Annotated in this window: 45 protein-coding genes, 1 tRNA gene and 1 riboswitch (2 of these 47 only partly in view); of the genes, 28 read left to right on the plus strand and 18 right to left on the minus strand. The window is 71.4% G+C overall.

Translation table 11 applies throughout. From position 1 onward, the window contains the following. From RBJ65_RS12645 to RBJ65_RS12665, 5 genes are all read left to right on the plus strand, one after another. A protein-coding gene (locus tag RBJ65_RS12645) for a hypothetical protein (protein ID WP_306318391.1) crosses the window boundary here: on the plus strand, window positions 1-1,462 show its 3' portion. 929 nt of this gene lie to the left of the window's left edge; only the last 1,462 of its 2,391 coding nucleotides appear in the window; its start codon lies beyond the left edge, outside the window; it ends in the stop codon at window positions 1,460-1,462. Between the two features lie 253 nt (window positions 1,463-1,715). Then, window positions 1,716-1,904 carry a hypothetical protein gene (locus RBJ65_RS12650; protein WP_306318390.1) on the plus strand — a complete coding sequence of 63 codons (189 nt, stop codon included), beginning with the start codon at window positions 1,716-1,718 and terminating at the stop codon, window positions 1,902-1,904. Then, window positions 1,901-2,548, plus strand: a complete 648-nt coding sequence (locus tag RBJ65_RS12655) for a hypothetical protein (protein WP_306318389.1) — start codon at window positions 1,901-1,903, stop codon at window positions 2,546-2,548. The genes RBJ65_RS12650 and RBJ65_RS12655 overlap by 4 nt, the downstream gene beginning before the upstream one ends. A gap of 49 nt (window positions 2,549-2,597) precedes the next feature. Continuing rightward, on the plus strand, window positions 2,598-3,461 hold the full coding sequence (locus RBJ65_RS12660) for a peptidoglycan-binding protein (protein ID WP_306318388.1): 864 nt from the start codon (window positions 2,598-2,600) through the stop codon (window positions 3,459-3,461). Further along, the gene (locus RBJ65_RS12665; protein WP_306318387.1) at window positions 3,458-3,724 is read left to right on the plus strand and encodes a hypothetical protein; all 267 of its coding nucleotides are present in this window, start codon (window positions 3,458-3,460) and stop codon (window positions 3,722-3,724) included. The genes RBJ65_RS12660 and RBJ65_RS12665 overlap by 4 nt, the downstream gene beginning before the upstream one ends. Before the next feature lie 94 nt (window positions 3,725-3,818). Here the strand turns inward: RBJ65_RS12665 and RBJ65_RS12670 are convergent, their stop codons facing one another. The 6 genes from RBJ65_RS12670 to RBJ65_RS12695 all read right to left on the minus strand — a co-directional run bounded on the left by RBJ65_RS12670 (window position 3,819) and on the right by RBJ65_RS12695 (window position 10,137). After that, the gene (locus RBJ65_RS12670; RefSeq protein WP_306318386.1) at window positions 3,819-4,277 is read right to left on the minus strand and encodes a heat shock protein transcriptional repressor HspR; all 459 of its coding nucleotides are present in this window, start codon (window positions 4,275-4,277) and stop codon (window positions 3,819-3,821) included. Window positions 4,278-4,282: 5 nt separating this feature from the next. Then, a complete protein-coding gene (gene dnaJ / locus RBJ65_RS12675; RefSeq protein WP_306318385.1) occupies window positions 4,283-5,476 on the minus strand; it encodes a molecular chaperone DnaJ in 1,194 nt (397 codons plus the stop codon). A gap of 45 nt (window positions 5,477-5,521) precedes the next feature. Next, complete coding sequence (gene grpE / locus RBJ65_RS12680) at window positions 5,522-6,190, minus strand: nucleotide exchange factor GrpE (RefSeq protein ID WP_306318384.1); 669 nt, start codon at window positions 6,188-6,190, stop codon at window positions 5,522-5,524. After that, window positions 6,187-8,046 carry a molecular chaperone DnaK gene (gene dnaK / locus RBJ65_RS12685; RefSeq protein ID WP_306318383.1) on the minus strand — a complete coding sequence of 620 codons (1,860 nt, stop codon included), beginning with the start codon at window positions 8,044-8,046 and terminating at the stop codon, window positions 6,187-6,189. The genes grpE and dnaK overlap by 4 nt, the downstream gene beginning before the upstream one ends. A gap of 149 nt (window positions 8,047-8,195) precedes the next feature. Further along, window positions 8,196-9,227, minus strand: a complete 1,032-nt coding sequence (locus RBJ65_RS12690; protein WP_306318382.1) for a glycosyltransferase family 4 protein — start codon at window positions 9,225-9,227, stop codon at window positions 8,196-8,198. Between the two features lies 1 nt (window position 9,228). Beyond that, on the minus strand, window positions 9,229-10,137 hold the full coding sequence (locus RBJ65_RS12695; RefSeq protein WP_306318381.1) for an NAD(P)-dependent oxidoreductase: 909 nt from the start codon (window positions 10,135-10,137) through the stop codon (window positions 9,229-9,231). A gap of 187 nt (window positions 10,138-10,324) precedes the next feature. Between RBJ65_RS12695 and RBJ65_RS12700 the strand changes: the two genes are divergently transcribed. From RBJ65_RS12700 to RBJ65_RS12725, 6 genes are all read left to right on the plus strand, one after another. Further along, complete coding sequence (locus tag RBJ65_RS12700; protein WP_306318380.1) at window positions 10,325-12,613, plus strand: (Fe-S)-binding protein; 2,289 nt, start codon at window positions 10,325-10,327, stop codon at window positions 12,611-12,613. A gap of 197 nt (window positions 12,614-12,810) precedes the next feature. Then, the gene (locus RBJ65_RS12705) at window positions 12,811-14,370 is read left to right on the plus strand and encodes an FG-GAP-like repeat-containing protein (RefSeq protein ID WP_306318379.1); all 1,560 of its coding nucleotides are present in this window, start codon (window positions 12,811-12,813) and stop codon (window positions 14,368-14,370) included. Window positions 14,371-14,430: 60 nt separating this feature from the next. Further along, complete coding sequence (locus tag RBJ65_RS12710) at window positions 14,431-15,825, plus strand: FG-GAP and VCBS repeat-containing protein (protein WP_306318378.1); 1,395 nt, start codon at window positions 14,431-14,433, stop codon at window positions 15,823-15,825. Window positions 15,826-15,894: 69 nt separating this feature from the next. After that, complete coding sequence (locus RBJ65_RS12715; RefSeq protein ID WP_306318377.1) at window positions 15,895-17,208, plus strand: VCBS repeat-containing protein; 1,314 nt, start codon at window positions 15,895-15,897, stop codon at window positions 17,206-17,208. Window positions 17,209-17,384: 176 nt separating this feature from the next. Continuing rightward, window positions 17,385-18,884: an FG-GAP and VCBS repeat-containing protein gene (locus RBJ65_RS12720; RefSeq protein WP_306318376.1), complete on the plus strand. Its 1,500-nt coding sequence runs from the start codon at window positions 17,385-17,387 to the stop codon at window positions 18,882-18,884. Between the two features lie 29 nt (window positions 18,885-18,913). After that, the gene (locus tag RBJ65_RS12725) at window positions 18,914-19,858 is read left to right on the plus strand and encodes a Yip1 family protein (protein ID WP_306318375.1); all 945 of its coding nucleotides are present in this window, start codon (window positions 18,914-18,916) and stop codon (window positions 19,856-19,858) included. 68 nt (window positions 19,859-19,926) lie between these two features. On the opposite strand, the gene RBJ65_RS12730 is transcribed toward RBJ65_RS12725, so the two are convergent. Both RBJ65_RS12730 and dcd read right to left on the minus strand, forming a co-directional pair. Continuing rightward, window positions 19,927-20,436: a phosphoribosyltransferase gene (locus tag RBJ65_RS12730; protein ID WP_306318374.1), complete on the minus strand. Its 510-nt coding sequence runs from the start codon at window positions 20,434-20,436 to the stop codon at window positions 19,927-19,929. Between the two features lie 11 nt (window positions 20,437-20,447). Continuing rightward, window positions 20,448-21,023 (minus strand): dCTP deaminase, encoded by a 576-nt coding sequence (dcd, locus tag RBJ65_RS12735; protein ID WP_306318372.1) that lies wholly within the window; start codon window positions 21,021-21,023, stop codon window positions 20,448-20,450. A 535-nt stretch (window positions 21,024-21,558) separates the two neighbouring features. On the opposite strand from dcd, the gene RBJ65_RS12740 reads away from it, so the two are divergent. Continuing rightward, window positions 21,559-21,632, plus strand: a tRNA-Gly gene (locus RBJ65_RS12740). A gap of 202 nt (window positions 21,633-21,834) precedes the next feature. Here RBJ65_RS12740 and RBJ65_RS12745 read toward each other — a convergent pair. The 4 genes from RBJ65_RS12745 to RBJ65_RS12760 all read right to left on the minus strand — a co-directional run bounded on the left by RBJ65_RS12745 (window position 21,835) and on the right by RBJ65_RS12760 (window position 30,821). Further along, window positions 21,835-23,172: an MFS transporter gene (locus RBJ65_RS12745; protein WP_306318371.1), complete on the minus strand. Its 1,338-nt coding sequence runs from the start codon at window positions 23,170-23,172 to the stop codon at window positions 21,835-21,837. A 146-nt stretch (window positions 23,173-23,318) separates the two neighbouring features. Continuing rightward, complete coding sequence (locus tag RBJ65_RS12750) at window positions 23,319-25,016, minus strand: CdaR family transcriptional regulator (RefSeq protein WP_306318370.1); 1,698 nt, start codon at window positions 25,014-25,016, stop codon at window positions 23,319-23,321. 322 nt (window positions 25,017-25,338) lie between these two features. Continuing rightward, on the minus strand, window positions 25,339-30,459 hold the full coding sequence (locus RBJ65_RS12755; protein WP_306318369.1) for a DUF5979 domain-containing protein: 5,121 nt from the start codon (window positions 30,457-30,459) through the stop codon (window positions 25,339-25,341). Window positions 30,460-30,560: 101 nt separating this feature from the next. Beyond that, window positions 30,561-30,821 (minus strand): winged helix-turn-helix domain-containing protein, encoded by a 261-nt coding sequence (locus tag RBJ65_RS12760; RefSeq protein ID WP_306318368.1) that lies wholly within the window; start codon window positions 30,819-30,821, stop codon window positions 30,561-30,563. 166 nt (window positions 30,822-30,987) lie between these two features. On the opposite strand from RBJ65_RS12760, the gene RBJ65_RS12765 reads away from it, so the two are divergent. The 5 genes from RBJ65_RS12765 (at window position 30,988) to RBJ65_RS12785 (ending at window position 35,428) form a co-directional block, all read left to right on the plus strand. Beyond that, a complete protein-coding gene (locus RBJ65_RS12765) occupies window positions 30,988-31,110 on the plus strand; it encodes a hypothetical protein (protein WP_306318367.1) in 123 nt (40 codons plus the stop codon). Then, the gene (locus tag RBJ65_RS12770; RefSeq protein ID WP_306318366.1) at window positions 31,107-31,298 is read left to right on the plus strand and encodes a hypothetical protein; all 192 of its coding nucleotides are present in this window, start codon (window positions 31,107-31,109) and stop codon (window positions 31,296-31,298) included. The genes RBJ65_RS12765 and RBJ65_RS12770 overlap by 4 nt, the downstream gene beginning before the upstream one ends. Window positions 31,299-31,325: 27 nt before the next feature. Then, window positions 31,326-31,988, plus strand: coding sequence for a Uma2 family endonuclease (locus tag RBJ65_RS12775; protein WP_306318365.1), 663 nt, complete (start codon window positions 31,326-31,328; stop codon window positions 31,986-31,988). Between the two features lie 108 nt (window positions 31,989-32,096). After that, window positions 32,097-34,580, plus strand: a complete 2,484-nt coding sequence (locus RBJ65_RS12780) for a polysaccharide lyase family 8 super-sandwich domain-containing protein (protein WP_306318363.1) — start codon at window positions 32,097-32,099, stop codon at window positions 34,578-34,580. Window positions 34,581-34,669: 89 nt separating this feature from the next. Further along, window positions 34,670-35,428: a hypothetical protein gene (locus RBJ65_RS12785; RefSeq protein WP_306318362.1), complete on the plus strand. Its 759-nt coding sequence runs from the start codon at window positions 34,670-34,672 to the stop codon at window positions 35,426-35,428. 5 nt (window positions 35,429-35,433) lie between these two features. Here the strand turns inward: RBJ65_RS12785 and cobN are convergent, their stop codons facing one another. After that, window positions 35,434-39,225, minus strand: coding sequence for a cobaltochelatase subunit CobN (cobN, locus tag RBJ65_RS12790; RefSeq protein ID WP_306318361.1), 3,792 nt, complete (start codon window positions 39,223-39,225; stop codon window positions 35,434-35,436). A gap of 35 nt (window positions 39,226-39,260) precedes the next feature. Next, window positions 39,261-39,393, minus strand: a riboswitch (cobalamin riboswitch). Between the two features lie 53 nt (window positions 39,394-39,446). On the opposite strand from cobN, the gene cobG reads away from it, so the two are divergent. The 3 genes from cobG to RBJ65_RS12805 are packed head-to-tail and all read left to right on the plus strand — an operon-like array spanning window position 39,447 to window position 42,915. Further along, on the plus strand, window positions 39,447-40,772 hold the full coding sequence (gene cobG / locus RBJ65_RS12795; protein WP_372342328.1) for a precorrin-3B synthase: 1,326 nt from the start codon (window positions 39,447-39,449) through the stop codon (window positions 40,770-40,772). Window positions 40,773-40,780: 8 nt separating this feature from the next. Continuing rightward, window positions 40,781-41,422: a precorrin-8X methylmutase gene (locus RBJ65_RS12800; RefSeq protein WP_306318359.1), complete on the plus strand. Its 642-nt coding sequence runs from the start codon at window positions 40,781-40,783 to the stop codon at window positions 41,420-41,422. Next, window positions 41,419-42,915 (plus strand): precorrin-2 C(20)-methyltransferase, encoded by a 1,497-nt coding sequence (locus RBJ65_RS12805; RefSeq protein ID WP_306318358.1) that lies wholly within the window; start codon window positions 41,419-41,421, stop codon window positions 42,913-42,915. The genes RBJ65_RS12800 and RBJ65_RS12805 overlap by 4 nt, the downstream gene beginning before the upstream one ends. A gap of 114 nt (window positions 42,916-43,029) precedes the next feature. On the opposite strand, the gene RBJ65_RS12810 is transcribed toward RBJ65_RS12805, so the two are convergent. Continuing rightward, window positions 43,030-43,803, minus strand: coding sequence for a cobalt-precorrin-6A reductase (locus RBJ65_RS12810; protein WP_306318357.1), 774 nt, complete (start codon window positions 43,801-43,803; stop codon window positions 43,030-43,032). A gap of 11 nt (window positions 43,804-43,814) precedes the next feature. Between RBJ65_RS12810 and RBJ65_RS12815 the strand changes: the two genes are divergently transcribed. Together RBJ65_RS12815 and RBJ65_RS12820 are read left to right on the plus strand one after the other, a co-directional pair. Further along, window positions 43,815-44,930, plus strand: a complete 1,116-nt coding sequence (locus RBJ65_RS12815) for a cobalt-precorrin-5B (C(1))-methyltransferase (RefSeq protein WP_306318356.1) — start codon at window positions 43,815-43,817, stop codon at window positions 44,928-44,930. Window positions 44,931-45,082: 152 nt separating this feature from the next. Further along, window positions 45,083-46,669 carry a PstS family phosphate ABC transporter substrate-binding protein gene (locus tag RBJ65_RS12820; protein ID WP_306318355.1) on the plus strand — a complete coding sequence of 529 codons (1,587 nt, stop codon included), beginning with the start codon at window positions 45,083-45,085 and terminating at the stop codon, window positions 46,667-46,669. A 12-nt stretch (window positions 46,670-46,681) separates the two neighbouring features. On the opposite strand, the gene cobM is transcribed toward RBJ65_RS12820, so the two are convergent. Next, the gene (gene cobM, locus RBJ65_RS12825; RefSeq protein ID WP_306318354.1) at window positions 46,682-47,431 is read right to left on the minus strand and encodes a precorrin-4 C(11)-methyltransferase; all 750 of its coding nucleotides are present in this window, start codon (window positions 47,429-47,431) and stop codon (window positions 46,682-46,684) included. 16 nt (window positions 47,432-47,447) lie between these two features. Next, the gene (gene cbiE / locus RBJ65_RS12830) at window positions 47,448-48,689 is read right to left on the minus strand and encodes a precorrin-6y C5,15-methyltransferase (decarboxylating) subunit CbiE (RefSeq protein ID WP_306318353.1); all 1,242 of its coding nucleotides are present in this window, start codon (window positions 48,687-48,689) and stop codon (window positions 47,448-47,450) included. A 459-nt stretch (window positions 48,690-49,148) separates the two neighbouring features. Here cbiE and RBJ65_RS12835 point away from each other — a divergent pair, with 459 nt between their 5' ends. Beyond that, window positions 49,149-50,981, plus strand: a complete 1,833-nt coding sequence (locus RBJ65_RS12835) for a DUF6049 family protein (RefSeq protein ID WP_306318352.1) — start codon at window positions 49,149-49,151, stop codon at window positions 50,979-50,981. 12 nt (window positions 50,982-50,993) lie between these two features. On the opposite strand, the gene RBJ65_RS12840 is transcribed toward RBJ65_RS12835, so the two are convergent. Next, on the minus strand, window positions 50,994-51,959 hold the full coding sequence (locus tag RBJ65_RS12840) for a S8 family peptidase (RefSeq protein ID WP_306318351.1): 966 nt from the start codon (window positions 51,957-51,959) through the stop codon (window positions 50,994-50,996). 69 nt (window positions 51,960-52,028) lie between these two features. After that, window positions 52,029-52,958 carry a LysR family transcriptional regulator gene (locus tag RBJ65_RS12845; RefSeq protein ID WP_306318350.1) on the minus strand — a complete coding sequence of 310 codons (930 nt, stop codon included), beginning with the start codon at window positions 52,956-52,958 and terminating at the stop codon, window positions 52,029-52,031. Window positions 52,959-53,066: 108 nt separating this feature from the next. Here RBJ65_RS12845 and RBJ65_RS12850 point away from each other — a divergent pair, with 108 nt between their 5' ends. The 5 genes from RBJ65_RS12850 to RBJ65_RS12870 all read left to right on the plus strand — a co-directional run. After that, window positions 53,067-54,308 (plus strand): MFS transporter, encoded by a 1,242-nt coding sequence (locus tag RBJ65_RS12850; protein WP_306318349.1) that lies wholly within the window; start codon window positions 53,067-53,069, stop codon window positions 54,306-54,308. A gap of 59 nt (window positions 54,309-54,367) precedes the next feature. After that, window positions 54,368-55,153: a ParA family protein gene (locus RBJ65_RS12855; protein WP_306318348.1), complete on the plus strand. Its 786-nt coding sequence runs from the start codon at window positions 54,368-54,370 to the stop codon at window positions 55,151-55,153. Then, on the plus strand, window positions 55,153-55,998 hold the full coding sequence (locus RBJ65_RS12860) for a ParB/RepB/Spo0J family partition protein (RefSeq protein WP_306318347.1): 846 nt from the start codon (window positions 55,153-55,155) through the stop codon (window positions 55,996-55,998). Before RBJ65_RS12855 ends, RBJ65_RS12860 begins: the two co-directional genes overlap by 1 nt. Window positions 55,999-56,035: 37 nt before the next feature. Then, window positions 56,036-57,466, plus strand: a complete 1,431-nt coding sequence (locus RBJ65_RS12865) for a helix-turn-helix domain-containing protein (protein WP_372341239.1) — start codon at window positions 56,036-56,038, stop codon at window positions 57,464-57,466. A gap of 72 nt (window positions 57,467-57,538) precedes the next feature. Next, window positions 57,539-57,671, plus strand: partial view of a PP2C family protein-serine/threonine phosphatase gene (locus RBJ65_RS12870; protein WP_306318345.1) — the 5' end (the start) only. Its footprint extends 1,193 nt past the window's final position; only the first 133 of its 1,326 coding nucleotides appear in the window; its start codon is at window positions 57,539-57,541; the stop codon falls past the right edge of the window.

Below are 57,671 nucleotides of genomic sequence, written 5' to 3' on the forward strand. Positions count from 1 at the left end.
CCAGACGGGCAGCGGATTCACCTGGAACCAGAACGCCACCGCGATGAAGGCGCAGCGCGGGGTGTGGCACATCGGTTTCTACGTCGATGTGTACGCCTCGACGAACAGCCAGGCCCTGCCGAAGATCACGCCGATGCTCACGGGTCCCGACGGCGTCACATGGGTCGGCACCGCCGCCGCGTTCACGGCGCCGACGGGTGCGCAGAACGTCGCCGAGCTGCGCAAGGTCCGCCTGATCACGTCGATGGCGACGGAAGCGGTGCAGGTGACGAGTGGTCTCGGGGGGCCGCCGACCGTCGCGTCCTTCACGATGGCCGGGCAGTGGGAGAAGACCGCCGACCTCGACGAGGCGATCCTCCCGCTGCGCACCATCCCGAAGGTCTCGGGTTCCCAGTGGGAGGCCATCGGCCAGATCGCGAAGGCCAGCATGTCGACGGCCGAGCTGGACGAACGCGGCCGCTTCCGCTGGCGCAACTTCACGCGGTTCGCGACGACCCCGAGCACCCCGGACCTGACCCTCACCTCCGTGCGCTCGATCGCCGCCCTCACGGTCACCGAGGAGATCGACGCCTGCCGCAACTATTGCGTGCAGCCCGTCACCGACTGGAGCGCGGTCTCCATCAAGGAAGCGGACGCGATCGTCGACACGGTGGTACGGGAGATCCCCGCCGGCGGCTCGCTGACCGTCAGCTACACCTTCGGAGAGGACGAGCTGGACGTCGGCCCGCCCGACACCGACGACGACTCGACCGGTACGCCCGGTTCGTCGTTCCGCGTCGCCACGCAGAACGCGGCGGGTACGAAGGCGGTGAAGGGGGCGGTCGACGCGATGGTGCGGCGCGAGAACGGCGTCATCGTCCTGCGCCTCTACAACCGCACGTCGTCCCGCCTCTACACGGTCGACATCAACGGCGCGCCGTCCATCCGGATCGTGCCGATCCAGCCGAACGCGGATCCGGTGGACCGGCAGGCGGTCTCGTACGTCGCGGAGAGCGACAGCGAGAAGTGGTACGGCCGCCAGGAGTTCTACGGCGACCAGTCGGAGTGGGTCCAGGACCTGGCGGCGGCGCGACAACTGGCGGCGGCGATGCGCTCCGCCGGCGAGCTGCCGGTTCCGGTCCTGGAGGACGTCCAGGTCCTGTACGACCCCCGTATCCAACTGGGCGATGTCGTACGGGTGGTGGACACATCGGGAGCCGCCCTGGACACCCTCGCCTGGGTGGTCGGCATCACGGCCTCCGCGGCCGCGGGCGGCGGCGTCCAACAGACCCTGAGCCTGCGCGGCGTCGCCCCCAACGGCGTCCCGGCGGACACGGGCCTCACCCCGGACACCCCGGCCCTCCCACCGGCCCCGTCCCCGTCCCGAACGTACGCCTCCGTGGCCACGTCCTACGCCACGCTCGCGGCGATGCGCACGGCGAACCCGACGTGGGAGGACGTACGGCGCCCGACGGTGGCCTGACCACCCCGCGCCCGACGCCCTCGCCCACCATTACGCCGCACCGTCGAGCCCCGACCTTTTCCAGCCCCGCCGGCGCTTGAGGCGCGGGACCCGGGGCAGAGCCCCGATCTTTTCCAGCCCCGCCGGCGCTTGAGGCGCGGGGCCCGGGGCAGAGCCCCGCAACCGCAACCCCGGCTCCGGCTCCGGCTCCGGCTCCGGCTCCGGCTCCGGCTCCGGCCGAGCACACCCAACCGATCTACCCACGGAGTGCCCCGTGACGGAATCCTCCGATGAACCCACCCCCGTACAACCCCCGGACTCCCTCCTCCAGGAGCTCGCCGCCACCCAGGCCGCCGAGGCCGACCCCTACGAAGACCCCGCCCCCGTCGACCAACAACCCCTGGGCGACGCCCTGTTGACCGTCACCGTCGAACCCGCCGCCGCTCCGGAGGAGACCCCATGAGCACCCAGTACACCCCCATCAGCTCCCTCCCCTACCCGCAGGCCACCGACCCGGCCGACCTCCCCACCCACCTCAAGGCCCTCGCCGACACCGCCGACGCCCGCCTCGTCATGCGCTTCCCCGACACCGCGACCCGCGACGCCAAACTCCCCGCCCCGGTCGCCGGAATGATCGCCTGGATCGGCACCCCGGGCCGGATGATGTACTACACCGGCACCACCTGGGTGCCCCTCGCCCCGGTCCCGGTCTACCGGGTCAACGTCGACGACGGCGACACCACGTCGACCACCTACGTCGAGACCCTCGCGAACGCCGGCGGCGACCCGATGGCGGCGACCTTCACCGTCCCGGCCTCCGGCCAGATCATCGTCACGGTGGGCAGCTACATCCGCTCGACCGCCTCCTACTCCTCGTACATGTCGGCCAACATCCGCAACTCCTCCAACACCGTCGTCCTCCCCGCGGACGACAACCGTTCGGCGGCGTCGTCGGCGAGCACCCGCAGCTCGGTGTCCGCCCAGTTCCTCATCACGGGCCTCGCCGCCGGCACGACCCACACGGCGACCCCCGCCTACCGGTCCGGAAACGCCTCGAACACCTCGTACTTCGACACCCGCTTCATCCGCGTCGACCCCATCCCGTAAGAACGCCACCCCCTGAGGAAGCCCACACGACCCAGACCGAGGAGCCCCGGTGGCCACACCCCTGACCGCGTCCGCCTTCGCCCGCGTCCTGCGCGACGAGGGCGTACAGGTCCGAGAACACACCAACTGGCAGACGCACAACCGCAACCACAAGGGCGCATGGGGTCCGGTCAACGGCGTCATGCTGCACCACACCGCCGGCCGCGACAGCCTCACCCTCTGCCGCGACGGCACCGCCACCCTGCCGGGCCCGCTGTGCATCGGCCTCGTCGCGAAGGACGGCACCGTCCACCTGGTCGGCTACGGCCGCACCAACCACGCCGGCTCAGGCTCCGCCGCCACCTACGCGGCCGTCCGCGCCGAACGCGCCCTGCCCTCCCCACCGGGCCCCGACTCCGTCGACGGCAACATCCATTTCTACGGTTTCGAGATCGAGAACCTCGGCAACGGCCACGACCCCTATCCCTCGCCCCAACTCACCGCCGTGGAACGGCTCTGTGCCGCCCTGTGCCGCGTCCACGGCTGGACGGCGGCGAGCGTCATCGGCCACAAGGAGTGGACCCGCCGCAAGATCGACCCGTCGTTCTCGATGAGCGGCATGCGCACCCGCGTCGATGCCCGCCTCGGCCTCCGCCCCGTCCCCCAGCCCACCCCGCACCCCTCCTCGTACGCGGAGTTCCCCGGCGCCGCCTTTTTCGTGCCGGGCCGCCGCAGCTCGCTGATCACGGCGGTCGGGCGGCGGCTCGTCGCGGAGGGGTGCGGGCGCTACAAGGTCGGTCCCGGGCCGACCTGGACGGAGGCCGACGTGGCCTCGTACGCGGCCTGGCAGCGCAAGCTCGGCTATACGGGCGCGGACGCCGACGGCGTTCCCGGCCGTACCAGCTGGGACAAGCTGCACGTACCGCGCGCATGAGAGGAGAGCTGGAAGTGGGTGAACAGGTCGATGTGGCCCTGGAGTTGGAGCGGCTGCGGCGCTCCGTCGACGTCGGCTTCGCCGCCACCCAGGGCAATCTGGCGCTGGTGCTGCAACGCGCCGACCAGACGGACAAGACGCTGGGCGAGCACGAGGACCGCCTCGACGCCCTCGAACGCTCCCGCTGGCCACTGCCGTCCCTCGCCGCGCTGACCTCGTGCGCGGCGCTGGTGATCGCGGTGTGGCAGTCGTCGGGACGCTGAAGCACGCGGGTGGAAACGTGAAGGGCCCGGAGACCGTACGAATACGGTCTCCGGGCCCTTCACGTGCGTGCGAGCGGGAGCTGGTGAGCGAACGTCAGTCCTGCGACCGCTTCGGCCGCCACACCACCAACGCCCCCGTCTGCTGGACCTCCTGGTACGGCACCAGGTCCCGGCGGTACGAGGCGTGCACCGCCGCCTCCCGCTGCTGGATCGCGGTGGCCGCGTTCTCCACCGCTGCGGAGAGTTCGGCGACCCGCGACTGGAGCGCGGCGACCTGGTTCTCCAGCTCGATGATGCGCTGGATGCCGGCCAGGTTGATGCCTTCGGTCTGCGACAACTGCTGCACCTTGCGGAGCAGTTCGATGTCGCGCGCCGAGTAACGGCGGCCGCGCCCGGCCGTGCGGTCGGGGGAGACCAGGCCGAGGCGGTCGTACTGGCGCAGGGTCTGCGGATGCAGGCCGGACAGCTGTGCCGCCACCGAAATGACGTACACCGGCGTCTCGTCGGTGAGTTCGTACGGATTGTGGCGCCGACGGCCGGGCTGCCCGTCCATCACATTCACGCTCCCTTCGCGGCCTTGAACAGTTCTGCCCGCACGTCGGTGTCCTCAGTCGCCTTGCGCAGCGACTCGAGGGCCGAACGGGCTTCTTCCGAAAGGTCCTGCTCCTTGGGGACGGCCACCTCGACCGTCACAAGGAGGTCCCCGCGCGTGCCGTCCTTGCGGACCGCGCCCTTGCCGCGGGCCCGCATCGTCCGCCCGTTCGGCGTGCCCGGGGGCAGCTTCAGGGTGACGGCGGGGCCGCCGAGCGTGGGCACCTTGACCTCGCCGCCGAGCGACGCCTCGGTGAAGGTCACCGGGACGGTGACCGTGAGGTTGTCGCCCTTGCGGCCGAAGACCGGGTGGGCGTCGACGTGCACGACGACGTACAAGTCGCCTGCCGGGCCGCCCCGTTCACCGGGAGCGCCCTTGCCGCGAAGGCGGATGCGCTGCCCGTCGGAGACGCCCGCCGGGATGCGGACCTGCATGGTGCGCGACGACTTGGCCCGGCCGCTGCCCTTGCAGGTGTCGCAGGGGGTCTCGGCGATCAGGCCGCGGCCCTTGCAGTCCACGCACGGGTCGGTGAGGGAGAAGCCGCCACCGCCGCCGCGCGAGACCTGCCCGGTGCCGACGCAGGTGGGGCACACGCGCGGTGTGCCGTTCGCGTCGCCGGTGCCGGAGCACGCCTTGCAGGGGGCCTGCGACGACATGCGCAGCGGGACCGTGGCCCCGTCGACGGCCTCGGTGAAGCTGAGCGTCACCTCGGACTCGATGTCCTGGCCCCGGCGCGGCTGCGTACGCGTGCCCGCGCCCGCGCCGCCCCGGTTGAACAGGCCACCGAACACGTCGCCGATGCCGCCGCCGAAGCCGCCCTGACCGCCCTGGCCCTGGGCGCCGCCGCCGAAGAGGTCGCCGAGGTCGAAGTTGAACGAGCCGCCGCCTCCGGCACCGCCGGGTCCCGGACGGAACCCGCCGCTGCCGAACAGGGCGCGCGCCTCGTCGTACTCCTTGCGCTTCTTGGGGTCGCCGAGGATGTCGTTCGCCTCGGAGATCTCCTTGAAGCGCTCCTCCGCCCGGTCGTTGCCCTTGTTGGCGTCGGGGTGGTTCTCACGGGCGAGCTTGCGGTACGCCTTCTTGATCTCGGCGTCGGTGGCGTCCTTGGGGACGCCGAGGACCTTGTAGTAGTCCTTCTCGATGAAGTCCTTGGTACTCATCGGCCTCGACGTCCCTCCTCACCTGTTCCTGTCATGCATCCGGTGTCAGCCCTCTTCCGGGCCACCGGACTCCTTCTCGGCATCCTTCTCGGCTGCCTCGTCGGACTTGCCGGCCTGCGCGCCCGGCTGCGGCTCGGCCACGGCCACCCGCGCGGGGCGGATGGTGCGCTCGCCGATCCGGTAGCCCGGCTGCAGGATCGCCACGCAGGTCGTCTCCGTGACATCCGGCGCGTAGCTGTGCATCAGGGCCTCGTGCACGGTCGGGTCGAAGGGCTCGCCCTCCTTGCCGAACTGCTGAAGGCCCATCTTGGCGGCGACCGTCTCCAGCGATTCGGCGACGGACTTGAAGCCGCCGACCAGCTCGCCGTGTTCACGGGCGCGGCCGATGTCGTCGAGGACGGGAAGCAACTCGGTCAGGAGGTTCGCTACGGCGATCTCCTTGACCGTGACGCGGTCCCGCTCCACACGACGCCGGTAGTTCTGGTACTCGGCCTGCAGACGCTGGAGGTCCGTCGTGCGCTCGCCCAGCGCCATACGCACCTGGTCCAGCTGCGCGGTCAGGGCAACATCCTGAGCTGCGGAAGCTGAGTCCCCGGCCGGGGCCGCCCCCTCCTTGTCGGAGGGAGCGGCCTGCGGCTCGGCGTCTTCGGGAGTGGCGCCGGAGGGGACGTCAGGCTTCTCGTTCTCGTCGAAGCCCGGGGTCTCCTCCGTCACGCGGCACCGTCCTTGCGGTCCTTGTCCTCGTCGACGATCTCGGCGTCCACGACGTCGTCCTCGGCCTTGGCGTCACCCTGCGGGGCGTCGTCGCCCTGCGGGGCCTCGGCGCCACCGGCGGCCTGGGCGTCGGCGTACATGGCCTGGCCCAGCTTCTGCGAGACGGCGGCGACCTTCTCGGTGGCGGTGCGGATCTCGGCGGAGTCGTCGCCCTTGAGCTTCTCCTTCAGCTCGGTGACGGCCTCCTCGACCTCGGTCTTCACCTCGCCGGGGACCTTGTCCTCGTTGTCCTTGAGGAACTTCTCCGTCTGGTAGACGAGCTGCTCGCCCTGGTTGCGGGACTCGGCGGCCTCGCGGCGTGCGTGGTCCTCGTCCGCGTACTTCTCGGCCTCCTGGCGCATCCGGTCGACCTCGTCCTTCGGCAGCGAGGAGCCGCCGGTGACGGTCATCTTCTGCTCCTTGCCCGTGCCGAGGTCCTTGGCCGTGACGTGCATGATGCCGTTGGCGTCGATGTCGAAGGAGACCTCGATCTGCGGGACGCCGCGCGGGGCCGGCGGCAGACCGGTCAGCTCGAACATTCCGAGCTTCTTGTTGTACGCCGCGATCTCGCGCTCGCCCTGGTAGACCTGGATCTGCACCGACGGCTGGTTGTCCTCGGCCGTCGTGAAGATCTCGGAGCGCTTCGTCGGAATCGTGGTGTTCCGCTCGATGAGCTTGGTCATGATGCCGCCCTTGGTCTCGATACCGAGGGACAGCGGGGTCACGTCGAGGAGCAGGACGTCCTTGACCTCACCCTTGAGGACACCGGCCTGGAGCGAGGCGCCGATGGCGACGACCTCGTCCGGGTTCACACCCTTGTTGGCCTCCTTGCCGCCGGTCAGTTCCTTGACCAGGTCGGCGACGGCCGGCATACGGGTGGAGCCACCGACGAGAACGACGTGGTCGATCTCGGAGAGCTGGATGCCCGCGTCCTTGATGACGTTGTGGAACGGCGTCTTGCAGCGCTCCAGCAGGTCGGACGTGAGCTGCTGGAACTGGGCGCGCGTGAGCTTCTCGTCCAGGTGCAGCGGGCCCTCGGCGGACGCCGTGATGTACGGCAGGTTGATCGTGGTCTCCGTGGAGGAGGACAGCTCGATCTTCGCCTTCTCGGCGGCCTCGCGCAGGCGCTGCAGCGCCATCTTGTCCTTGCCCAGGTCCACGCCGTGGCCGTTGTTGAACTGCTTGACCAGGTAGTCGACGACGCGCTGGTCCCAGTCGTCACCGCCGAGCTGGTTGTCGCCGTTCGTGGCCTTCACCTCGACGACGCCGTCGCCGATCTCGAGCAGCGAGACGTCGAAGGTGCCGCCACCGAGGTCGAAGACCAGAATGGTCTGGTCGTCCTTGTCCAGGCCGTAGGCCAGGGCCGCGGACGTCGGCTCGTTGACAATACGCAGGACGTTCATGCCCGCGATCTCGCCGGCTTCCTTCGTCGCCTGACGCTCGGAGTCGTTGAAGTAGGCGGGCACGGTGATGACCGCGTCCGTGACCTTCTCACCGAGGTAGGACTCCGCGTCGCGCTTCAGCTTCTGCAGGATGAAGGCGCTCATCTGCTGCGGGTTGAAGTCCTTGCCGTCCAGGTCGATCTTCCAGTCAGTGCCCATGTGGCGCTTGACCGAGCGGACCGTCCGGTCCACGTTCGTGACCGCCTGGCGCTTGGCGACCTCGCCGACCAGCACCTCGCCGTTCTTCGCGAAAGCGACGACGGACGGCGTGGTCCTGGCGCCCTCGGCGTTCGCGATGACGGTGGGCTCACCGCCCTCCAGAACGCTGACGACGGAGTTAGTCGTGCCCAGGTCGATGCCGACCGCACGTGCCATTTCGATTCCTCCAGCTGACTACTTGAGTGGAACTGGCTCAAGACTGCAACACCTCCCCCCTCGGCGTCAACAGACCTGAGTCACAGGCACTCAAGTTTTATCCTGCCCTTATTCGCAGCCAGCTGGATGACCGCCCCTGACCTGGGGTTTTATTCGGTGGCCGAGGGCCCGAGGCCCGCGTAGACATGCTCGGTACGCTCGGTCCACACCGCTTCCCCGTACCGCTTCGCGTACACCGCGCGGCAGTGCTCGCGCAGCGTCGGGAAGATCTTGGCGGCCACGTCGAGCGCGTCGGGGAGGTGCGCGTCGAGGGTGGTGACCGTACCCGTGCCCTCGGACCGTACGGCACGCGGCAGCGCCGACGACCCCGCCCCCTCCACCCCCTCGAAGGCGAGCACCGGCAGCCCCGCCGCGAGCGCCTCCGCGTACACGAGCGGCACCGCCCGCCGCGGCCCACGCCCCGGAAGGACGATCCCCCGGTACCCCGGAAGCGCCCGCCTCAACACCCCCCGCCCCACGGCCCCGCGAAGCCGCACCGACGCGGGCGCCGCCGCCCGGCACCGCCCTTCCAGCGGCCCCGCCCCGATGACGTCGAGCCGCTCGCCTTCGGGCCAGCGGCGGACCAGTTCGAGCACGCCCTTCTCCGGCGCGAGCCGCCCGACGCACACCCAGGCGCCGCCGTCCGCGACCTCGACCTCCGGGTCCACGTCCGCGCCCGCGTCCACCTCCGCGGCCTCCACGGTCGGTACGAAGTCGGGGACCACCTCAAGGCGTTCGCGGGGCAGCCCCGCGCGCGCGTAGGCGTCCCTGCTCGCCTCCGAGAGGACCACGAGCCGGTCGGCCCGCCGCAGCAGCGGGTCCTGCCGCAGCCCGCCACGCGCGGCCCACGCGAACTGCAGCGCCGCGAACCGGGAGCCGCGCTGGCGGCCGTGGCGCAGGGTGGCGACGACGGGCCCGGTCCACTCGGTGATCCAGGCGCGCCCGAAGGCCGGGAAGAGGTTGTGGACGTGCACCACGTCCGGGGCGAACGCGCGCAGCGCCTCAAGGGGGCCGCGCCCGCGGCCGTTCACCGAGACGAGGCGCAGTTCGTGTCCCGCGCGGGTGAGCGCGGCGACCTGGTCGAGCACGGCCTCGTCCTCGCCGCCCGGCGCTCCGAAACCGTGGACGACCGCGATCCTCATGTCAGGCCCCGACCTTCGCGGTGGTGACGACGCCGAACGCGCCGCCGGCGTCGACGAGGGCCGCGTCCACGATGTCGGCGAGGCCCAACCGGGGCCGCCATCCGGTGAGTTCGCGCAGGCGGCGGGTGTCGGGCACGGGCTCGCCCACCTCCTCGCCCTCGCCCTCGTACTCGTACGGGACGAAGCGCAGCGGCGACGGGGAACCGGAGCGTTCCACGACGACGCCCGCGAGGTCGGCGACGGCGGTCTCCCACTCCCCGCCGACGTCGAAGGCGCCACCGACCGCGTCGGCCTTGGCGAGCAGCCGCAGCAGCGCGTCGACGGTGTCGGCGACGTGGGTGAGGCGGAGTCGCCGGTTGCCGTCGCCGTGGATGGTGAGCGGCAGGCCCGCGACGGCCTGTTCGGCGAGGCGCGGCAGGAGGGCGCCGTGCGCGGAGGACTGGCGCGGGCCGACGGTGTGGTCGAGCCGGGCCACGGTCACGGCCCCGCCGTACGCCTCCCCGCCACAAGCCCCGCCGTACGCCTCCCCGCCACAAGCCCCGGCTGAAGCCTCGGCGGCCCCCGCGTCTCCGGTCACGAGGAGCAGTCGGCGCCCGTGCCGGTGCGCGGCCTCGACGACGGCGGGGCTCGCCCGCTCGGCGGCCAGGTGGACCACCACCTCGCAGCGGCTCACGAGTTCGTCGAGGAGCCGCTCGTCGAGGGCCGAGCCGCGCACGAAGCGGAGCCGTGGATCGGGCCAGGCGGCGGCGAGGTTGGCGCGCTCGCCCGTGGACAGGTCGTCGAGGACGACGACGGTGTGTCCCTGAGCGAGCAGCGCGTCGGTGAGGTGCGAGCCGACGAAGCCGGCACCTCCGATGACCAGATGGGCGGCCGGGCGGGCGGAGGGTGTGGTCGTCAACGGTGCGCTCATCCCCATAAGTTATTCCGTTATGTCCAAATATGGGGTGAATAACACGATCCGCTTGACCGCCGCCCATAGGGGTGGGCGCGCGACACAGATCACCAGCCCGGCGACTACATTGCGCACTGGTAAGTGGGTAGTCTCGGACAGACAACCTAAGTTACCGCTTAGTAACGCAGGCCCGAGGAGCCCCCAAATGCAACTCGCCGCGATCATCGTGTCGCTGGCCCTGATCGTGGTCGGCGTGGCTCTGTTCGTCCGAGCCATCGCGCAGATCTACCGCTACGTGCGGCTCGGCCAGAACGTCCCCGCCGGGACGCGTACCGACGAACCCGTGCAGCGCACCGTCACCGTGGTCAAGGAGTTCCTCGGCCACACCCGCATGAACAAGTGGGGCATCGTCGGCTTCGCGCACTGGTTCGTCGCCGTCGGCTTCTTCTCGCTCGTGCTGACGATCGTGAACGCCATCGGCCAGCTGTTCCAGGCCGACTGGCTGCTGCCGATCATCGGCGAGTGGGCGCCGTACAACATCTTCGTCGAGTTCATCGGCCTGATGACGACGCTCGGCATCCTCACGCTCATCGTGATCCGCCAGCTGTCGAAGCCGAACAAGGCGGGCCGCAAGTCCCGCTTCGCCGGCTCGAACTTCGGCCAGGCGTACTTCGTCGAGGCCGTCATCCTGATCATCGGCGTCTGCATCATGGTGCTGCACGCCCTTGAGGCCACGATGCACGGGCTCGACCACTACGAGGCGTCCTTCTTCGCCTCGTACCCGCTGGTCCTCGCCTTCAAGGGGCTCAGCCTCGGCGCGCTCCAGAACATCGTGTACTTCGTCGCCATGGTGAAGATCGCGACCTCGTTCATCTGGATGATCACGGTCGCCCTGAAGACCGACATGGGTGTCGCCTGGCACCGCTTCCTGGCCTTCCCCAACATCTGGTTCAAGCGCGAGGCCGACGGCGACGTCGCGCTCGGCGCGCTGCAGCCGATGACCTCCAAGGGCGAGCCGATCGACTTCGAGGACCCGGGCGAGGACGACGTCTACGGCGTCTCCCAGGTCGAGCACTTCTCCTGGAAGGGCCTGCTCGACTTCTCCACCTGCACCGAGTGCGGTCGTTGCCAGTCGCAGTGCCCCGCGTGGAACACCGGCAAGCCGCTCTCCCCGAAGCTCCTCATCATGTCGCTGCGCGACCACGCGCACGCCAAGGCGCCGTACCTGCTCGCCGGTGGCGGCAAGAACATGGAGGGCGAGGAGCAGGCTTCGGCCGAGGCATTGAAGGACGTCCCGGCCGCGGCTCTCGCGGAAGCCGAGCGCCCGCTCATCGGCACGCACGAAGAGAACGGCGTCATCGACCCGGACGTCCTGTGGTCCTGCACCACCTGCGGCGCCTGCGTCGAGCAGTGCCCCGTCGACATCGAGCACGTCGACCACATCGTCGACATGCGCCGCTACCAGGTGATGATCGAGAGCGCGTTCCCGTCCGAGGCGGGCACGATGCTCAAGAACCTGGAGAAGAAGGGCAACCCCTGGGGCCTCGCCAAGAAGCAGCGCCTGGAGTGGCTCAAGGAGCTCGACTTCGAGGTGCCGGTCGTCGGCAAGGACATCGAGGACCTCACCGAGGTCGAGTACCTCTACTGGGTCGGCTGCGCGGGCGCGTTGGAGGACCGGGCGAAGAAGACCACCAAGGCCTTCGCCGAGCTGCTCAACATCGCGGGCGTCAAGTTCGCGATCATGGGCGGCGACGAGAAGTGCACCGGTGACTCCGCCCGCCGCCTCGGCAACGAGCCGCTGTTCCAGCAGCTCGGCCAGGAGAACGTCATGTCCCTCAACATGGCGTTCGGCGAGGAGTACGACGACGAGGGCAACGTCACGGCCGAGTCCAAGAAGCCGCGTACCGCCAAGAAGATCGTCGCGACCTGTCCGCACTGCCTCAACACGATCGGCAAGGAGTACCCGCAGATCGGCGGGGATTACGAGGTAATCCACCACACGCAGCTGCTCCAGCACCTCGTCGACGAGGGCAAGCTGACCCCGGTCACCCCGGTCGAGGGCATCATCACGTACCACGACCCGTGCTACCTGGGCCGCCACAACAAGATCTACACGCCGCCGCGCGAGATCATCGCCAGCGTCCCTGGCGTCCGCAACGAGGAGATGCACCGCCACAAGGAGCGCGGCTTCTGCTGCGGCGCCGGTGGTGCCCGGATGTGGATGGAGGAGCGGATCGGCAAGCGCATCAACAACGAGCGTGTTGATGAGGCGCTGAGTCTGAACCCGGACATCGTCTCCACCGCCTGCCCGTTCTGCCTCGTCATGCTGACCGACTCGGTCAACGGCAAGAAGAACGACGGCAAGGCGAAGGAGTCCGTCACGGTCGTCGACGTCGCGCAGCTGCTGCTCGACTCGGTGAAGACGCCGGTCGACCCGGCGGGCGAGGCTGAGACCGAGACCGCCCCCGAGCCGGACCCGGAGCCGGTGAAGTAACCGACGTCCGCGCACGTCCCTGACGTCCGCGTACGTCCCTGAGGGCACCCCGGCACGACGGGGTGCCCTCTTCATTTGTCGCGCCCCGTACAACCCTTCCGGCTGATCCCGTGTCAAACGGTGCGTCGGACAAGGAACGGGCCCTTTCCGGCCATCCCCCCGCGCTGCCCGGCCTTCCTTCAGCCAAGGAGCCGCTCGTGCGCAAGAACCGTACGGCCGCCCTCGCCGCGGCCTCGTTCCTTCTCGTCGCCGGTACGTACATCGCCGCCGCCCCGTCCGCGTACGCGGGCACACCCGGCGCCACCCGGGCGAACGACCGCAACACCGACTTCAACGGCGACGGTTACGACGACGTACTCGTCGGCGCCCCCGGGGCCACCGTCGGCGGGCACGCCGGCGCCGGCGTCGTCACCGTCCAGTACGGCGCCGCGAGCGGGATCGGGACGTCCCGCTCCGCCGTGTTCAGCCAGAACACGACCGGGGTGCCCGGCGCCGCCGAGGCGGGCGACGCGTTCGGACAGGCCGTCGCCACCGGAGACCTCGACGGCGACGGCTACGACGACGCGATCGTCGGCTCGCCCGGCGAGGACCTCGGCACCGTCACCGACTCGGGCGGCGGCGTCGTCCTGTGGGGCACGCCGCAGGGTCTGACCGGCGGTGTCAGCACGGGAGTCGAGGCCGACGAGCCCGCCGCGGGCGGCACGTTCGGCTCCGCGCTCGCCGCCGCCCGGTTCACCGACGGCGGCGACGGCGACCTGCTCGCCGTCCTCGACTCGGCCGGACTCGCGATCTTCCGCTACGAGGCCGCGGCCACGGCCAGATCCACCGCGGCCGCATCGAAGAAGCTGGTCCGCGACTCCCGCACCGACTTCGCGACCAAGGCCCCGAAGGCCGAGGCACCCAAGGGCAAGGCGCCGACCGCCACCGCGCGGGCCGCCACCCTCGCCGCGCCGACCGCCATCGAGCCCAAGTCCCTGACCACGGGCGACTACGACGCCAACGGCTACGCCGACCTCGTCGTCTCCGGCCTCTCCGTCGGCGACGAGTCGGGAGACGGCTGGTCGTACGTCATCCCCGGCACCGCCGCCGACGCCGACCCGCTGCCGACGCTCACGCTGCGCGGCGGCCCGGTCGCCGCCTCCGGTGACATCAACGGCGACGGCAAGGACGACATCGTCACCGGCGAGCCGCACAGCCCCGACGACGGCGGCCCTTGGACGACCGGCGGCATGATCGGCGTCCACTACGGCTCCGCCGACGGGCCGGTCGCGGAACCGCAGTGGTGGACGCAGGACACCGACGACGTACCCGGCACCGCCGAGAAGGGCGACGGCTGGGGCGCCGACCTCTCCGTCGGCGACACGAACGGCGACGGGTACGCCGACGTCGCGATCGGCGCGCCCGGCGAGGACATCGACACCGTCGCCGACGCGGGCTCCGTGACGGTGATGCGGGGAACGGCCCTCGGCCTGCGGACCACCGACGTACGCGCCTTCAACCAGGCGTCGGCGGACGTGCCGGGCGCGGCCGAGAAGGGCGACAAGTTCGGCGGCCAGGTCTCCTTCACCGACCCCAACGACGACGGCCGCTTCGGCCTCCTCGCGGCGGCACCCGGCGAGAACGCCGGCGACGGCGTGGTGTGGGTGTTCTCGGCCGGCACGGGCGGCATCACGGCCACCGGCTCGTGGACGTACGGGGCGGGGTCGCTGTCCGCGCCGTCCCTGAAAGCGCGGTTCGGCGAGGCGATCGACGACTAGGTCATGTCTTCGAAACGGCGCCTGCCGGGATCAACTGCCTTAACTTTCACTGGAGTTGACGTGCGACTGAAGAAACTCGCCATCGCCGCAGGGGTGGTCGCCCTCACCGCGGGCGGCCTCACCCTCCCCCTCGCGGGGACCGCGTCCGCCGCGAGCACGCTCAAGGACGACTTCAACGGCGACGGCTACCGCGACCTCGCCATCGGCACACCGAACGCCAACGCCGTGACGGTGACGTTCGGTTCGTCCTCCGGCGTGGGCACCGGCAAGGCCGTGACGATCACGCAGGAGACCTCCGGCGTGCCCGGAGTCAGCGAGCGCGGGGACGAGTTCGGGGAGAACGTCACCAGCGGAGACGTCAACGGCGACGGATACGCGGACCTGATCGTCGGCGCCCCCGGCGAGCAGGTCACCGACTGGGCGAGCGGCTCGCTGAACGTCGTCTGGGGCGGCGCGAACGGCTTCACGAAGGGCGCCACCGTCTACCACGCGCCCTCCGCCGACGACGAACGCTTCGGCGAGGGCGCCGTCTTCGTCGACCTCGACGGCGACGACCACGCGCAGCTCGCCGTCGTCAGCGCCAAGAAGTGGTGGTGGTACTCCGAATCCAACAAGCCCGAGGACGCCTACGGGCCGGAGTTCGAGTTCGTCCCGTCCGACGTGACCCTCGAAGGGCTCACGGCCGACCAGTTCAACGGCGCGGGCACCGGGAAGATCTACACGTACGTCCTCTACGGAAAGCACGCCGACGGCAGCCCGTACACGGGGTGGGTCAGAGGTGGCCCCGGGGACGTCGGCTACTACTCCGGGCGGATCGACGGACAGTTCGCCGGCTCCACGACCGAGGCCGCCGCCACCGGCGACGTGAACTGCGACGGATACCCGGACCTGGTCACCGGCCAGGCCGAGGACAACTCGATCTGGGTGTTCTACGGCGGATCCACCATCTTCACCGACGAGATGGAGGGCATGGACAAGGTCACCCAGAACAGCGAAGGGGTGCCGGGCGCGACGGAGGCCGAGGACCGTTTCGGGGCGTCGGTCGCGGTCGGCGACGTGGACGGCGACGGCTGCGCGGAGGTCGCGGTGGGCGCGCCCGGCGAGACCGTGGACGGTGTGAAGGGCACCGGTTCGGTCGTCCTCCTCAAGGGCGGCAAGGGCACGATCAGCGCGGGCCGCGCCTACCACCAGGCCACCAGCGGGGTGCCGGGCACCGCCGAGCCTGGCGACCACTTCGGGTCGAGCGTACGGCTGAAGGACATCAACGGAGGCGGCCGCGCGGACCTCGCCGCCGCCGCGTCCGGCGAGGCCATCGGCACGACCATGGACGCGGGCGCCGTGACGGTGCTGCGCGGCTCGTCGCCGTACCTGACGACGACGGGCGCCACGTCCTTCAACGGCTCCGACTTCGGGCTGCCGGGGGCCGGCATCTCCTTCGGTACGTCGCTGCGCTGACGCCGCGTCAGCCGCCGCCTGTCATCATGGGACGGTTGTCAACTCATGGGACGGGTGGGGGAGTTGCTGATGCCGGTCGATACGCGGGTCGATACGCGGGTCGGTACGCGGGTTGATACGAGGAGTGGTGCGCGAGGCGGTACGCGGGGCGGTACGCGGGGCGGCGGGGCGCTGTGTGCCGTACTGCTCGCCGCCGCCGTACTCACCGGGTGCGGGGGCGGCAGCGGCGGCGGCAACGGGGGCGGCGCCCAGCGGCCCGTGACCGTGGCGGGCAAGCAGCGGCAGAGCGCGCCGCTGCCGATCCCGCGCGGCACCGGCAGCAAGCTTCCCACCGACTTCAACGGGGACGGCGCCCCCGACCTCGTACTCGACGCTCTCGCCCACGACGGGCTCGGCGACGACCCCGGCATCGGCGTCGTCTACGGGAAGAAGGGCCACGGACCCGTGCCGGACACCCGGCAGTTGCTGTCCCCGGCGACGTACAAGGCGTCGACCCTGTCGTCCGAGGCCAGCTGCGATCTCGACCGGGACGGCTTCGCCGACCTGGTGGTCTCGACCGACCCGCCGTACGACGGCCGGGGCATGCCGCCCGTCCCCCTGCGCGTGCTCTTCGGCTCGCCGCGCGGGATCTCCGGCGAGGGCGTCACGTTGAAGATCCCGGCGCGGGCCCGGTTCGGCAACGAGTGGCCGGACCGGCCGGTGTGCGGGGACTTCGACGGCGACGGCCGCGAGGACCTCGTGGTGCACGCGAGCGGGGGCCGGCTGAGCGTCCTGCCAGGACCGTTCACCCGCGCGGGCGCGCCGCGCGGCACGGCCCGCCTCGCGGAGGTCGGCGGCGACGTCCCGACGGGGCCCGCAGCGGACGTCAACGGCGACGGCGCCGACGACCTCCTGATCCGCGCCCACACGGGCACCGCGCGCTCGACCGTCGCCCTCGGCGGGCGGAACGGATTCACCGCGGGCGCGAGCTACCCGGCGGGCACGGACGCGGCGTTCGGCCGCTTCGGGGCGGCCGTCCTTGGGGCAGGGGGCGTCACGGTGTACGGGAGCGGGGGCGAGGGCGAGGGTGATGGGGCGGTACGGGTTGCCGGGGGCGGCGACCGGGTCCATACGGGGGACTTCGACGGGGACGGGAAGGTCGAGTTGGCCGTGTCGTCGGGCGACGCGGACGGCTCCGGCCGCGTACGGATCGTGGAGTCCTCGGGGGCCGGGAAGGCGCGGTCGGCCCCGGCCGCGGGGCGCGTGGTCGCGGTCGCGGATTTCGACGGGGACGGGGGCGACGACCTCGTGGTGCAGCGGGTGTCGGGGAACGGGGACGTAGTGACGGTCCTGACCCGTGCCCGCCCCCGGCCCACCTTCTCCACGCGCGCCTTCACACCCTGACGCCCCTTTCTCCTCACTCCCGAGGCCGAACCCGTACAACCCTCCTGCCCCATCAACAGTCTCCTGTAAGCCGACCGCAGGGCGACTCCCGGGACAACCCCAGGCGAACTCCCCTGAAACGGCACCCAGTTGACGGGACACCCGCCAGGCGTCCCCTTCCCGCAGGAGCCAACCGAATGGCCAAGCACAGACGCACTCCCGCCCCTTCCCCGACCCGCCTCCGCCTCGCCATGGCCACCGCCACGGCAGCCGCCCTGACCGGCGGGTTCTTCGTCACCACGGCGGGGTCCGCGACCGCGGCCACCCCCGAAGTCGCGAAGTCCGACGCCGACTTCAACGGCGACGGCGTCGCCGACAACGCCGTGGCCGCACCGTTCGCCTCCGTGAGCGGGCACGCCGAAGCCGGGCAGATCAGCGTCCTGTACGGCGGGGGCAAGCGCGTCACCCTCAGCCAGAACTCGACCGGCGTGCCCGGCAGCGCCGAGACCGGCGACCACTTCGGCGTCAGCTCCGCGTACGGCGACTTCGACGGCGACGGCTTCGACGACCTGGTGGTCGGCGCGGCGGGCGAGGACGTCGGCACCGACAAGGACGGCGGCACCGCCGCCGTCCTGTGGGGCTCGGCGAACGGCCTGACCGGCGGAAAGACCGTCGCCGACCCGCGCCCGTCGAAGCACGACCGCTTCGGCGAGTTCCTGGAGGCCGCCGACCTCAACGGCGACGGCCACGACGACCTCGCCGTCGGCACGCCCAACTCGACGACCGTCGACGTCGTCCGCGGCGGCTTCACCCGCACCGGCGGCAACGGCGGCGCGTACACGGTGACCGCGCCCGCGCTCGGCAGCGCCCAGGGCGGCGGCATCAACAACCTGCACTCCGGCGACATCAACGGCGACGGCGTCGAGGACCTGCTCGTGAACGGCTTCGAGCCGCTCGACAGCGAGACCGACGACTACTCCTACAACGCCAACTTCTACCTGCCCGGCTCCGCTTCGGGCGTCACGGCGTCCGGCGCCGTGAAGCTGCCCGCCGGCATCATCACGGATGTGGGTGACGTCGACAGCGACGGCAAGGGAGACATCGTCTTCGGCGTGGCCTGGGACAACAGCTCCGGTGTGCCCGGCTCCCAGCTCGGCGGCGCGGCCCTGATCGCCCACGGCACCGCGAACGGCCCGGACGTCTCCGGCGTCCAGACCATCGACCAGGACACCTCCGGCGTCCCCGGCTCCGGCGAGACGGGCGACAGCTTCGGCAACGAGCTCGACCTCGGCGACATCAACGGCGACGGCCACCTCGACCTGGTCGTCGGCGTGCCCGGCGAGGACCTCGACGGCGTCAAGAACGCCGGCGCCATCACCGTCCTGTACGGCGCGGCGGACGGCTCCGGCATCACCGGGACGGGCTCCAAGTCCTTCCACCAGAACACCCCCGGCGTGCCCAACTCCAATGAGGCCGAAGACGTCTTCGGCGCCGAGGTGCACGTCGACGACCTCAACGGCGACGGCCGCGGCGACGTGACCGTGGGCGCCCCCGGCGAGAACGGCTCCAACGGCGCGGTCTACGCCCTGAACTCGGGCGCCGACGCCACCCTCTCCTCCCCCGGCGGCATCTACACCTCCACCCTCGGCATCTCCCCGAGCGGCACCCCGCTCCTGGGCGTCGACATGGCGGACTGACCGGTCCCCTAATGCCCTTCCCGTAAGGGATGTCACAGGTCAGCCGCAATGCCGGGCCCGATTCCCCCGGGCCCGGCATCGGCCGCCGAAAACCAGGTACGTTCGAGTACGTGGCTGGATTCAGGAACGGACGCGGCCGGGACAACCGCGAAGCGCCGCAGGGGCACCCTCCGTACGGGCCCCCTCAGCAGCAGTACCCACAGCAGTGGCCGCAGGCCCACGGCGGAAACAGCGGGCACGGCGGGCACGGTGAGCCGGAGTACTTCGGCGACCCGAACGCGCCCCGCGCCCCCGGCAGCGGTCACGACCCGTACGCGGCGAACAACCCCGGTCACACCCAGGCGTTCTCGGTGAACCCCGACAGCGGGGACCCGTACGCGTACACCCAGGGCGCCACCTACCAGGCGGGCGCCGCCCCGGCCGGACCGATCGGCCCGCGGCTGCACTGGAAGCAGCTGCTGTCCGGCGTCGTGTTCCGCCCGGCCGACACGTATATGCGGATGCGGGACTACGCGATGTGGGGCCCGGCCCTCATCGTCACGTTCCTGTACGGCCTCCTCGCGATCTTCGGCTTCGACGGCGCCCGCGAGGACGTCATCAACGCCACGATGTCCGCGGCGATCCCCTACGTCCTGACGACCGGCGTCGCGATCACGATCAGCTTCTTCGTGCTCGGCATCGTCACCCACACCCTGGCCCGCCAGCTCGGCGGCAACGGCGCCTGGCAGCCCACGGTCGGCCTGTCCATGCTGATCGCCGCCCTCACGGACGCCCCGCGCCTGCTGTTCGGCATGTTCCTCGGCGGCAACGAGATGTTCGTCCAGGTCATCGGCTGGGCGACCTGGGCCGTGGCGGGCGCCCTGCTGACCACGATGATCTCCAAGTCCCACGACCTGCCCTGGCCGAAGGCGCTCGCGGCCTCGGCGATCCAGCTGATCGCCCTGCTCTCGATCATCAAGCTGGGCACGTTCTAGAACCGCCCGTGCAACGGAATGAGGGGCCCCGCGGGGCCCCTCATTCCGTTGGTCGTGGCGCGCGCCGCTCAGGCGTCGAGCACTTGCCCCTCCCGCTGTACGACGGGCGGCTCGACGCTCCACGGGAAGTTGATCCACTCGTCCGTACGCTTCCACACGTACTCGCACTTCACGAGCGAGTGGGACTTCTCATAGACGACGGCCGAGCGCACCTCGGCGACGGTGTCGAGGCAGAAGTCGTGCACGAGCTTCAGCGTCTTGCCGGTGTCCGCGACGTCGTCGGTGATGAGCACCTTCTTGTCGCTGAAGTCGATCGCGTTCGGCACGGGCGCGAGCATGACCGGCATTTCGAGCGTGGTCCCGACGCCGGTGTAGAACTCCACGTTCACGAGGTGGATGTTCTTCACGTCCAGCGCGTACCCGAGCCCACCGGCGACGAAGACGCCGCCGCGCGCGATGCTCAGGATGATGTCGGGCCGGTACCCGTCGTCGGCGATGGTCTGCGCGAGCTCGCGCATGGCGACGCCGAACTTCTCGTACGTAAGGTTCTCGCGCTCGGGGTTCACGCCGTCACTCATGTCGCTGCTGCTCACACCTGGGTCCGATGGAAGTTGAGGAAGGAACGGGAGGCGGTCGGGCCGCGCTGTCCCTGGTAACGCGAACCGTAGCGCTCGCTGCCGTACGGGAACTCGGCGGGTGACGACAGCCGGAACATGCACAGCTGCCCGATCTTCATCCCCGGCCACAGCTTGATCGGCAGCGTCGCGAGATTCGAGAGTTCGAGCGTCACGTGCCCGCTGAAGCCGGGGTCGATGAAGCCGGCGGTGGAGTGCGTGACGAGCCCGAGCCGCCCCAGCGAACTCTTCCCTTCCAGCCGCGAGGCCAGATCCTCGGGAAGGCTGATGACCTCGTACGTCGACGCGAGCACGAACTCGCCGGGGTGCAGGATGAACGGCTCGTCGCCCTCCGGCACCACCTCTCGCGTCAGCTCCGACTGCTCGACGCTCGGGTCGATGTGCGGGTACTTGTGGTTCTCGAACACCCGGAAGTACCGGTCGAGACGCACATCAATACTCGACGGCTGCACCATCGACTCGTCGTAGGGATCGATGCGGACCCGTCCGGCGTCGATCTCGGCCCGGATGTCCTTGTCTGAGAGAAGCACGTAGCGAGGATACGCAAGGCGCGCGGGCCCGCCACAATCCGGCCATTCGGTCGGGGTTCGTGGCGGGCCCGCGCGCCGTGTCCGCGATGCGGTGCCGCTTACCGCTCGTCCGGTCCCACAGGAACGGCGTGCCGAAGTCGCGCGCACCGCGGACACCGAATCAGCCGGCTCGGACCAAGGCGGTCGGCCTGCTGCATCGGGAACGAAGCGGTGCTGAACACGTGCCCTTCGGCACATCGGACGACGGTGCGATCCATCGAGTCCATCAAGTCCCGGAGTCCCTTCCCCACGGAGCCATTTGGCCAGTTTCCCGGCCGACGACGAAAAGCAACATTACGGGATGAAAGGGACGCCAATCCAGGCGGCACCCCGCAGAGAATCGTCAACGGCCGGAGCCCCCACCGTACGCTTCAACTCCCTTCACCCGCAGTCACTTCCACCCCGCACAACGCAGCAGGGCCCCGGGGCAGGAGCGCCCGGGGCCCGGCATGGGGTACAGTGTCCGCCAGTACGGATCGTTCAACGGCCGTACTGCGCGGGTGTAGTTTAATGGTAGAACATAAGCTTCCCAAGCTTAGAGCGCGAGTTCGATTCTCGTCACCCGCTCCATGAAGAAGCCCCAGGCCAGCGGCCCGGGGCTTTTTGCTGTCCGTGCACATGCGACAGAAACCCGCCACGCTTAGTGTGGCGGTGCAGGCCGAATGATCACGGCTGAGGGCGCTCGGCGCCTTACCCCCAGGCGGAGGCCTCAACGGCGCACAAGAACCCCAGGCCGAGGGCCTGGGGTTCTTGTGTGTTCTCAGATGTGTTCTCAGATGGTGTCGAGGTCGCGGGTGCGGGTTTCCGGGAGGGCGAGGGCGCAGAGGAGGGAGAGGAGGGCCATGGCGCTCATGAACCAGCCGCCGACCGAGGCGTTGTAGGTCTCGGCGAGGGCGGTGACGGCCAGGGGGGCGGCGGCGCCGCCGAGGACGCCGCCGAGGTTGTAGGAGAAGCCGGCGCCGGAGTAGCGCAGGCGGGTGGCGAAGAGTTCGGGGAGGTAGGCGCCGGCCGGGCCGTAGATGATGCCCATGCAGAGCAGGGCGCCGCTGAGGGCGACGGCGATCAGAACGTAGTTGCCGGTGTCGAGGAGGGGGAAGAGGAGTGCGCCCCAGACGACGCCGAACGCCGCGCCGCCGATGATGAGTTTGCGGCGGCCCACCCGGTCCGACCAGCGGGCGACGGCGTACGTGGAGATGCCCAGGACGGTGACCGCGACGAGGGTCAGGAGCAGCATGTCGTTCTTGGGGATGCCGAGGTCGTCGGTCGTGTACGTCATGCAGTACGTGGCCGCCGTGTAGAACATCACGTAGACGACGGTGATCATGCCCGCGCCGAGCAGCATTTCCCTGGGGTGCTCGCGGAAGGCGTCGGCGAGGGGGGCCTTCGCCGTTTCGCGCTGTGCGGTGACCTTCGCGAAGGCGGGCGTCTCGGAGATCTTGAGGCGGATGGCCAGGCCCACCGCGACCAGGACGAAGGACAGCAGGAAGGGGATGCGCCAGCCCCAGCTGTCGAAGGACGCGTCGTCCAGGGCCGAGGACATCAGGAGGAAGGTGAGGGTGGCGGCGAAGTAGCCGACGGGGGAGCCCATTTGGGGCGCCGAGGCGTACAAGCCGCGTTTGCGCTTCGGGGCGTGTTCCACGGCGAGCAGTGCCGCGCCGCCCCATTCGCCGCCGAGGCCGATGCCCTGGATCACGCGGAGCAGGACCAGGAGGACCGGGGCCGCCACGCCCAGGGTGTCGTAGCCGGGGAGCAGGCCGATCAGGCCCGTGGACAGGCCCATCATGAGCAGCGATACGACCAGGACCGTCTTGCGGCCCACCCGGTCGCCGAAGTGGCCGAAGACCGCCGCGCCCAGGGGGCGGGCCGCGAAGCCGACGGCGAAGGTGGACAGGGTGGCCAAGGTGCCTGCCGCGTCCGAGAGTTCGGGGAAGAAGGCCTCGTTGAGGACGAGGGCAGCCGCGGTTCCGTAGATGTAGTAGTCGTAGAACTCGATGGCCGTGCCGATGAAGCTCGCGGTGGCGATGCGGCGCATGCCGGAGGCGGGTGGGGTGGCGGTGGTGGTGGCGGCGTGCGTGCTGCCGGGCGGGGCGGGGGAGGGCGATTCGGGCATGGGGCGGCCTCCGGGGATGGGCGTGGAGCGGGGACGGGGCGCCTTGTGCGGCGTGGTGTGAACCTAGGCCGGAGCGTGGGTCCCGTGATTTGTTCGCTCGGACAGGGCTGGCCGCCGCGTCCTGTCCGCGCCGACAGGTGTCCCGTTCAGGCGCCGGGGAACGCCGTGTCCGGGGTATCCGTCGCGGCCAGGTCGAGGCGGAGTTGGAGGGTCGCGGCGAGGCGGTGTTCGGGGTCTTCGAGGTCGAGGCCGGTCAGGGCCACGGCCCTGCGGACGCGGTAGCGCAGCGTGTTGGGGTGCACGTTGAGGCGCTTGGCCACGGCCGCGACGTCGCCGAACGCGTCGAGGTAGCGGAGGAGGGAGCGGGCCAGCTCTGTGCCCTGCTCGCGGTCGCGGGTGACGAGGGCCGCCACCGCGGGGAAGCGGAGCTCCGGGGAGCGGTCGAGGAGTTCCAGGGTGTCGCGGACGAGGAGGGCCGGGGCGAGGCGGGTGTGCGTGCCGACCGTCGACTCCGGGGTGCGGGCGAGGAGTTGCAGGGCGCGGTGGCCGCGGAGCTTGACGGCGGGGACGTCGGCGAGGCGTTCGGCGCGGCCCGCGAGGACGGCCTGGACCGGGGTGCCGGTCAACCGCCGCAGCGTGGCGACCAGGTCCTCGGCCCAGCGGACGAGGGGGCCCTCGTCCTCGTACGCGCCCGTGGGCGTCGGCAGGATCGCGTAGATCTGGCCGCAGGCCTGGGCCACAAGGGCGTTCTCCCGGTGCGCCGCCACGTGCACGGAGACGATGCCCGCTGCCTCCGCGCGCCGGGCATCGGCCCGCACGGCGTCGGTCGCGGCGGCGGTGTCGCGCAGGTCCACGGCGACGACGTCGGCGCCGGCCGCCGGGTCGATGCCCAGGTGGGCGGCGAGTGCGGCGGAGTCGAAGCGGCCGGTGAGGAGGCCGTGGCTGAGGTCCTCGCGGGTGGCGAGCCGGGCGCCGGCGTCGCCCTGGAAGTAGTGGTCGACGAGTTGCAGCGCGGCTATTCGGGCCGCGCCGCGCAGGAGTTGTGGGGTCCGTTCGGCGAGCGGGCGGGCGCCCTCCTGCACCCAGATGGTGCCGAGCGGGCGGCGTCCGGCGTTGATGCCGATGACGACGCGGCGGCGTGCGCCCATGTCCGGCCGCTCGTCGACCGTGACCACCTCGTCGCTTGCGCGGACCCGTTGGTGGACGCCGAGGTGGCGCAGCAGTGCCAGATACGGTTCGGGGCAGCTGCGGCCGAGGATGGTGGCGCGGCGCAGTTCGTCGGCCTCTTCGCCGGGTCCCGCGTAGGCGAGGACGCGGTGGGCGCCGTCCTCCAGGCTGACCACGCCGTGGGTGAGCGTCGCGACGGTCTGGGCGAGGGAGTAGAGGTCGCCGTTGCGGCCAGGGGTGAACTCGCCTGCGGGGGCGGCGAGTACGGCGCGGAGTTCGGCCTCTACGCGGTCCCAGCGCAGGGCGGGTGGCAGGCCGAGGACGGCGATGCCGGTGGTTTGTGCGGCCGTGCGTACTGCCTCCGGCAGGCCGTCGCCGTTGCTGGCGTCGTCGTCGATGCGCAGGGCGAGTGCGGTCGCGCCCGCGTGGGCGGCTGCCGTCACCATCGCCGCCGCTTCCTCCGGTTCGCGGGTGCCGATGGCGAGTACGAGGGTGCCGGTGACGTCGTCGAGGGGGTCGGTCGGTTCGGCGATGACGATGTCGTGGACGGTGGCGTCGTCCGGGCCGCAGTGGACCGGGGGCGGTTCCAGGGTTTCCGTGAGGCGGCGGGTCAGGGCGGCCACGTTGGCGTGGGGCCGGGGGGCCGGGGTTCTGGTCTCCGGTGGTGTGTCGTCCACCGGGGCAGCGTAGGCGTGAAGTGGGGTCAGTGGGGTGGGTGCGGTCGCGTCGTTGCCGGGTTTGCGCAGTTCCCCGCGCCCCTGTGAACGTGGAGTTCGCTGCGGCCCTGGTAATCGCGGCGTCCCCGTGACCAAAAGATGCGCAGTTCCCCGCGCCCCCAAAAAAACCTGCGACTCCCCCACGGACCCTCGTAACCGCAGCGCCCCCGTGACCAAAAGATGCGCAGTTCCCCGCGCCCCCTCCCAAAAAACGCACCGCTCCCCGTCGCCCCAAGAAGGGGTGCGGGGAGCGGTGGTGTCAGGGGGGCAGGGGGTCAGGGGGTCAGGGGCGGTTTTTGCGGGACATGGTGCGGATCGTGAAGCCGGTCGCGAGGGTCAGGACCGTGAGCAGGGCGCCCAGGAGGGTCCAGTCGCGGAAGCCGGTGTCGGCGAGGTGGCCGCCGCCGTCGCCTCCCGTGGTGCCTCCCGTGGTGCCGCCGGTGGAACCGCCCTCCTCCGGGAAGGTGTTCGTGACGTCGACCGTCGCCGAGCCGTCGACCTTGACCTCGCCGTCCGTGCCGTCGTCGGAGGACGCCTCGTACGTGACCGTGTCGCCGGTCGGCACGTTCGTCTCCTCAACCGTGCAGGTGGCGCCCTCCGGGACGGAGATCGTGCGGTCCTCGCCGTCCTTGAGGGAGAAGGAGCTGTCGGACGGGGAGAGGGGTACGTCGCCGTGGTCCGTGGTGCAGGACAGGGCGAAGTCGTACGGGCCCGCTCCCCCGTTCACCACGTGCTTGCGGACCGTGAGGTCGGCCGCCGGGAAGGTGTTGGTGATGTTGATGGACGCCTGGGCGTCGGAGTCGGACGTCGTGACCACCGTCGGGTTGTCGGCGGAGCCGTGGTCGACCGTGGCCTTCGCCGCGCCGCCGGTGTCCACCTCCTCGGCCCAGCAACGGGTGTTCACCGGGAGGGGTTTGATGGTGACGGGTTCGCCGGCCTTCACCTCGTACGTCTTGTGGAGGATGCGGTCGCTCGGCTGGCCCGCCGCGTTCGGCAGGGTGCAGGAGACGTCGACGCCGTACGTGCGGCCGTCGTCGGCGTAGCCCGCCGCGTCGCCGTCGAGCGACTTGTTCAGGGTCAGGGCGCCGAACTCGTAGGTGTTGGAGATCCGGGCGAACTGCGGGGTCTCCGGGCCGATGTTGGGCTGGATGGTGACTTCGACGGGGTTGCTTCTGGGGTGGTCGGACTGGCCGCCGCGGGCCGAGGTCTCCCAGATGCGGCACTTGGCGCCCGCCGGGATGCCCTTGATGTTGACCGGGTCGTTCACGGACACCCGGTAGTCCTCGTTGAGGACCACCTCCGGCGGCCGTCCCTGCGGGTCGATGGTGCAGGTCACGTGGTACGGGTACGGGATCCTGCGGAGCAGGTCCGTCGCCTTGTCCGGGTGTTCGCCGAGGCGCTTCACCAGCCGCAGCTCGCCGTAGGAGAGGGCGACGCCGACCTTGATCGGCTCATTGGCCTGGAGCACGCGCGGGGAGCCGGCGCGGTCGGTGGTCTCGTTGTGGGCGTAGGAGTTCCAGGCGATGGTCGGGTCGCCGTTGTGGGCGACGTCGAGCGGGGTGTCCATCGCGTACGTGATGTCGACGGTGCCGCCGGGCTCCAGCGGCTGCGGGAACTTCAGGTCCATATTGGCGCCGCGTGCCTTGTTGCTGTACGCGTCGTCCCAGGTGCCGGAGTCGCACCGGTCGGCGGTCGAACCGGCGTCGCCCATGTTCAGGTCGTCGGTGCACAGCGGCTCGTCGTTCTCGTACTTCGTGGTCATCTCGCCGGGGCTGCTGCCGTCGAGCTTCGGCTCGGAGGCGAGGGTGGGGCGCTTGTCCCAGGCGGTCTTGCGGTCCTGGTCGAGGATGACGCCCTTGTCGCCCGCGACCGGGAACCGGTCGACGATGCGCATGTTGGTGCCGTCCTCGGTGCCCGCGTTCCGCAGGCGCATCAAGTAGTGGTACTGGTCACCGGGGTTGACCAGGGCGATGCACGGGTTGGCGGTGTACTTGCGGCCGGTGGAGTCGGTCGTCATCAGGCAGGAGTCGTCGCCGACGTCGACGGTCTCCCCGGTCTTGGTGTTGTACCAGCCGAGGCTGTCGTTGCCGGAGACCCACTTGCGGGCGGTGAACGCGGCGCCGGTCTTGGCCGTCAGCTTCGCGTCGTCGACGCAGTACAGGCCGGAGCCGAACATGGCGCCGTTCTCCTCCGCCTCGCTCGCGTCCTCGCAGGCCAGGTCCGGGTCGGTCGAGGTGGCGCCCATCGTGTTGGTGACGGTCTCGTCGGCGCGGATGCCGGCCTCCAGCTTCACGTGGATCTCGATGGTGAAGCTGCCGCCGGGCGGGAAGTTCCAGTCCTTGCCGTCGTCGTCCTTGGAGAAGTCCCAGGTGAGCCCGGAGACCCGCTCGCCGTCGGTGGTCTGACTGAACTTCGGGGTTGGGATGGGGGTGGTCCCGTCCGGTTCCCTCTCGTCGTTGATCTTGTACGGCTCGCCGTTGTCGCCCTGGAAGGTGTCGTCGAACGCGATGCCCTCGGGGAGGTCGTCCTTGACGACGAGGTTCGGGACGTTCGCCGTACCGGTGTTGGTGACCTTCAGATCGAAGGGGGCGTCCTCGCCCGGGGAGAGCACCGTGTCCGGGGTCTTGTCGACGTCGAGCTTGGGGTCGCCCTTGACGAGGTCGAGGGTGGCCTCGACCTCTTCGATGTCCCGGGGCTTGTCCTCGTCCTCGACCTTGGTGAGGAACTGGCCGGTGGCGTGGTCCACCAGGTGGTCCGGAACCGGCTCGCCGCTGCTGCGCAGCGTGGGCCGCGGGCTGACGTCGAGGACGAGGATGCCGGAGCAGCTGGCGTCGCCGCACTCGGGCTTGATCACGTAGCCGTCGTTGGTGGTGCTCGTCGACGAGTACGTGGCGCGGATGCCGGTGACGTCGGCGGCGTTCACTCCGGACGGCAGGGCGGCGTCGGCGGACGGGGTGCCGTTGACCCACTGGCCGTTCACATACGCGTCGATCTGTACGCGGTTGGCGCCGGCCGGCATCTGGTTCGACTTGATGGATACGAGGTCCACGGCGTCGAAGAATTCGTCGTCCTCGTCGATGATCTTCAGGTACTTGGCCGACATGTTGCCGGTGTTGCGGACGGTGAGCGTCATGTCCGCGTGCTGGCGCGGCAGTCCGTCCACGTGCTCGGGGAGCTGGCCGGGGGCGATGGTCTTGTTGAGAGAAGCGCCGTCGTTGGCGGGGCCGGTCTCCATGGTCTTGCAGTCGCTGCCGTTGACGTCGCCGCCCTGGCTGTCCTTGGCCGTGACCGAGAAGCAGTTCTGGAACGTCTCGCCGTTCTCGACGCCGTCGCGGCGCTCGGCGGTGACGTTGATGGTGACGTTGTCGCCCGGCGCCATCTCGCCGTCGTAGACGCCGCGTACACCGGTGGCACGGGCGAGCACGTCGGGGGAGACGCCGTCGTAGTCGACCCAGGCGTCCGTGTCCGGGTCGTAGACCTGGAGCTTCACCGGTGCGTCGGACGGCGAGACGGAGACGGACGTGATCTCCAGCTTGTCGAAGGGGCTGGCGCTGCCGGGCTTGCCGTTCTCGTCGGCCGAAGGGTCGGTGATGACCACGTCGTGCAGCGGCAGGTTGCCGGTGTTGGTGAACTTCAGCTGCATGTCGATGGGTTGGCCCGGCGGCACGTCGGTCTGGCTGACGGTCTTGACGCCGCTGCCGTTGCCGTCCGGGTCCTCGACGATGAGGTTCGCGCACGCGCTGCCGGAGGCGGTGCCGCTGCCGTCGGAGCGGCCCGCGTCGCCCTTGTAGCCCGCGCAGTTGCTGACGCCGTCGGCCACGTCCGCGGCGTCGACGTCGTCGGTCAGCGTGCCGTGCAGGTCGAGGCCTGCGGTGGCGCCCTCGGCGATCGACGGATTGCCGTCCGCGTCGACGCCGGAGTAGACGACCTCGACCTTCTTGACCTGCTTGCAGTCCTCGGGGACGTCGTAGGTCGCGTTCGCCGTGTACGTCTGCGTGCGGGTGGTGTCGTCGGCGCAGGTGACGGTCAGCTTCGCCTCGGTGGCGCCCGCGGGGAAGCGCAGCCGCACCTTGTCGACGTCGAGCTTGTCGAACTCGCTGGTCGCGTCCGCGTCCGGCTCGGTGATCGTCATCGTCTTCACCTTGAACGGCGACTTGTTCGTGACGTCGACGCCCGTGCTGACCGGGGAGTTCTCACCGATGACCGCGTGCTCGTTGGAGCCCTTGGAGAAGTCGCCGTTGGTGTCGGCGTAGTACTTCTTCGTCGAGTCCAGGACCAGGATGTCCGGCAGGATGTCGTACGTGTCGCAGGCCTGGTCGCCCTTGACGTCGCCGTCCGTCGTCTCCTTCGCGGCCGGGGTCGCGCAGTTGTTGACGGTGATCTTGTCGGTGGGCTCCAGCTTCGAGCCGTCCGAGCGCTTGGTGTCCCGCAGCTTCATGCCGACGTCGACGCTGCCGCCGTTCTCGTCGTAGGGCAGCGGGTCGCCGTTGCTGTTGGTGAAGACGACCTCGAAGCCGACGACATCGCCCGGGTCCACCCCGTCCGGCATCGGCAGTTCGCCGGGCGAGGTGATGGTGTCGCCGGTGTGGGTCTGCCCGTCGGAGGTGGTGACCACCAGCTTCGCCTGGTCGGCGCCCTTGGGGAACGCGGTGACGGTGGCGCCGGTGAAGTCGAAGTACTCGAAGGTCTCCTCGGTGTCGTCGGACACCGACAGCTCGGTGACCTCGGCCGACGACGAGGAGTTGTTGCGCACGTTCAGCTTGATCGTGGACTCTTCGCCGGACAGCGCGACCGCCGAGCCGTCCTCCCAGTCCTTGGTCGTGACCGGCTTGACCACGCGCGGGATGTTGATCGTGATGTCCGAGTCGGAGGTCTTCGGGTCCGCGTTGTCGGCTTCCGCCTTCGCGGTGTTGGTGATGGTGGTGCCGTCCTCCAACTGTGTGTCGGCCGGCACCCGCATCCCGATCTCCACCGAGCCCGCCTGGCCCGCCCGCAGGCCGGTCTCGCCCTCAGGGTTCTGCAGCGGCTGCTTGTAGACGATCGTCAGCTGCCGCGTCGACTCGTCGTAGGTGACGTCACGGGTGCTGTCCGATTTCGGGAGGTCGGTCACCTCCAGCCCTTCCGGGAGCGTGTCGGTGACCGTGAAGTTCACGCAGTCCACGTCCAGGCCGGAGCACTGCCCGTTGAGCGTGTAGATGAACTCGTCACCGGGCTCCAACGGCCCGTCGGCATCATTGGTCTTGGTGATGCCGACCGAACTCATCGGGTCGTCGGCGACGGCCGCGGGGGCGGCCAGCGCCGTGGATCCGAAGAGCAGGCTCAGCACCGCCGTGACGACGACCAGTGCACGTAGGCGGGATGGGCGGGATGGGCTTCCCCTGAGCAACACGACGACCTTGGACATGGGCGCGACGGTAGGGCGGGGTCCCTTATGCGCACGTTATGGCATGCCGGATTATTGACGATCTATCAGACATTTAGCCCGTATGGCCGCCAGGCCAGGAGTCAGTCGGCCGTCGGCTCCGGGAGTTCGCGGACGACGAAGGTGCCGCGGGCGGGGACGGTGATCGTGAGGCCCTTGTCGCGCAGGATCGCCAGGGCGCGGCGCACGGTAATGGTGCCCGCGCCGAAGTCGTGCGCCATCTTCATCTCTCCCGGCAAGCGGGTCCCGGGCGCGTAAGTACCTGTACGGATGCGTCGCTCGATGATGTTGGCGAGCTGCACGTAGTGGTAGTCGATGCCCTCGGGGTCAATCTTGTCCGTCACGGAAGCGACCGTAATAGGTCGACCACAGCCATGCAGTATCAGTATCGATCAGTAGCGGTCGTCCGCTTCTTACCGCATCAAGACGCGGCTACCTTCAGCAACGTAAGACCCCCGCGACGGGCCAACGTCCGGGGGCGTGGTCAACGCCCAACACAGGAGCGCCGACATGACCGACCTTATCCGCCGCGCCTACACGTGGGCGCGGCTTCGCCGCAGGCGGCTCGCCCTCGTTCTCGCCGCCGATTACGGGATCGATCTCGACCGGCACGTACGAGGAGCAGCCACGTGAACGACGCGCCCGTCCCCCACCGCCCCGTCCGTATGTGCGTGTGGTGCGAGGTGATCACGCACGAGCCCGTGCTCGTCGCCGAGGTGCACCAGGGCACCGGGCCCGGCTTCAACGTGTACGCGTGCCCGCAGTGCGCCGAGTGCGCTCAGCCGGACCCGACGGAACAGCCCCCGAGGCGGCTACCGTGAGGGGCGAGCACGAGCCATGGAGGCAGCATGTCCGCGAACCCGGTCGAGGCGTCCGACTTCAATCTGCCCGAGACCATGACCTGGGAGGAACTCCAGGAATTCCCGGACGACGTCGCCGAGGGAGTCGAGCTGTGGCAGGGCCGGGTCGTGTGGAACAGGCGCGGCCCGATGGAGCACCAGCGGGCGGCCCGGCGCCTGTGCAACGCGTTCGAGACCGGCGCCCGCCGTGCCATGCGGGAGGAGACCGACGACCCGGCACGACTGTGCTGGCAGGTCGAGGTGGAGACCAACGCCTTCTTCACGCGCGACAAGTCCAGCTTCCTCACCCCCGACTTCCTGGTCCGCCGCTGCCTGCCGCGCGGCGCCGACACCTTCACCGACGACACCGTGCTGGTCGGCGAGGTGCTCTCCGACTCGGACAGGGGCAAGCGCCGGGAACGGAAGATGGACCGGTACGCGGAGGCCGGCATCCCCTGGTACTGGGAGGTCGAGCTGGACTCCGGAGGGACCTGGGACATCACATCGGTGCGGGCGTACGAGCTGGTCACCGTCGACCAGGCCGATCTCGCGGTCAAGTTGCTGCGCCCCATGATCTACGGACTCGCCGGCGAGTGGGAAGCGGACGGCCCCGGTATCGAGTTCCCCGAACCCTTCCCCCTCAGCGTCAGCTGGGAGGACCTCGCGTTCTGAGCGACCCTGAGCGACCCTGAGCGACCCTTGTCGCCGACCTACCCGTCTGCTTGACTCCGGCGCGCGTGCCGATCGTGAGCGAGCGAACGACGGAGGGACGGACGACCGATGGAAATCACCCGTAGACGTCTGCTGAGTGTGCTCGCCGCGAGCGGGGTGCTGGCCGCGATTCCCACGCGGTGGGCGGGCGCCGCCGAACTCGCCGCCGGTACCGGGCAGTTGCTCGCCAATACGGTGGCCATGTTCGCCGGCACCGCCGAGTCCAACGCCCGTAAGGAGACCGCCGCCAAGCTCGCCGCGATCGAGAAGACCGCGCGCGCGAACCTCGCGGCGATGGATGCCGCGAGCGGGGACGGTGAGCTGTTCAAGGGGCTGCCGCTCGGCACCAGCGACCCGAATCTCAACACCACGTTCCAGAAGGTCTACGAGATCGCGCTCGCGACGCGGACGGCGTCGGGCATCCCCCGTGACCGGGTGGTCGACGCGCTGACGTGGCTGCACGAGAAGTTCTACGGGGACCAGTCCAAGGGGTACTACGGGAACTGGTTCACGTGGGAGATAGGCATCTCGCAGTCCGTGAGCCGGACGCTGGTGCTGCTGGGTGACGCCGCGTCAGCGGACCTTGTGCGTACGTACATCGACTCCATGGACGCGTATCTGCGCAACGGCAAGGACGGCGACGTCGACCTCGACTCGCGCTTCCACACCGGGGCCAACCTCGCCGACATCACGACCAACCGCATCCTCCAGGGTGCGCTCACGGGTGACGAGGGGCGCATCCGTAAGGCGCTCACCGATCAGCTGACCGTCTTCGCGACCGTCGACCCGTACAACCTGCGGCACGGGGTCACGGACGGGCACTACGCCGACGGGTCCTTCATCCAGCACTCCTCCGTCGCGTACACGGGCTCGTACGGGAAGGGGCTGCTCACGCGGGTCATTCAGACGCTGAAGCTGCTGGACGGGACCGGGTTCGCGTACGGGGACGAGCTGGTGCCGACCGTGCGGCGGTGGGTGCGGGACGGGTTCGCGCCGCTGATCTTCGAGGGCTGGATGATGGAGGCCGTGAAGGGGCGGGCCGTGTCCCGGACGGGGAGCGGGTACGCGGACACCGCCACGGTCGTCGAGGCCGTCGTCGATCTCGCGTCCCTGTCGGAGGGGGACGCGGCGCGGGAGTTGAAGGGGTACGTGAAGCATCTGCGGGAGGCGTCGAAGGCGGAGCTCGATCCGACGGGGTTCGTCTCGCCGCTCAGCATCGTGCGGTACGCGGATGTGCTGGCGGACTCCGACGCCCGTCCCGCCGATCTCAATCCGGCCGCGCGGTCGGTCGCGTTCAATGCCATGGACCGGACGGTGCATCGGCGGCCCGGGTACGCGTTCGCGATCGCGCGGAGTTCCCAGCGCATCAGCAAGTACGAGTACATGAGTGGCGAGAATCTGATGCCGTGGTTCCAGGGGGACGGGGCGCACTATCTGTATTTGTCCGGGGAGGATCAGGCGGGCGCGTACGGGGTCGATTACTTCACCACTGTCTCGCCCTATGGGCTCGCGGGGGTCACCGCGCCCGTCGAACGGCGGGGAACGGTACCGGAGTTGTACGGCGGCAAGCTCTTCTACGACAACCCGGACCACCCGCTGAACTTCACCGCGTCCAGCGAGTCGCAGAACAAGTACGTGTACTTCCCGACCGCCACGCAGGCGTACTCGGGCGGGGCGGTGCTCGGTGGGGTGTACGGGGCCGTGGGGTGGGTCGCCTCCGACGATGTGCCGTGGCGGGACAAGGCGGCGGGGCTGCTGCCGGACGACTTCGTGGCGTACCGCTCGGCGCGGGCCACCAAGTCGTGGTTCCTGCTGGATGAGGAAGTCGTGGTGCTCGCGGCGGGCGTGGGGGACGCTCCCGGCGGTGGGCGGGCGGTGACGACGACCGTCGACGCGCGGGTCGCGCCTGCCGGGGATGCCGTGACCGTGGCCGAGGGCGACGGGTGGGTGCGGTGGGCGGACGGGACGCGGGGCACGGCCGTCGGATACGTGCGGCTCGCCGGGCCGGAGGCGAAGGCGCGGCTTGAGACGGTGACGCGGAGTCGGCGCGTGGTGCGTACGTCGAACCCGGACACGGCCGTGACCCGGCAGGTGTTCTCGCTGGTGGTGGAACAGGAGGCCGGGGCCCAACCAGCTTCATTTGCTTATGTGTTGCTGCCTAACGCGTCGGAGGCGGCGGTGCGCGCGTACGACGGTGTGCGGGTGCTCGCGAATACGGTGCGGACGCAGGCCGTGCGGCATGACGGGCTCGGGCTCGTCGCCGCGAACACCTTCACCGGCGGCGCGCACCGGGTGGCCGGGCTCGATGTGGACGGTCCTGCGTCCGTGCTCGTACGGCGGGTGGGCGGGGACGTGACGGTCGCCGTGTCGGACCCGACGACCGGGCGGGACACGGTGGGCGTCGTGCTGCGGGGGCAGCGGCTGACGCGGGTCGCGGGGGACGAGGCGGTGCGGGTGAGTGCGGTGCCGGGCGGGACGCGGCTCGACGTGGACACCCACCACGCGTACGGCCGCAGCTTCACGGTCACGCTGCGGGGGCGCGAGGACGGCTGATATCAACTTCTGTAGCAGACACGGAAGTTGATGCGGGAGATGACGAGCGGGGGCTCTGACACATGCGGGCGAGACGGATGATTCTGGCTGTGGCCGGTGCCGTGGTACTGACGGCCACGACGGCGGCGTGCGGCGGCTCGGGCGGGGGTGGCGGCGACCGGGGCCCGGCATCCAAGGCTCCCGAGGAGACACCCAAGGAGTCGGCCGCCCAGGCGGCCGGGCCGCTGGACCGGGCCGGGGCGAAGCGGGCGTTGATCGGGGAGGCGGACGTCGGGTTCGGGTGGAAGATCGCACCGAAGGACGACGTCGAGGACCAGAGCAAGGACAAGAAGGACGACGACTCGTCCGTCACCTCCGACGACGCCGAGTGCCAGGCGGCGTACCAGGGAACGAAGGAGGACGACCTCGGGGCCGCTCCCCCGAAGACGGCGGCCTGGTGGGGCGCCACCAAGGGAGACGCCTACTCGGACGAGGCCTCGCGCTCCGTCTTCCACATGGTGTTTCCGCTCAAGGACGCCCAGCGGGCCGAGGACCTCACCGCGAAGTGGAAGCAGTACGCGGAGGCGTGCAACCTCAAGGAGCTGAAGGAGGACGACATGGACCGCACCCTGGCGATCACGAAGCTGTCGACCCCTTCGTACGGTGACGACAGCTCCGCCGTGCGCATGGAATCCTCCGACGGCATGTCGACGATCGACACACTCCTCGTACGCAAGGGCGCCAACCTGTCGTACCTGACGATCTCGACGTTCAGCATCAACGACGACGCGAACGTCGAGCCCGACGACAAGCTCACGGAGAAGCTACTGAAGTCCGCCGCGGAGCGGCTGGACGCGGCAGTGCGCTGACGGCCCTACTCGTCGGCCTCCAGGTCGCCCTCCGTCTCCAGGTACACCTGGCGGAGGGCCTCAAGGGTCTGCGGGTCCGGCTTCTCCCACATGCCGCGCGACTCGGCTTCGAGGAGGCGTTCCGCGATGCCGTGCAGGGCCCACGGGTTGGCCTCGGAGAGGAACTGGCGGTTCGTCTCGTCGAGGACGTACGTCTCGGTCAACTTGTCGTACATCCAGTCGGCGATGACGCCGGTCGTGGCGTCGTAGCCGAAGAGGTAGTCGACGGTCGCGGCGAGTTCGAAGGCGCCCTTGTAGCCGTGGCGGCGCATCGCCTCGATCCACTTGGGGTTCACCACGCGGGCGCGGAAGACGCGGGAGGTCTCCTCGACGAGGGTGCGGGTGCGGACCGTCTCGGGCCTGGTCGAGTCGCCGATGTACGCCTCGGGGGCCTGGCCCCGCAGGGCGCGCACGGTGGCGACCATGCCGCCGTGGTACTGGAAGTAGTCGTCCGAGTCCGCGATGTCGTGCTCGCGGGTGTCCGTGTTCTTGGCGGCGACGGCGATGCGCTTGTAGGCCGTCTCCATTTCGGAGCGGGCCGCCTTGCCCTCCAGGCCGCGGCCGTACGCGTAGCCGCCCCACACCGTGTAGACCTCGGCGAGGTCGGCGTCCGTGCGCCAGTCCTTGGAGTCGATGAGCTGGAGGAGACCGGCTCCGTACGTTCCCGGCCGTGAGCCGAAGATGCGGGTGGTGGCGCGGCGTTCGTCGCCGTGTTCCGCGAGGTCCGCCTGGGCGTGGGCCCGTACGTAGTTGTGCTCCGCCGGCTCGTCGAGGGAGGCCGCGAGGCGGACCGCGTCGTCGAGGAGGCCGATGGTGTGCGGGAACGCGTCGCGGAAGAAGCCGGAGATGCGGAGGGTGACGTCGACGCGGGGGCGGTTCAGCTCCTCGTACGGGATCGGTTCCAGGCCGGTGACGCGGCGGGACGCGTCGTCCCAGACCGGGCGGATGCCGAGGAGGGCCAACGCCTCCGCGATGTCGTCGCCGGCGGTGCGCATGGCGCTGGTGCCCCAGAGGCTCAGGCCCACGGAGGTGGGGTACGCGCCGTCGTTGTCCTGCTGGTAGCGGGTGAGGAGGCTGTCCGCGAGGGCCTGGCCCGTCTCCCACGCGAGGCGGGACGGGACGGCCTTCGGGTCGACCGAGTAGAAGTTCCGGCCGGTCGGCAGCACGTTGACGAGTCCGCGCAGCGGGGAGCCGGACGGCCCTGCCTGGACGAAGCTTCCGTTCAACGCGCGGACGGCGTTGGCGAGTTCGTCCGTCGTGGCACCCAGCCGTGGCACGACTTCACGGGCGGCGAAGTCGAGAATCGCGGCGACGGGATCGATCCCATCAGGCCCCTGCGCCGGTTCCGGCAAATCAAGCCCCTGCGGCGATTGAGCAGCGGGGTCCGGGGCGGAGCCCCGTGACGTGAGGGCGGACGACGCCAACACTTCCGGTACCGCCGACGGAGTCCAGCCCGCGGACTCCATCGCCTCGACGAGGGCCCGCGCCACACCCTCCGCCTCGTCGGCAGACGTCCGCGTCGCCGCCGACTCGTCCAGGCCCAGCGCCTCCCGCAGACCGGGAAGCGCCTGGGAGCCGCCCCAGATCTGGCGGGCGCGGAGGATCGCGAGGACCAGGTTGACCCGGGCCTCGCCCTCGGGAGCCGCACCGAGCACATGCAGACCGTCGCGGATCTGCGCGTCCTTGACCTCGCAGAGCCACCCGTCGACGTGCAACAGGAAGTCGTCGAAGCCGTCGTCGTCGGGGCGGGCCTCCAGGCCCAGGTCGTGGTCGAGCTTGGCCGCCTGGATCAGCGTCCAGATCTGGGCGCGGATGGCAGGCAGCTTCGCCGGGTCCATGCTGCTGATCTGGGCGTATTCGTCGAGGAGTTGTTCCAGGCGGGCGATGTCTCCGTAGGAGTCGGCGCGCGCCATCGGCGGGACGAGGTGGTCGATGAGCGTGGCGTGGACGCGGCGCTTGGCCTGCGTGCCCTCGCCGGGGTCGTTCACCAGGAAGGGGTAGATCAGGGGGAGGTCGCCGAGCGCCGCGTCCGGGGCGCACGCCGCCGACAGGCCCGCGTTCTTGCCCGGCAGCCACTCCAGGTTGCCGTGCTTGCCGAGGTGGATCATCGCGTCGGCGCCGAAACCGCCGTCGTTCGTCGAGGCCGCGATCCAGCGGTACGCCGCCAAGTAGTGGTGGGACGGCGGCAGATCGGGGTCGTGGTAGATCGCGATCGGGTTCTCGCCGAAGCCGCGCGGCGGCTGGATGAGGATGAGGAGATTGCCGCGCCGCAGGGCGGCCAGGACGATGTCGCCCTCGGGGTTGCGGCTGCGGTCGACGAACATCTCGCCGGGCGGCGGGCCCCAGTGCCGCTCCACGCTGTCGCGCAGCTCCTGCGGCAGCGTCGCGTACCAGCGCTTGTAGTCGGCGGCCGGGATGCGCACCGGGTTCTTCGCGAGCTGCTCCTCCGTCAGCCACTCCTGGTCGTGGCCGCCCGCATCGATGAGCGCGCGGATCAGTTCGTCGCCGTCGCCGGAGGCGAGGCCGGGGATCTCGGCGGGGTCCCCGAAGTCGTAGCCCTCGTCGAGGAGTCGGCGAAGGAGCGAGACCGCCGATGCCGGGGTGTCGAGGCCCACCGCGTTGCCGATCCGCGAGTGCTTCGTCGGGTACGCGGACAGGACGAGCGCCAGCTTCTTGTCCGCCGCCGGAATGTGCTTGAGGCGTGCGTGGCGCACCGCGATCCCGGCCACGCGGGCCGCCCGCTCGGGGTCGGCGACGTACGCCGGGAGCCCGTCCTCGTCGATCTCCTTGAAGGAGAACGGGACGGTGATCAGGCGGCCGTCGAACTCCGGCACCGCGATCTGGCTGGCGGCGTCCAGCGGGGAGACGCCCTCGTCGTTCTCCTCCCAGTCGGCGCGCGAGGAGGTCAGGCACAGGGCCTGGAGGATCGGGACGTCGAGCTGGGTGAGCGCGCCCGCGTCCCAGGACTCGTCGTCGCCGCCGGCGCCGGCCTCGGCGGGACGTGTGCCGCCTGCGGCGAGGACCGTCGTCACGATGGCGTCGACCGGGCGCAGGGCGTCGATCAGTTCCGGTTCGGGGGCGCGGAGCGATGCGACGTAGAGGGGGAGCGGGTGGGCGCCGGCGCGTTCGATCTCGTCGCAGAGGGCGTGGACGAAGGCGGTGTTGCCGCTCATGTGGTGGGCGCGGTAGTAGAGGACGGCGACCGTGGGGGTGTGGCCGTCCGTGGTTGACGACTCGGGGCTCTGCCCCGGACCCCGCGCCTCAATCGCCGGCGGGGCTTGATCTGCCGAGGCGGGATTTCGCGACGCGCGATTGAGTGGGCCCCACGTCGGTGCCGCCTCCGGCGGTTCGAAGCCGTGGCCGGTCAGGAGGACCGTGTCGGAGAGGAAGCGGGCCAGGTGGTCGAGGTTGGTCGGGCCGCCGTGCGCCAGGTACTTGTGGGCCTCGGCGGCGATGCCGACCGGCACCGTGGATGTCGCCATCAGCTGGGCGTCGGGGGCCTGTTCGCCGGTGAGGACGACCAGCGGGATCCCGGCGGCGAGCAGCCGGTCGATGCCGTCCTGCCAGGCGCGGACGCCGCCGAGGAGGCGTACGACGACGAGTTCGACGCCGTCGAGGAGGCCGGGCAGGTCCGTCTCCACGTCGATACGGGAGGGGTTCGCGAAGCGGTAGGCGACCGGGGCGTCGGCGGCGTTTGCCGCGCGGGCGCTGAGCAGGTCGGTGTCCGACGTCGACAGGAGCAGGAGCTGCTGGGGCATGCGGCGTCTGGCCTTCCTCGGGGTGTCCGCGCCCCGGGTGGTCGTAATGACGGCGGGAGTTCCTGGCTCACTCCGGTGTTGCGGAGTTCACAGTGGCGGGACCGCGCCGGATTCACACCGGGCTTCCTCCCCATTGCCGTCGATGGCACGCTCATCGTACGGGTCCTGGCAGCGGGCCGGTACGCGATGCCGGTCACTGGCCCATGGGTATGCTCCCCGGCATGTCCCCCTCCCCCATATCCCCCGGTACCGGCACGTCCGGCGACGCCTGCCCCGGGGCTTTGCGTCTGCACAGCGCCGATGACGGGTTTCTCGCGCGCGTGCGGATTCCCGGCGGGGTGCTGAGTGCTCGGCAGGCGCGAGCACTTCGTGATGCGGCGGGGCGGCTCGGGGACGGGATGCTGCACCTTACGTCGCGGGGGAATGTGCAGTTGCGAGGGTTGCGGGACGGGTGCGGGAGTGAGCTCGCGGAGGTGCTCGGCGGGGCCGGGCTGCTGCCGTCGGCGGCGCACGAGCGGGTGCGGAACGTGGTGGCTTCGCCGATGTCCGGGCTTGATGGGCGCGGGTTCGTGGACGTACGGGAGTGGTTGACCGGGCTTGACGCGGCGTTGTGTGCGAGTTCCGTCACGCCGGGGTTGTCGGGGCGGTTCTTGTTCGCGCTCGACGACGGGCGGGGGGATGTGGCCGGGCTCGGGGCGGATGTGTTGGTGCGGGGGGTGGCTTCGGGGGAGGCGGAGGTTTGTGTCGGGGCGGTGCGGGTGCGGGTGCCGTACGAGTGGGGGGTGCGGGTTGCCGTTGGCGCGGCGGAGGGGTTTGTTGCGGTTGCCCGGGGGGTTGGGGGGCGGGTGTGGCGGGTTGCGGATCTGGGTGCCGCGCGGCGGGAGTTGGAGGAGCGTGTGCTCGGCCTCCCGGGGTTGCGGCCGCGGGGCTCCGCCCCGGACCCCGCGCCTCAAACGCCGGCGGGGCTTGATGTGCCCACCCGCTCGCACACGTCTCGGGGCTCCGCCCCGGACCCCGCGCCTCAAACGCCGGCGGGGCTGGATTTGCCCACCCGCTCGCACACGTCTCGGGGCTCCGCCCCGAGCCCCGCGCCTCAAACGCCGGCGGGGCTGGAAAGAACTCGGGGCTCCGGCCCCGTGTTTACGGTGCCGCTCGGGGTGCTCGGGCCCAAGCAGTGGGGTGCGCTGGTCGACGTGGCGCGGCGGCTGCCGGAGCAGGAGCTGCGGTTGACCCCGTGGCGCGGGGTCGTCGTGCCGGGGGCCGGGCCCGCACACGCCGCGGAACTGACCCGTACCGGGCTCGTGGCCGACCCCGACTCACCCTGGACCCGCGTAGCGGCCTGCGTCGGGCGGCCCGGCTGCGCGAAGGCGCACGCCGACGTGCGGGCCGAGGCCGCCGCACGGATCGACGAAGCGCACCCCGAACTCCCCACCTACTGGTCCGGCTGCGAACGCCGCTGCGGCCACCCCGCCGGCGACTACGTCGACATCGTGGCCCGCCCCGACGGCGGCTACACCACCAACTTCCCCCACCACACCGAGAGTTGAGAGCGAACGTGTTCGACTACGAGAAGGACGGCGCGGCGATCTACCGCGAGTCCTTTGCCACGATCCGCGCGGAGGCCGCGGACGGACTCGCGGCGCTGCCCGCCGACGTCGCCCAGGTGGCGGTCCGCATGATCCACGCCTGTGGGCAGGTGGATCTCGTACAGGACATCGGTTACTCGACCGGAGTCGTGGCGAAGGCGCGGGCCGCGCTGCGGGCCGGCGCGCCCATCCTCTGCGACGCCCACATGGTCGCCAGCGGCGTGACGCGCAAGCGGCTGCCGGTCGACAACGACGTCGTCTGCACGCTGCGTGAGCCGCGAGTACCCGGTCTCGCCGAGGAGTTGGGGACCACGCGCAGCGCCGCCGCGCTCGAACTCTGGCGGGACCGGCTGGACGGCGCGGTCGTCGCCATCGGGAACGCGCCCACCGCGCTCTTCCACCTGCTGGAGATGATCGCGAAGGGCGCGCCCAAGCCCGCGGCCGTGCTCGGCATCCCCGTCGGCTTCGTCGGCGCCGCCGAGTCGAAGGACGCCCTCGCCGCGAACGAGTCGGGCCTCGACTACCTGGTCGTACGAGGCCGTCGAGGCGGCAGCGCGATGACCGCAGCCGCACTGAACGCGATCGCGACCGAGGTGGAGATCCAGGCATGAGTGACACCGGAAAGCTCTATGGCGTCGGGCTCGGGCCCGGTGATCCGGATCTGATGACCGTCGCGGCCGTGAAGGCGATCGCCGGCGCGGACGTCATCGCGTACCACTGCGCGCGCCACGGGCGTTCCATCGCCCGCTCGATCGCCGCGGAGCACATCCGTGAGGAGCAGATCGAGGAGCGGTTGATGTATCCGCTGACCGTCGAGACCACGGATCATCCCGGCGGCTATCGCGGTGCGCTCGACGACTTCTACGAGGAGGCGGCCGCCACGCTCGCCGCGCATCTCGACGCGGGGCGCACGGTCGCCGTGCTCGCCGAGGGCGACCCGATGTTCTACGGCTCGTACCAGCACATGCACAAGCGGCTCGCGGAGCGTTACGAGGCCACCGTGATCCCCGGCGTCACCTCCATCAGCGCGGCGGCCGCCCGGCTCGGGCAGCCGCTGTGCGAGGACAAGGAGACGCTGACCGTCATCCCCGGCACCCTCGACGAGGACGAGCTGACCGCGCGGATCGCCGCCGCGGACTCGGCGGTCGTGATGAAACTGGGGCGTACGTTCACCAAGGTGCGGGCGGCGCTGGAGAGTTCGGGGCGGCTCGACGACGCGCGGTACGTCGAGCGGGCGTTCATGGCGGGTGAGCGGACGGGCGCGCTGGCCGATGTCGATCCGGCGTCCGTGCCGTACTTCTCCGTCGCCGTGCTGCCGTCGCGGGTCGACGCGGAGCCGGCGGTCGCGCCCGGCCGGGGCGGGGTCGTGGTCGTCGGGACCGGTCCCGCGGGTGCGCCCTGGCTGACGCCGGAGTCGCGCGGCGCGCTGGCCGCCGCCGACGACCTGGTCGGCTACACCACGTACCTGGACCGGGTTCCCGCCCGGCCCTGGCAGCGCCGCCACGGCTCGGACAACAAGGTGGAGTCGGAGCGCGCCGAGATGGCGCTCGCCCTGGCGCTGCGCGGGCGCCGTGTCGCGGTGGTGTCCGGGGGCGACCCGGGTGTCTTCGCGATGGCGACGGCGGTGCTGGAAGTCGCCGCGGAGGAGCGGTACGCGGAGATACCGGTGCGGGTGCTGCCCGGGGTGACCGCCGCGAACGCCGCCGCGGCGAAGGCGGGGGCGCCGCTCGGGCACGACTACGCGACGATCTCGCTGTCGGACCGGCTCAAGCCGTGGGAGGTCATCGCGGAGCGGTTGCGGACGGCTGCCGCCGCGGATCTGGTGCTCGCGCTCTACAACCCCGGGTCGCGGAGCCGTACTTGGCAGGTGGGGAAGGCGCGGGAGCTGCTTCTTGAGCTGCGGTTGCCGGATACGCCTGTGGTGCTGGCGCGGGATGTGGGCGGGCCGGAGGAGAGTGTGCGGGTCGTGCGGCTGGCGGAGCTCGATCCGGAGGTGGTCGACATGCGTACGTTGCTGATCGTCGGGTCGTCGCAGACGCAGGCGGTGGTCCGGCCGGACGGGACCACGGTGGCGTGGACGCCGCGCCGCTACCCGGAGACCTGACCCGCCGTTACGGCCCCGGGGCTCCGCCCCGGACCCCGCTCCTCAAACGCCGGAGGGGCTGGAAATGCCGAACCGGGGTTGCGGTGGCGAGTTTTCGAGCGGTGGGTGAGTAAATCAAGCCCCTGCGGCGCTTGAGCAGCGGGGTCCGGGGCGGAGCCCCGAGGCGTGGAGCCAGGTGGCCGCATCGGGGACGGTGGCCGCTACCGGGATTCCGGAGGGGACGGGTGGGCGGCGGACGAGCACGACCGGGATACCCGCTTCCCGCGCGGCGACCAGTTTCGGGGCCGTGGCCGCGCCACCACTGTCCTTCGTCACGAGGACGTCGATGGCGTGGTCCGCGAGGAGCGCGCGTTCGCCGTCGAGGGTGAACGGCCCCCGGTCCAGCAGCACCTCCATGCGCGGCGGAAACGGCGGCTCGGGCGCGTCCACGGACCGTACGAGGAAGTGCGCGTCGTCGACGTCCGCGAACGCCGCCAGGCCCATGCGGCCGGTCGTGAGGAAGACCCGGTCGAAGCCGCGCAGCGCCCCCGCGGCCTCCGCGAGGGAGGCGACCTCACGCCAGTCGTCCCCCGCACCCGGCACCCAGCCGGGCCGCCGCAGCGCGAGCAGGGGAACATGGACGGTGGCGGCGGCCTCGGCCGCGTTGAAACTGATCGTCTCGGCGAAGGGATGGGTGGCATCGATGATCGCGTCCACGGCGTGCGCGCGCACCCACTCCGCCATCCCCGCCGCCCCGCCGAACCCGCCGATCCGCACCTCGCCGACCGGCAGCCGGGGCTCCGCGACGCGCCCCGCGAGCGAACTCGTCACCCGCACACGCGGGTGCAACGCCTCGGCCAACCGCCGGGCCTCGGTCGTCCCGCCGAGAATCAGCACGTGCTGCGGCATCGGGGAGCTCCATGAGTGGTGAGACGGCGGCGAAGGGTGGACGCGGAGCCCAACTCAAGCACACCGGGCTGCGGCCCGGATGGACGACCGGGGCCTGTGCGACGGCCGCGACCACGGCCGCGTACACGGCGCTGCTGACCGGCGAGTTCCCCGACCCGGTGACCATCACGCTCCCGAAGGGGCAGACGCCGGCCTTCGCGCTCGCGGTCGAGGAGCTGGCCGGGGTCACCGCCACCGCCGGGGTCGTCAAGGACGCGGGCGACGACCCGGACGTCACGCACGGCGCGCTCGTACGGTCCACGGTGCGGCGCCTCCCGCCGGGGTCCGGTGTGGTGTTCAGGGCGGGGCCCGGCGTCGGCACGGTCACCCGCCCCGGGCTACCCCTGCCCGTCGGGGAACCGGCGATCAACCCCGTCCCCCGCGAGCTGATCCGTACGCACATCGAGCGGGTGGCGGCGGCGCGGGGCGTCCCCGGCGACGTAGAGGTCACGATCTCCATCGATCACGGCGAGGAGATCGCCCGGTCCACGTGGAACCCGCGGCTCGGCATTCTCGGCGGGCTGTCCGTGCTGGGGACGACCGGGATCGTCGTGCCGTACTCGTGCTCCGCGTGGATCGACTCCATCCGGCGGGGCGTCGACGTGGCGCGCGCCGCGGGGCGTACGCATGTCGCGGGCTGCACCGGGTCGACGTCCGAGAAGACCGTCGTGCGCGAACACGGGCTGCCCGAGGACGCGTTGCTCGACATGGGCGATTTCGCGGGCGCCGTCCTGAAGTACATCCGGCGCCATCCCGTGGACCGGCTGACCATCTGCGGCGGCTTCGCCAAGCTGTCGAAGCTGGCGGCTGGGCACCTGGATCTGCACTCGGGGCGTTCGCAGGTCGACAAGGGGTTCCTCGCCGAACTCGCCCGGCGCGGCGGGGCGTCCGAGGCGCTCGCCGCCGAGGTGGCGGACGCCAACACCGGCCTCGCGGCACTGCAGTTGTGCGCGGCGGCGGGGGTGCCGCTCGGCGATCTGGTCGCGGCGACGGCCCGCGACGAGGCGCTCGCGGTGCTGCGCGGGGCGCCGGTCGCGGTCGACGTGATCTGCATCGACCGGGCGGGGAATGTGGTGGGGCGCGGGTAGCCGCTCCCCCAGTGGTTGGTGAACGCGCGATGACCGTGCGCGGCGCGGCGGCGAACAGGCGTTGAAGTTTCCCTTCCGTCCGTCGTTCCCCGTACCCCCCGCACGTACATTCGTCTCCCACTCAACCAGCCCTGGATTCAAGGGAGTCGGGCATGGACCTGGACACGGCGCTCGCCCTGGGCGGCTTCGCGGTGCCGGTCGTGGCGGGGGCCTGGGAGTTCGTCTTCGCGGGGCTGCGGCGGCTCGGCTACCGGGTGCAGATGGAGACCGCGGCGACGCCTCCGGAGGGCGGGGGAACGGGGGGCGGGCGTTCGTTCGTGCTGCTGCGCTTCCAGAACAACGGGCTCGCCGGCATCGACCCCGACAACTACGTCGCCCCGGAGAACGGCCTCGTCGGGATCCGCGTGAAGTTCCCGAAGCGGCGCGTCAAGGACATGCGGGTCACCGAGTGCAGCCACAACACGCAGTGGTCGTTCTTCGCCCCGGACACGCCCCAGTTCGGGATCGAGCCGTCGGAGGACGCCATCCGGCTGCCGAAGGTGCAGCTCAACCGGGGCTGGCACTTCAAGGTCCTGGTGACCCTGGAGGCCGAGCCCGACGCGCCGGAGCCCGCCGCCCCGCCCACCGGCCTCAACTGGTTCCGGCGGCGGCTCGCCATGCGCAACTGGCCGGAGAAGCGGCTGCGCGAGCTGGTCGTCGTGGAGGCCGCCATCAAGAGCGGCGGCGAACGGCGCATCCGCTGGACCGAGAGCCACACCTACGCCTCGCCGCGGATCGCCGCGCTCGTCGCGTTCCTCGTCGCCGTCGCGGGCGCCCAGCTGGTGCTCACCGTCAACGAGCCGCGCACCGCGACCGTGGTCACCCCGCCGCTCGACTGCACGAAGGGCCGCCTGGAGCTGTCCGGGTCCACCGCGTTCTACAAGCCGGTGGCCCAGGCCGCGGCCGCGTACGAGAAGCGGTGCATGGGGCAGGTCAGCGTCGAGGCGCCCAAGGAGAAGTTCGTGGGCAGCGGCACCGGGCTCGCCGAACTCGAACAGGCCGGGAAGGCGGGGGCGTCGGCGCCGGGCCACGGGCTCGCGAACCGGCTCGCCTTCTCCGACTCCCCGGCCGCCCGCGGCGAGCACCCGAACCTGCTGCCGACGCCGGTCGCGCTGTCCGTGTTCACGCTCGTCGCGACCAAGGACGCGCAGGTGCAGAACCTCACGCCCGAGCAGGTACGGGACCTGTACGCGGGCCGCGTCACGAACTGGAAGGACGTCGGCGGCGCCGACCTGCCGGTCCATCTCGTCAGCCGCAACTCGGACTCGGGCACGCGCATCGTCCTGAAGCAGAAGCTGCTCGGCGGACGGGAACTGCCCGGTGTGACCGAGAGCGACTGCGCCGCCGTGCCCGACGCGAAGCCGGGACGCTGCGAGGTGAAGTCCACGGAGGCGCTGCTGCGGACGATGGCGCAGACGCCCGGCGCCCTCGGGCACAGCGAGCTGAACGCCGCGCTCGCCCACCCCGGCCTCGTCCTCGTACGGATCGACGGCCGGTCGGCGAAGGACGACGACGTGGCGCAGCAGGGCTATCCGTACTGGCATCCCGAGTACGCGTACTCCTACGGCGATCCGCCCGCGCAGTCGCCCGCCGCGGGCTTTCTGCTCTTCCTGAAGAAGGGGCTCGGCGCGGGCGTCCTGAGCAATAACGACTTCCAGCCGTGCGCCGACTTCGACTCGCCCGTCAAGTGCGCGCCGTGACCACGCGGGCGCTCAGCAGGCGTGCCGCTCGCGTTCCGTCGAGTACAGGTGGCTGTCGCGGAACTGGGCGGCGCCCAGCGTGCGGCCCACGATGATCACGGCGGTGCGCAGCACGCCCGCCGACTTCACCTGGTCCGCGATGTCGGCGAGGGTGCCGCGCAGGACCAGTTCGTCGGGGCGGCTGGCGTAGGCGACGACGGCGGCCGGGCAGTCCGCGCCGTAGTGCGGGAGCAGTTCGTCGACGATCCGGTCGACGTAGCGGGCGCCCAGGTGCAGGACGAGGAGCGCGCCGCTCGCGCCCAGCGTCGCCAGGTCCTCGCCGGGCGGCATCGGCGTGGCCTGCTGCGCGATACGCGTGAGGACGACCGTCTGGCCGACCGTCGGCACCGTCAGTTCGCGCTTCAGGGCCGCTGCCGCCGCGGCGAACGCGGGGACGCCGGGCACCATCTCGTACGGGATGCCGCGCGCGTCCAGGCGGCGCATCTGCTCCGCGACCGCGCTGAAGACCGACGGGTCGCCGGAGTGCAGGCGGGCGACGTCGTGGCCGGCCTCGTGCGCCGCCACGAACTCCCGCTCGATGGCGTCGAGATCGAGGTTCGCCGTGTCGATCAGCTTCGCGTCCGGCGGGCATTCGGCGAGGAGTTCGGCCGGGACCAGGGAGCCCGCGTACAGGCACACCTGGCAGTTCGCGAGCGTGCGCGCGCCGCGCACCGTGATCAGGTCGGCGGCGCCGGGGCCCGCCCCGATGAAGTGGACGGTCATCGTTCCTCAACCCCTGTCAGCTGTCTTCGTTCGTCTTCGTTACGGACCATTGCGTGACCGGCATCGCCTGCCGCCACCCCGTGAAGCCGCCGACCGGCACCGCGTGCGCGACGGACAGCTTCACCAACTCGCCGCCGTGGCGCCGGTACCGGTCGGCGAGCAGCGCCTCGGATTCGAGGGTGACCGTGTTCGCGACGAGCCGGCCGCCCGGCGCGAGCGCCGCCCAGCAGGCGTCCAGCAGGCCGGGGGCGGTGAGGCCGCCGCCGATGAACACGGCGTCGGGGGGCGGGAGTTCGGTGAGTGCGGCCGGGGCGGGGCCGGTCACGACGGTGAGGCCCGGGACGCCGAGGCGGGCCGCGTTCCGTTCGATGCGGGCGGCGCGCTCCGCGTCACGTTCCACGGCGTACGCGCGGCAGGACGGGTGCGTACGCAGCCACTCGATGCCGATCGAGCCGGAGCCGCCGCCGATGTCCCACAGCAGTTCGCCGGGGGCGGGCGCGAGCGCGGCGAGGGTCGCGGCGCGGACGTGGCGCTTGGTGAGCTGGCCGTCGTTCTCGTACGCGGCGTCGGGCAGGCCGGGCGTCGCGCCGAGGCGGAGGGTGTCGGGGGCGCGGCGGCAGTCGACCGCGATCACGTTCAGCGGGTCGGCGGCCGGGTGCGTCCAGGTCTCGGCCGTGCCCTCGTACGTGGCCTCTTCCGCGGTTCCGAGGCGTTCGAGGACGGTCAGGCGGCTCGGGCCGAAGCCGCGTTCGGCCAGCAGCTTCGCCACCTCGGCGGGGGTGTCGGCGCCCGCCGAGAGGACGAGGACGCGGCGGCCGTCGTGCAGCGCGGCGGTGAGCCGGTCGGCCGGGCGGCCCACCAGGGTGACCACCTCGGTCTCCTCGACGGGCCAGCCGAGGCGGGCGCAGGCGTAGGAGAGGGAGGACGGGTGCGGCAGGACGTGGATCGCGGCGGCGCCGACCGTCTCGGTCAGGGTGCGGCCGATGCCGTAGAACATCGGGTCGCCGCTGGCCAGGACCGCGATGCGGCGGCCTGCGTGGCGGGCGAGGAGGGTCGGTACGGCGGGGCGCAGGGGGGTGGGCCAGGGGATGCGTTCGGCCTTGCACTCCGGGGGGAGGAGGGCGAGTTGGCGGGGGGCGCCGATGACGACGTCGGCGGTGCGGAGTGCCGCGCGCGAGGCCTCCGGCAGGCCCGGCCAGCCGTCGGCGCCGATCCCTACGACGGTCGCCCGCGGTGGGGCCGGGTTCGTGGGGGTCACTGCCAGGTACCTCGGGGCGTCAAGGGCGTCGGGGTCGGACCCCGCACTCTATCGGGCGACATTGGCTCCGCCCTGGCCGGACCGGTGCCGCGGCACCGTGGTTGCGGCCTCGGGGCTCCGCCCCGGACCCCGCGCCTCAAGCGCCGGCGGGGCTGTCATGGCCGAACCGACGTTACGGACACGGGGCTCCGCCCCGGACCCCGCGCCTCAAGCGCCCGCGGGGCTGGAAAAGACTCGGGGCTCCGCCCCGGACCCCGCGCCTCAAGCGCCCGCGGGGCTGGAAAAGACTCGGGGCTCTGCCCCGGGCCCCGCTGCCCAATCGCCGCAGGCTTGATTTGGCGGCACGGTGGGCAAGGCACGACGGGCTCCGACGCGCCGCAGGCTGGTGCGGTTCCCGCTCGTGGTGGCGGCACCGTGTTAGCTCAGGAACGGTTGACCAACTCCGGGAGGCAGGACGACATGGCGGGATACGGAGCGGCACGGGCCTGGGTCGTGACCGCCATGGTGGCCGGGGCGGCGGCCCTGCCCGGCACTACACCGGAGGCAACCGCCGCGGACGGCGACACCGTACAGACGGCCGTCGTCTGGCCGGTGACCGCCACCCCGCACATGACGGCGGCAGCCCTCGGCTCCGGGCCCACCGCGAAGGCCGTCTTCGACGACGACTCGCTCGCCGGCCTCTTCGCCCACGGCGGCCGGCTCCGCGAGGTCGTCGACGCCGGCAAGGGCCGCGAGGTCAGCTGGGTCCTCGACCCGGACCTGGTGATCGCCGCGCAGGAGATGTCCACCGGGTACCGCGTGGCGAAGAGCGCCGGCTCCAGCAATCCGCAGGACACCACGGAGGGGACCGGCGCGAGCGCGGCCCGCGCCTGGCTGGCCGACCTCAAGGAGGCCGTCGAGGGGCGTGAGGTGTGGCTGCTGCCGTACGCCGACACGGACCTCGCCTCGCTCGCCCACCACCCCGGCACCGACACCGACGACCTCACGGAGGTGGTGTCCGGGCTCGCGGCCGACGCGAAGAAACGGGTCGAGCGGATCCTCGACACGAGCACCCGCTCCGGGCTCGGCTGGCCCGCCGACGGCGCGCTCGACTCCCAAGTGACCGCGCTCGGCGCGAAGCTCGGCGTCACCCGCGTCCTCACCTCCGGGCAGGGGCTGACCCCCGCGGGCGCCGACCCGGTGACCGTGAACGGCGGCGAGGACGACGAGGCGACCGCGCTGCCCTACGAGGCCGACCTCACGACGGCGCTCGCCCGCGTCAAGGACCAGGAAACCTCCCCCTCCCCCTCGACTTCCTCCACTTCCTCGTCCGCGTCGCCGTCGCCGTCCGCCTCCGGCGATACCGCGTCCCCCTCCCCCAGCGCCTCCACCAGCCCCGACGCCGCCGACAAGGCCACCGTCGACCACATCGCCGCGCTCCTCAAGGCGAACGCCCGCCCGGTCGTCGTCCCGCCCCGCAACCTCTCGGGCACGGCGGCTAACGCGCTCGGCGCCGCCATCGACGACGGCACCGACGACGGCTGGCTGGACCTGGACGACATCCGCACGGCCGACGACGACCCGGTCAAGGGCACGGCCGCGACCCCGTCCGCGTACCCGTCGAGGCTGCGCGACAGCGAGCTCGGCAAGAGCGCGCTGACCGGTGCCGCGAGCGATCTGGACGGTCTCGCCACCCTGTCCAAGGTGCTCGCCGACCCGAAGGACACCACGGCGTCCGTGCACGCGGCGATGGCGCGCGCCCTCGCCACCGCCTGGCGGGCGGAGGAGGACGCGGCGCAGCGGACGTTCCAGGAGCGTACGAGCGACTTCCTGGCGACGTCCGTGACCTCGCTGCGGCTCGTGCCGAAGACCACCGTCACCGTCACGTCGGGCGACGCCTCGATCCCCGTAACCGTCGACAACGCGCTGCAGCAGCCGGTCTCCGGGCTCGAACTGCGGGTCACGTCCAGCGACTCGGAGCGCCTCAAGGTCAACGACGGCAGGATCTCCGTGTCCGCCGAGGGCTCCGCGAGCCACACCTCCCAGCTCGACGTCACCGCGAAGGCCAACGGCAAGGCGCATCTGACGGCGCGGCTCTACACGACGAGCGACGGCAAGCCGTGGGGCGACGAGATGACCTTCGAGGTCGACGTCACGTCGGTGTCCTCCGGGGCGATCGCCGTCGTCGCCACGGGCGTCGGACTCATCGTCCTCGCCGCGGTCTTCCGCATGCGCCGCGTACGCAAGCGCAACGGGAACGGGAACGGGAACGGCCAGGGCGAGGAGTCCGCCACGTCCGACGACAAGGGCTAGGTCCCTGGGTCCCTAGTCGTCCTTGTCGTCCGCCTTCTTCACCGCCGCCTGCGCGTCCACGATTCCCAGGCCCAGCTTGTCGTTGTTCTTGGGGTTGGTGGCCGTCTCGCGGATCGTGGAGATGATCTGGTCCGGGTCCAGGTCCTCGTCGTGCAGGAGCGCCGCGAGCGCGGACACGTAGGGCGCCGCCATCGACGTACCGGACAGCTCCCCGTAGCCGGACTGGTCCTTCAGCGTCTCCTTCGACTTGTACGTCGGGAGGGTGGAAAGGATCTTGTCGCCGGGGGCCGAGACCGCCTGCTCCGCGCCGAAGTTGGAGTAGCTCGCCGGGACCCCCTTCTCGGTGCTGGCGCCGACGACGATGACCGGCGTCTCGACCTTGTACGGCTGGGTGTCCGCGCCGTCGTTGCCGGCCGCGGCGACGACGACGGCGCCCTTGTCGTGGGCGTGCTGGATGGCCTGGTTGAGGATGCCGCCCTGGAGCAGCTTCGTCATCAGGACGCCCTCGCCGAGGGAGAGGTTGATGACGTCGGCGCCGTGGTCGGCGGCCCAGACGATGCCCTTGGTGATGTTGCCGTTGGAGCCGGAGCCGTCCGCGCCGAGCACCCGCACCGGCATGATCTTGGCGCCGGGGGCGCCGCCCGCGATGCCGACGCCGTTGTCGGTGTGGGCGGCGGCGATGCCGGAGACGTGGGTGCCGTGGCCGTTGAGGTCCTTGGGCTCGTCGTCGCCGTCGACGAAGTCGTGTCCGTCGACGAGCCTGCCCTTGAGGTCGGGGTGGTCGAGGTCGACGCCGGAGTCGACGACGGCGATGGTCGTGTCGTCGCCCTTCGACGTGTCCCAGGCGTCCGGGAGTTTGATCGCGTCGAGCGCCCACTGGTCGCTCCGCATGGGGTCCGGCTTGCTGTCGTCCCCGCAGGCGGTCAGGAGCAGAAGGCTGGCGACGGTGGCGGCGACGAGCGGTGTACGGATGCGCATGCTCCGAGCCTGCGGGCCCCCGCCGCCTCACGCATGTGGTGGCCAGCCGTGTGGGCTACGCGGCCGTTGTCACGCCCACCGCGGCGTCCAGAAGTCGCCGCCCTCCGGCGCCTCGTACCGGTCCGTCAGATACGCCAGGAGCGCCGCGAGCCCCGGGTGCCGGCTGTCGGCCCGCCACAGCAGCGACAGCGGGTAGAGCGGGGTCGGGCGGCGTACGGGGACGAAGCGGAGCTCGATGTCGGTGGGCCGGGTGAGGGGGGTGCGGGTGCCCATGATGGTGGCCACGTCGTCGGCCGCCGCGACCGTGCGCAGCAGATGCCCGCCGCCGAAGGTGGTACCGCCGACGTCGATGGTGAGACCGAAGGCGCGCTCCAACTCCTCGTAATACGCGGCCCATTCACTGCCCTTCAGCATCCCCGGCATCCAGATCCGGTGCCCGGCCAGCTCGGCGGGGGTGACCTCGGTCCGGTCGGCCAGGGGGTGTGCCGTGCCGGTGACGAGGATGGCCGGCTCGTCGATGACGCGGGCGCTGCGCACCTCCTGCGGCAGCCGCTCCTCGGGCACGATCCGCGTCCAGAACGCGGCGTCGAGGCGCCCCTCCCGTACGGCGGCGAGCGCGTCCTTGCCGCTCCGGCCGAGGGCGACGACGTCGAGCGGGAGGTGCGGGTGGGCCCGGTGGAAGTCCTGGACGACGCCGTTGGTGATCACGTTGGCGGCGAGCACGTCGACGCGCAGCGGGCGCCGGCCGCCGCGCACGGAGTCGACGGCCCGCCCCGCCGCCGTCAGCAGCTCCCGCGCGTGCGGCAGGAAGGTCTCGCCGTCGAGGGTGAGCCGCGCCCCGCGCGGGGTGCGCGTGAAGAGCCGCACGCCGAGCTCCCGCTCCAGGGCGGCGACGCGCTTGGAGGCGGCCTGCTGCGTGATGCCGAGTTCGGCGGCGGCGATCTGGATCTGCCCCTCGTCGGCGACGGCGAGGAAGGTGCGTACGGCTTCTTGGTCCACGCTCTCTATACAACCATTGGTTGTACGGATATGGGTGCCGGTTGTTTGCCGCGGCGTGCCGTCGACCGCTTGTATCGCCCGGTCGGACACGGGAGCGGGAGGGCGGGCATGCGGCTCGGGCGGGACTTCGGGTGGCTGTGGGCCGCCTTCGCGGTGAGCACCGCCGGGTCGATGCTCGCGCTCGACGCCTTCCAGCTCGTCGCCGTCCTGGCGCTGGACAGCAGTGCGGCGCAGGTGTCGTTCCTCGCGGCGGCCGGGCTCGCGGTCGGCGCGCTGCTCGCGGTGCCGCTCGGGCCGTGGATCGAGTTCCGGCGCAAGCGGCCCGTGATGATCCTCGCGGACCTGGTGCGCTGCGCCGCGCTGCTCACACTGCCGCTCGCGTACGCCCTGGACGCGCTGAGCTTCGTACAACTCGTCGTGGTCTCCGTCGTCGTGGCCGCCGCCGACATCGTGTTCCGGGCGGCGAGCGGCGCGCACCTCAAGGCGCTCGTGCCGGGCGAGGGCCTGCTGCCCGCCAACGCCCGTTTCGAGACGACGCAGTGGACCGCCACGGCCCTCGGGCCGCCGCTCGGCGGCGCGCTGATCGGGGCGTTCGGGCCGCTGACGACCGTGCTCCTCGACTCCGTCAGTTACGTCCTTTCGGCGGTCGGGGTGCGGGCCATCCGCGCGCCCGAGCCGCCTCCCGCGCGTGCCGGTGCGCGCGGCCGGTTCAGCGGCGCCGAGATCGCCGAGGGCTGGCGGCACCTGTGGCGGCAGCCGCGGCTGCGCGCCCTCTTCCTCAACAACAGCCTCGTCAACGCCCTCATCATGGTGGGCTCCCCGCTCATGGCGGTGCTGCTCCTCGACGAACTGGGCCTCGCCCCCTGGCAGTACGGGCTCGTCTTCGGGGTTCCGTGTCTGGGCGGGCTCGTCGGCTCCCGGCTCACGACGCCGCTGGTGCGGCGGTACGGGGAGCGGCGGGTGCTCCTGGTGAGCGGGGTTGCGCGGGCGTGCTGGCCGGTCGGGCTCGCGTTCGTGGGGCCCGGGGTGGGCGGGATGCTCGTCGTGGTGGGCGTGGAGTTCGGGCTCATCACGTGCTGCGCGGTCTTCGCCCCGGTCATGGCGGCCGAGCGGCTGCGGCTCACGGACGACGACCGGGTGGCGCGGGTGCTGTCCGCCTGGACCGTCACCCAGCGGGCCGTGACGGCGGCGCTGACGCTGGTGTGGGGCGGCTTCGCGGCGCTGCTCGGGACGCGCGGGGCGCTCGTGCTGGCCGGGGTGCTGGCGCTCGCGACGCCCTGGTTGCTGCTGCGGGGCCTGCGTTCCCCGGCGTGTACACCCCGCCCCGAGGCGCCCACGCTGCCAGAGTGACACGGACAAACCGCCCCAAATAAGCCGGATTTTCCGGTTCATGGAGTGAGGGAGCTTTCGTGGCACACGTACACGTGATCCTCAATCAGAAAGGCGGCGTGGGTAAGTCCACGCTCGCCGTGAACCTCGCGGCCGTCACCGCCGACGTGCTCGGCGCGGGCGCCCCCGACGCCGAACGCCCGCCCGTCGTCGCCGTCTCCATCGACCCGCAGGGCTCGGCCGTGTGGTGGTCGGAGCGGGTCGGCGACGGCCTCCCCTTCGACTTCGTGCAGGCCCACGACGACCTGTCGGGGCTCGCCGCGCTGTCCCGCATCCCGTCCGCCGAGCACGTCTTCGTGGACACGCCGGGCTGGCTCGACCTCGCCGACGACGACGGGGCCGACCCCCTCGGCAAGGGCGCGGCGGCCGACGCGCTGCGCGCCGTGCTGTCCAACGCCACCGACGTCATCGTCCCCATCGAGCCGGAACCGCTCGGCTTCCAGCCCACGCAGCGCACCGTGGAGCGCGTCGTGAAGCCGCGCGGGCTGCCCTTCCGCGTGGTCATCAACAACTGGGACCCGCGCGACGGCAAGGCCGACCTGGCGCAGACCCGCGCGTTCGTCGAGGGCCAGGACTGGCCGCTCGCGCGCACCGTCGTACGCCACTACAAGCTGCACACGCGGGCCAGCGCGGACGGCCTCGTCGTCACGCAGTACGGCGCCAACAAGGTCGCGCTCCAGGCCCGCGAGGACTTCTTCCGGCTCGCCCTGGAGGTCGGCCTCGCGGCGATCCCGGCACCGACCCGCGCGTCGAAGAAGTCCTCGCGTACGACCACGAAGCGCACGAAGAAGAAGGTGAACGCCTGATGGGCCGCCGTACCGACCTCTCCTCGCTGCTGTCCTCCGAGAAGTCCGGGACCTCGGAGAACGGGGCCGACGAGGGGCGGGCGGCCGCGGCGCCCGCCCAGCGCAGACGCCCCGACACCAAGCCGCTCACCGTCCCCATCGGCGACCTCGCCGAGAACCCGGACAACCCGCGCCACGAACTGCGCGACCTCGAAGGACTCGCCGAAACGGTCCGCGAACGCGGCGTCCTGCAGGCCCTCGGCGTCGTCCCCGCCCCCGTCTTCCTCGCGGCCCGCCCGCACCACAAGGAGGCCGTCGGCAAGGCCCCGTACGTCGTCCTGCACGGCCACCGGCGGCTCGCGGCGGCCAGAATGGCGGGCCTGGACGAGGTTCCGGTCCTGGTCAGGGACGACGCCACGCGGTCCGACGAGGACGCGCTGATCGAGAACGTGCAGCGCGACGACCTCACGGAACTGGAGCAGGCGCAGGCCATCCAGGGCCTGATCAGCTCCTACGGCTACTCGCAGCGCCAGGTCGCCGCCCGGATCGGCAAGACGCAGGGCTTCATCTCGCAGCGCCTGTCACTGATGAAGCTGCGCGAGGACATCCAGGAGGCCCTCGCGGACGGCCGGGTCTCCATCGAGGACGCCCGCCGCATCGCCCGCCTCCCGCAGGACGAGCAGCTGCTCCCCGGCGAACCGGACGCCACCGCGACCGTCCCCTCCGCCCGCAAGGAGAAGCGCGGCCGCGATTACGGCGTAATCAAGATCGACAGCCGGGGCACCCCGGACGATGTCGTCGAGGCGCTCCGTCGCCATCTCGCCCCCGCGACCCTCGACCGCATCATCGAACTGCTGGGCCGATAGTCGCCGCGCGGTCGCCGCGGTCGCCTACCGTGGCCCCGTGCTCGAAGTCCCGACCGTGCCGTCCCCGCCCGTGCCCCCGCAGCCGCCCGCCGAGGCCGTCGCCCCGCTGATGCGCGGCCTCGACGTGCTGCGGATCCTCACGGACGCCGAGACCGCGGGGACCGCCGGGGACCCGGCCGGCACGCTCGCCCTGGCCGATCTCGCCCGCGCCACGGGCCTGGCCCGCTCCACGGTCGACCGGATCTGCGCGACCCTCGCCCACCTGGGCTTCGTACGCCTCGACGGCCGCGACGCCACCCTCGCCCCGCCCCTGATGGCCGTCGCCAACGCCTGCCTGGACGCGCTGCGGGTGCCGGGGCTGCTTGGCCCGCTCGCCGACCGGCTCGCGGACGAGCTCGACGAATCCGTATCCATCGCGGTCCCCGACGGCGACGACATCCGCTTCGTCCACCAGGTGCTGCGCAGGCGGGCGCTGTCCATCAGCTTCCGGGTGGGCGATGCCCTGCCGGGGGACGGGTGCGCGCCGGGGCTGGTGTTCCGGGAGGGGTTGCCGCTGGCGGTCGACGACCAGTTGGTGGAGCCGGGGCTCGTGGCGGTGGCGGTTCCCGTGCGGGGGCCGGACGGGGCGGTGGTGTGCGCGGTGAGCGTGGTGAGCCACACGAGCCGGCATACGGCGGAGGAGTTGCCGGGTGCGGTACGGGGGCCTTTGGAGCGATCCGTACGCGAGATGGAAGCGGCACTGGCGCATCCCGTTCAAGCCCCTGCGGCGATTGAGCAGCGGGATCCGGGGCAGCGCCCCGAGACGCAGGAGGACGCTCCCGCGACGATCCAGTCCCTCGCCAGAGGCCTCCGCGTACTGACGGCCTACGACGCCGCCGCCCCCGCCCTGACCCTCACCCGGATCGCCACCCGCACGGGACTCGCCCGCGCCACCGCCCGCCGCGCCCTCATCACGTACGAACACCTCGGCTACGTCACCCGCGACAACGGCACGTACCGGCTCACCCCCCGCGTCCTCGCCCTCGGCTGCGCCCCGCTCTCCCGCACCACGCTCCCCCGCATCGCCGCCCCGCACCTCGCGGCCCTGTCGGAGCGGCTCGGCGAGTCCGTGGGGCTTTCGGTGCCGGACGGGGACCGGGTGCGGTGCACGGCGCGGGTGACGCCGCGCCGGGTCATGAGCGTCGACATCGGCGTCGGCTCCCGGCTGCCCGCCGCGGACACGGCCGCCGGGCGGCTGCTGAGCGCGGGCGGCGAGCGGGCCGCGGCCGACGGGCCCGAGGACGGGCTGCGGTCGATCGCGGTGCCGGTGCGGGACCGGGCGGGCCGCGTCGTGTCCGCGCTCGACGTCACCGCACACCAGGGGCGCGGGGACGACGACGCGTGGACGGAGGCGCTCACGGAGACCGCGCAGCGCATCGCGGCCGACCTGCACGTGACGTCGCGCTTCGTGACCGTGCCGGTGCACTGAGACCCGCATCTCACCCCCGTACGGACCTTGGTCCCTACTGCCCGCGACAAATGCCCCGCATGCTCTTACGTGATGTCATCCCACGACGCCCGTGGCTCTGTCGGCCACTACCAGTCCTCGATCCGTGGCGCGATTCCCTCGGTCTCACGCCCCACGGGCGGCTGGCGTGCCGTGGGACTGCTCGTCGCGGTGATGGCGCTCATCA

Source organism: Streptomyces sp. KL109B (assembly GCF_030766935.1).
Lineage (GTDB): Bacteria > Actinomycetota > Actinomycetes > Streptomycetales > Streptomycetaceae > Streptomyces.

Coding starts and splice junctions, on each gene's coding strand:
- RBJ65_RS12655 (WP_306318389.1), top strand. CDS start 1,901: ATGAGCACCCAGTACACCCCCATCAGCTCCCTCCCCTACCCGCAGGCC.
- RBJ65_RS12665 (WP_306318387.1), top strand. CDS start 3,458: ATGAGAGGAGAGCTGGAAGTGGGTGAACAGGTCGATGTGGCCCTGGAG.
- RBJ65_RS12670 (WP_306318386.1), bottom strand. CDS start 4,277: ATGGACGGGCAGCCCGGCCGTCGGCGCCACAATCCGTACGAACTCACC.
- dnaJ (WP_306318385.1), bottom strand. CDS start 5,476: ATGAGTACCAAGGACTTCATCGAGAAGGACTACTACAAGGTCCTCGGC.
- dnaK (WP_306318383.1), bottom strand. CDS start 8,046: ATGGCACGTGCGGTCGGCATCGACCTGGGCACGACTAACTCCGTCGTC.
- RBJ65_RS12690 (WP_306318382.1), bottom strand. CDS start 9,227: ATGAGGATCGCGGTCGTCCACGGTTTCGGAGCGCCGGGCGGCGAGGAC.
- RBJ65_RS12695 (WP_306318381.1), bottom strand. CDS start 10,137: ATGAGCGCACCGTTGACGACCACACCCTCCGCCCGCCCGGCCGCCCAT.
- RBJ65_RS12700 (WP_306318380.1), top strand. CDS start 10,325: ATGCAACTCGCCGCGATCATCGTGTCGCTGGCCCTGATCGTGGTCGGC.
- RBJ65_RS12715 (WP_306318377.1), top strand. CDS start 15,895: ATGCCGGTCGATACGCGGGTCGATACGCGGGTCGGTACGCGGGTTGAT.
- RBJ65_RS12720 (WP_306318376.1), top strand. CDS start 17,385: ATGGCCAAGCACAGACGCACTCCCGCCCCTTCCCCGACCCGCCTCCGC.
- RBJ65_RS12725 (WP_306318375.1), top strand. CDS start 18,914: ATGTCACAGGTCAGCCGCAATGCCGGGCCCGATTCCCCCGGGCCCGGC.
- RBJ65_RS12730 (WP_306318374.1), bottom strand. CDS start 20,436: ATGAGTGACGGCGTGAACCCCGAGCGCGAGAACCTTACGTACGAGAAG.
- RBJ65_RS12745 (WP_306318371.1), bottom strand. CDS start 23,172: ATGCCCGAATCGCCCTCCCCCGCCCCGCCCGGCAGCACGCACGCCGCC.
- RBJ65_RS12755 (WP_306318369.1), bottom strand. CDS start 30,459: ATGTCCAAGGTCGTCGTGTTGCTCAGGGGAAGCCCATCCCGCCCATCC.
- RBJ65_RS12765 (WP_306318367.1), top strand. CDS start 30,988: ATGACCGACCTTATCCGCCGCGCCTACACGTGGGCGCGGCTTCGCCGC.
- RBJ65_RS12775 (WP_306318365.1), top strand. CDS start 31,326: ATGTCCGCGAACCCGGTCGAGGCGTCCGACTTCAATCTGCCCGAGACC.
- RBJ65_RS12780 (WP_306318363.1), top strand. CDS start 32,097: ATGGAAATCACCCGTAGACGTCTGCTGAGTGTGCTCGCCGCGAGCGGG.
- cobN (WP_306318361.1), bottom strand. CDS start 39,225: ATGCCCCAGCAGCTCCTGCTCCTGTCGACGTCGGACACCGACCTGCTC.
- cobG (WP_372342328.1), top strand. CDS start 39,447: ATGTCCCCCTCCCCCATATCCCCCGGTACCGGCACGTCCGGCGACGCC.
- RBJ65_RS12805 (WP_306318358.1), top strand. CDS start 41,419: ATGAGTGACACCGGAAAGCTCTATGGCGTCGGGCTCGGGCCCGGTGAT.
- RBJ65_RS12810 (WP_306318357.1), bottom strand. CDS start 43,803: ATGCCGCAGCACGTGCTGATTCTCGGCGGGACGACCGAGGCCCGGCGG.
- RBJ65_RS12815 (WP_306318356.1), top strand. CDS start 43,815: ATGAGTGGTGAGACGGCGGCGAAGGGTGGACGCGGAGCCCAACTCAAG.
- RBJ65_RS12820 (WP_306318355.1), top strand. CDS start 45,083: ATGGACCTGGACACGGCGCTCGCCCTGGGCGGCTTCGCGGTGCCGGTC.
- cobM (WP_306318354.1), bottom strand. CDS start 47,431: ATGACCGTCCACTTCATCGGGGCGGGCCCCGGCGCCGCCGACCTGATC.
- RBJ65_RS12835 (WP_306318352.1), top strand. CDS start 49,149: ATGGCGGGATACGGAGCGGCACGGGCCTGGGTCGTGACCGCCATGGTG.
- RBJ65_RS12840 (WP_306318351.1), bottom strand. CDS start 51,959: ATGCGCATCCGTACACCGCTCGTCGCCGCCACCGTCGCCAGCCTTCTG.
- RBJ65_RS12850 (WP_306318349.1), top strand. CDS start 53,067: ATGCGGCTCGGGCGGGACTTCGGGTGGCTGTGGGCCGCCTTCGCGGTG.
- RBJ65_RS12860 (WP_306318347.1), top strand. CDS start 55,153: ATGGGCCGCCGTACCGACCTCTCCTCGCTGCTGTCCTCCGAGAAGTCC.